The organism is Janthinobacterium sp. 75 (assembly GCF_004365495.1).
Taxonomy (GTDB): domain Bacteria; phylum Pseudomonadota; class Gammaproteobacteria; order Burkholderiales; family Burkholderiaceae_D; genus Janthinobacterium.
Genome location: NZ_SORD01000001.1, coordinates 3,708,769 through 3,765,167, shown reverse-complemented (window position 1 = coordinate 3,765,167; position 56,399 = coordinate 3,708,769). Strand labels below are relative to the sequence as shown.

The 56,399-nt window shown below is 61.8% G+C and carries 56 protein-coding genes (2 of these 56 only partly in view); 28 read left to right on the top strand and 28 right to left on the bottom strand.

Annotated features, from left to right (window positions below):
* The 7 genes from C8C89_RS17180 to C8C89_RS17150 form a co-directional block, all read left to right on the top strand.
* Positions 1-382: the 3' portion of a protein adenylyltransferase SelO gene (locus tag C8C89_RS17180; RefSeq protein WP_208327716.1), read on the top strand. The gene continues 1,097 nt to the left of window position 1, outside the view; only the last 382 of its 1,479 coding nucleotides appear in the window; the start codon falls outside the window, past its left edge; the stop codon is at positions 380-382.
* Between the two features lie 9 nt (positions 383-391).
* Positions 392-793 (top strand): peptide-methionine (R)-S-oxide reductase MsrB, encoded by a 402-nt coding sequence (gene msrB, locus C8C89_RS17175; RefSeq protein WP_070218372.1) that lies wholly within the window; start codon positions 392-394, stop codon positions 791-793.
* Positions 794-868: 75 nt separating this feature from the next.
* Complete coding sequence (locus C8C89_RS17170; RefSeq protein ID WP_101481402.1) at positions 869-1,498, top strand: septation protein A; 630 nt, start codon at positions 869-871, stop codon at positions 1,496-1,498.
* Positions 1,495-1,794, top strand: coding sequence for a BolA family protein (locus tag C8C89_RS17165; protein ID WP_133991297.1), 300 nt, complete (start codon positions 1,495-1,497; stop codon positions 1,792-1,794). Before C8C89_RS17170 ends, C8C89_RS17165 begins: the two co-directional genes overlap by 4 nt.
* A gap of 112 nt (positions 1,795-1,906) precedes the next feature.
* Positions 1,907-2,686, top strand: coding sequence for a peptidyl-prolyl cis-trans isomerase (locus tag C8C89_RS17160; RefSeq protein ID WP_101481404.1), 780 nt, complete (start codon positions 1,907-1,909; stop codon positions 2,684-2,686).
* 117 nt (positions 2,687-2,803) lie between these two features.
* Positions 2,804-3,580 (top strand): peptidylprolyl isomerase, encoded by a 777-nt coding sequence (locus C8C89_RS17155; RefSeq protein WP_070218375.1) that lies wholly within the window; start codon positions 2,804-2,806, stop codon positions 3,578-3,580.
* A 65-nt stretch (positions 3,581-3,645) separates the two neighbouring features.
* Complete coding sequence (locus tag C8C89_RS17150) at positions 3,646-4,326, top strand: DNA alkylation repair protein (RefSeq protein ID WP_133991295.1); 681 nt, start codon at positions 3,646-3,648, stop codon at positions 4,324-4,326.
* Here C8C89_RS17150 and C8C89_RS17145 read toward each other — a convergent pair.
* Positions 4,289-4,963, bottom strand: a complete 675-nt coding sequence (locus C8C89_RS17145; protein ID WP_133991292.1) for a TetR/AcrR family transcriptional regulator — start codon at positions 4,961-4,963, stop codon at positions 4,289-4,291. The two genes, C8C89_RS17150 and C8C89_RS17145, sit on opposite strands and share 38 nt — an antisense overlap.
* 107 nt (positions 4,964-5,070) lie before the next feature.
* On the opposite strand from C8C89_RS17145, the gene C8C89_RS17140 reads away from it, so the two are divergent.
* Positions 5,071-5,775, top strand: coding sequence for a hydrolase (locus tag C8C89_RS17140; protein WP_133991290.1), 705 nt, complete (start codon positions 5,071-5,073; stop codon positions 5,773-5,775).
* A gap of 22 nt (positions 5,776-5,797) precedes the next feature.
* On the opposite strand, the gene C8C89_RS27390 is transcribed toward C8C89_RS17140, so the two are convergent.
* Positions 5,798-6,691 carry a GNAT family N-acetyltransferase gene (locus C8C89_RS27390; RefSeq protein ID WP_133991288.1) on the bottom strand — a complete coding sequence of 298 codons (894 nt, stop codon included), beginning with the start codon at positions 6,689-6,691 and terminating at the stop codon, positions 5,798-5,800.
* 154 nt (positions 6,692-6,845) lie between these two features.
* Between C8C89_RS27390 and C8C89_RS17130 the strand changes: the two genes are divergently transcribed.
* A complete protein-coding gene (locus tag C8C89_RS17130; protein WP_101481409.1) occupies positions 6,846-7,739 on the top strand; it encodes a neutral zinc metallopeptidase in 894 nt (297 codons plus the stop codon).
* 53 nt (positions 7,740-7,792) lie between these two features.
* Here C8C89_RS17130 and C8C89_RS17125 read toward each other — a convergent pair whose 3' ends face one another.
* The 9 genes from C8C89_RS17125 to C8C89_RS17085 form a co-directional block, all read right to left on the bottom strand.
* Positions 7,793-8,872 (bottom strand): TIGR03118 family protein, encoded by a 1,080-nt coding sequence (locus C8C89_RS17125; RefSeq protein ID WP_208327715.1) that lies wholly within the window; start codon positions 8,870-8,872, stop codon positions 7,793-7,795.
* Positions 8,873-8,973: 101 nt separating this feature from the next.
* Entirely contained in the window at positions 8,974-9,648 is a 675-nt protein-coding gene (locus tag C8C89_RS17120; RefSeq protein ID WP_166674777.1) for a TorF family putative porin, read from the bottom strand.
* Entirely contained in the window at positions 9,645-10,946 is a 1,302-nt protein-coding gene (locus C8C89_RS17115) for a S8 family serine peptidase (RefSeq protein WP_243858055.1), read from the bottom strand. The genes C8C89_RS17120 and C8C89_RS17115 overlap by 4 nt, the downstream gene beginning before the upstream one ends.
* Positions 10,943-11,593: a zf-HC2 domain-containing protein gene (locus tag C8C89_RS17110; RefSeq protein ID WP_133991284.1), complete on the bottom strand. Its 651-nt coding sequence runs from the start codon at positions 11,591-11,593 to the stop codon at positions 10,943-10,945. The genes C8C89_RS17115 and C8C89_RS17110 overlap by 4 nt, the downstream gene beginning before the upstream one ends.
* Positions 11,590-12,177 carry a sigma-70 family RNA polymerase sigma factor gene (locus C8C89_RS17105; protein ID WP_243858054.1) on the bottom strand — a complete coding sequence of 196 codons (588 nt, stop codon included), beginning with the start codon at positions 12,175-12,177 and terminating at the stop codon, positions 11,590-11,592. Before C8C89_RS17105 ends, C8C89_RS17110 begins: the two co-directional genes overlap by 4 nt.
* Before the next feature lie 163 nt (positions 12,178-12,340).
* On the bottom strand, positions 12,341-13,099 hold the full coding sequence (locus tag C8C89_RS17100; RefSeq protein ID WP_133991282.1) for a transporter substrate-binding domain-containing protein: 759 nt from the start codon (positions 13,097-13,099) through the stop codon (positions 12,341-12,343).
* Positions 13,099-13,965, bottom strand: a complete 867-nt coding sequence (gene nadC, locus C8C89_RS17095) for a carboxylating nicotinate-nucleotide diphosphorylase (RefSeq protein WP_133991280.1) — start codon at positions 13,963-13,965, stop codon at positions 13,099-13,101. Before nadC ends, C8C89_RS17100 begins: the two co-directional genes overlap by 1 nt.
* The gene (nadA, locus tag C8C89_RS17090) at positions 13,962-15,095 is read right to left on the bottom strand and encodes a quinolinate synthase NadA (protein ID WP_133991278.1); all 1,134 of its coding nucleotides are present in this window, start codon (positions 15,093-15,095) and stop codon (positions 13,962-13,964) included. The genes nadC and nadA overlap by 4 nt, the downstream gene beginning before the upstream one ends.
* Positions 15,096-15,324: 229 nt before the next feature.
* Positions 15,325-16,923 carry an ABC-F family ATPase gene (locus C8C89_RS17085; protein ID WP_071077220.1) on the bottom strand — a complete coding sequence of 533 codons (1,599 nt, stop codon included), beginning with the start codon at positions 16,921-16,923 and terminating at the stop codon, positions 15,325-15,327.
* Positions 16,924-17,837: 914 nt separating this feature from the next.
* On the opposite strand from C8C89_RS17085, the gene C8C89_RS17080 reads away from it, so the two are divergent.
* The 4 genes from C8C89_RS17080 to C8C89_RS17060 all read left to right on the top strand — a co-directional run bounded on the left by C8C89_RS17080 (position 17,838) and on the right by C8C89_RS17060 (position 26,731).
* Positions 17,838-23,804: an Ig-like domain-containing protein gene (locus tag C8C89_RS17080; RefSeq protein WP_133991276.1), complete on the top strand. Its 5,967-nt coding sequence runs from the start codon at positions 17,838-17,840 to the stop codon at positions 23,802-23,804.
* 1,299 nt (positions 23,805-25,103) lie between these two features.
* Positions 25,104-25,280, top strand: a complete 177-nt coding sequence (locus C8C89_RS17070) for a type II toxin-antitoxin system HicA family toxin (RefSeq protein WP_133991274.1) — start codon at positions 25,104-25,106, stop codon at positions 25,278-25,280.
* Between the two features lie 70 nt (positions 25,281-25,350).
* A complete protein-coding gene (locus C8C89_RS17065) occupies positions 25,351-25,767 on the top strand; it encodes a type II toxin-antitoxin system HicB family antitoxin (protein WP_133991272.1) in 417 nt (138 codons plus the stop codon).
* Between the two features lie 415 nt (positions 25,768-26,182).
* Positions 26,183-26,731 carry a DUF2939 domain-containing protein gene (locus C8C89_RS17060; protein WP_166674775.1) on the top strand — a complete coding sequence of 183 codons (549 nt, stop codon included), beginning with the start codon at positions 26,183-26,185 and terminating at the stop codon, positions 26,729-26,731.
* Between the two features lie 49 nt (positions 26,732-26,780).
* Here C8C89_RS17060 and C8C89_RS17055 read toward each other — a convergent pair whose 3' ends face one another.
* From C8C89_RS17055 to C8C89_RS17030, 6 genes are all read right to left on the bottom strand, one after another.
* Positions 26,781-28,115, bottom strand: coding sequence for a transporter (locus C8C89_RS17055; RefSeq protein ID WP_101481416.1), 1,335 nt, complete (start codon positions 28,113-28,115; stop codon positions 26,781-26,783).
* A 116-nt stretch (positions 28,116-28,231) separates the two neighbouring features.
* The gene (locus C8C89_RS17050) at positions 28,232-28,735 is read right to left on the bottom strand and encodes a hypothetical protein (protein WP_133991268.1); all 504 of its coding nucleotides are present in this window, start codon (positions 28,733-28,735) and stop codon (positions 28,232-28,234) included.
* Positions 28,736-28,764: 29 nt separating this feature from the next.
* Entirely contained in the window at positions 28,765-29,502 is a 738-nt protein-coding gene (locus tag C8C89_RS17045) for a C39 family peptidase (protein ID WP_133991266.1), read from the bottom strand.
* 2 nt (positions 29,503-29,504) lie between these two features.
* Positions 29,505-29,879: a hypothetical protein gene (locus tag C8C89_RS17040; RefSeq protein WP_133991264.1), complete on the bottom strand. Its 375-nt coding sequence runs from the start codon at positions 29,877-29,879 to the stop codon at positions 29,505-29,507.
* Between the two features lie 139 nt (positions 29,880-30,018).
* Entirely contained in the window at positions 30,019-31,566 is a 1,548-nt protein-coding gene (locus C8C89_RS17035; protein ID WP_133991262.1) for a hypothetical protein, read from the bottom strand.
* A gap of 367 nt (positions 31,567-31,933) precedes the next feature.
* Positions 31,934-33,217 (bottom strand): sigma-54 dependent transcriptional regulator, encoded by a 1,284-nt coding sequence (locus tag C8C89_RS17030; protein WP_243858053.1) that lies wholly within the window; start codon positions 33,215-33,217, stop codon positions 31,934-31,936.
* Between the two features lie 767 nt (positions 33,218-33,984).
* Between C8C89_RS17030 and C8C89_RS17025 the strand changes: the two genes are divergently transcribed.
* Both C8C89_RS17025 and C8C89_RS17020 read left to right on the top strand, forming a co-directional pair.
* On the top strand, positions 33,985-34,650 hold the full coding sequence (locus C8C89_RS17025) for a hypothetical protein (protein ID WP_133991258.1): 666 nt from the start codon (positions 33,985-33,987) through the stop codon (positions 34,648-34,650).
* 64 nt (positions 34,651-34,714) lie between these two features.
* Positions 34,715-35,161: a GNAT family N-acetyltransferase gene (locus C8C89_RS17020; RefSeq protein ID WP_243858052.1), complete on the top strand. Its 447-nt coding sequence runs from the start codon at positions 34,715-34,717 to the stop codon at positions 35,159-35,161.
* 59 nt (positions 35,162-35,220) lie between these two features.
* On the opposite strand, the gene C8C89_RS17015 is transcribed toward C8C89_RS17020, so the two are convergent.
* Positions 35,221-35,913, bottom strand: coding sequence for a DUF3334 family protein (locus C8C89_RS17015; RefSeq protein WP_101481424.1), 693 nt, complete (start codon positions 35,911-35,913; stop codon positions 35,221-35,223).
* 301 nt (positions 35,914-36,214) lie between these two features.
* Positions 36,215-37,852: a methyl-accepting chemotaxis protein gene (locus C8C89_RS17005; protein WP_133991254.1), complete on the bottom strand. Its 1,638-nt coding sequence runs from the start codon at positions 37,850-37,852 to the stop codon at positions 36,215-36,217.
* A 135-nt stretch (positions 37,853-37,987) separates the two neighbouring features.
* On the opposite strand from C8C89_RS17005, the gene C8C89_RS17000 reads away from it, so the two are divergent.
* Entirely contained in the window at positions 37,988-38,806 is an 819-nt protein-coding gene (locus C8C89_RS17000; RefSeq protein ID WP_133991252.1) for an AraC family transcriptional regulator, read from the top strand.
* Here C8C89_RS17000 and C8C89_RS16995 read toward each other — a convergent pair.
* Positions 38,803-39,060 carry a DUF1488 family protein gene (locus C8C89_RS16995; RefSeq protein WP_101481428.1) on the bottom strand — a complete coding sequence of 86 codons (258 nt, stop codon included), beginning with the start codon at positions 39,058-39,060 and terminating at the stop codon, positions 38,803-38,805. The two genes, C8C89_RS17000 and C8C89_RS16995, sit on opposite strands and share 4 nt — an antisense overlap.
* A gap of 15 nt (positions 39,061-39,075) precedes the next feature.
* Entirely contained in the window at positions 39,076-40,227 is a 1,152-nt protein-coding gene (locus tag C8C89_RS16990) for a HAMP domain-containing sensor histidine kinase (RefSeq protein ID WP_208327714.1), read from the bottom strand.
* A gap of 175 nt (positions 40,228-40,402) precedes the next feature.
* Here C8C89_RS16990 and C8C89_RS16985 point away from each other — a divergent pair, with 175 nt between their 5' ends.
* From C8C89_RS16985 to mntP, 8 genes are all read left to right on the top strand, one after another.
* Positions 40,403-40,720 (top strand): hypothetical protein, encoded by a 318-nt coding sequence (locus C8C89_RS16985; protein ID WP_101481429.1) that lies wholly within the window; start codon positions 40,403-40,405, stop codon positions 40,718-40,720.
* A gap of 122 nt (positions 40,721-40,842) precedes the next feature.
* Entirely contained in the window at positions 40,843-42,516 is a 1,674-nt protein-coding gene (locus tag C8C89_RS16980; RefSeq protein WP_133991250.1) for a DUF6138 family protein, read from the top strand.
* 97 nt (positions 42,517-42,613) lie between these two features.
* Positions 42,614-43,294, top strand: a complete 681-nt coding sequence (locus tag C8C89_RS16975; protein WP_133991248.1) for a hypothetical protein — start codon at positions 42,614-42,616, stop codon at positions 43,292-43,294.
* A 25-nt stretch (positions 43,295-43,319) separates the two neighbouring features.
* Positions 43,320-43,646: a hypothetical protein gene (locus tag C8C89_RS16970; protein WP_133991246.1), complete on the top strand. Its 327-nt coding sequence runs from the start codon at positions 43,320-43,322 to the stop codon at positions 43,644-43,646.
* Positions 43,647-43,761: 115 nt separating this feature from the next.
* Entirely contained in the window at positions 43,762-44,403 is a 642-nt protein-coding gene (locus tag C8C89_RS16965; RefSeq protein ID WP_133991244.1) for a hypothetical protein, read from the top strand.
* A gap of 85 nt (positions 44,404-44,488) precedes the next feature.
* The gene (locus C8C89_RS16960; RefSeq protein ID WP_133991242.1) at positions 44,489-45,349 is read left to right on the top strand and encodes an alpha/beta hydrolase-fold protein; all 861 of its coding nucleotides are present in this window, start codon (positions 44,489-44,491) and stop codon (positions 45,347-45,349) included.
* Between the two features lie 91 nt (positions 45,350-45,440).
* Positions 45,441-46,295, top strand: a complete 855-nt coding sequence (locus C8C89_RS16955) for an undecaprenyl-diphosphate phosphatase (protein ID WP_133991240.1) — start codon at positions 45,441-45,443, stop codon at positions 46,293-46,295.
* A 60-nt stretch (positions 46,296-46,355) separates the two neighbouring features.
* Positions 46,356-46,925, top strand: coding sequence for a manganese efflux pump MntP (gene mntP / locus C8C89_RS16950; protein WP_133991238.1), 570 nt, complete (start codon positions 46,356-46,358; stop codon positions 46,923-46,925).
* On the opposite strand, the gene C8C89_RS16945 is transcribed toward mntP, so the two are convergent.
* On the bottom strand, positions 46,896-47,834 hold the full coding sequence (locus C8C89_RS16945; protein WP_133991236.1) for an arginase family protein: 939 nt from the start codon (positions 47,832-47,834) through the stop codon (positions 46,896-46,898). The two genes, mntP and C8C89_RS16945, sit on opposite strands and share 30 nt — an antisense overlap.
* Positions 47,835-48,006: 172 nt before the next feature.
* Between C8C89_RS16945 and C8C89_RS16940 the strand changes: the two genes are divergently transcribed.
* From C8C89_RS16940 to C8C89_RS16930, 3 genes are all read left to right on the top strand, one after another.
* Positions 48,007-48,213 (top strand): hypothetical protein, encoded by a 207-nt coding sequence (locus C8C89_RS16940; RefSeq protein ID WP_133991234.1) that lies wholly within the window; start codon positions 48,007-48,009, stop codon positions 48,211-48,213.
* A 226-nt stretch (positions 48,214-48,439) separates the two neighbouring features.
* Positions 48,440-48,745, top strand: a complete 306-nt coding sequence (locus C8C89_RS16935; RefSeq protein ID WP_133991231.1) for a hypothetical protein — start codon at positions 48,440-48,442, stop codon at positions 48,743-48,745.
* A gap of 56 nt (positions 48,746-48,801) precedes the next feature.
* Positions 48,802-49,044, top strand: a complete 243-nt coding sequence (locus tag C8C89_RS16930) for a hypothetical protein (RefSeq protein WP_133991229.1) — start codon at positions 48,802-48,804, stop codon at positions 49,042-49,044.
* Positions 49,045-49,051: 7 nt separating this feature from the next.
* Here the strand turns inward: C8C89_RS16930 and C8C89_RS16925 are convergent, their stop codons facing one another.
* Positions 49,052-49,273 carry a hypothetical protein gene (locus C8C89_RS16925; RefSeq protein WP_101481440.1) on the bottom strand — a complete coding sequence of 74 codons (222 nt, stop codon included), beginning with the start codon at positions 49,271-49,273 and terminating at the stop codon, positions 49,052-49,054.
* Between the two features lie 119 nt (positions 49,274-49,392).
* On the opposite strand from C8C89_RS16925, the gene C8C89_RS16920 reads away from it, so the two are divergent.
* Positions 49,393-50,133: an SOS response-associated peptidase gene (locus C8C89_RS16920; RefSeq protein WP_243858051.1), complete on the top strand. Its 741-nt coding sequence runs from the start codon at positions 49,393-49,395 to the stop codon at positions 50,131-50,133.
* Here C8C89_RS16920 and C8C89_RS16915 read toward each other — a convergent pair.
* The 5 genes from C8C89_RS16915 to C8C89_RS16895 form a co-directional block, all read right to left on the bottom strand.
* Complete coding sequence (locus C8C89_RS16915) at positions 50,130-51,308, bottom strand: DUF418 domain-containing protein (protein ID WP_133991227.1); 1,179 nt, start codon at positions 51,306-51,308, stop codon at positions 50,130-50,132. The genes C8C89_RS16920 and C8C89_RS16915 overlap by 4 nt on opposite strands.
* 14 nt (positions 51,309-51,322) lie before the next feature.
* Positions 51,323-52,240, bottom strand: coding sequence for a muramoyltetrapeptide carboxypeptidase (gene ldcA, locus C8C89_RS16910; protein ID WP_101481442.1), 918 nt, complete (start codon positions 52,238-52,240; stop codon positions 51,323-51,325).
* A 42-nt stretch (positions 52,241-52,282) separates the two neighbouring features.
* Positions 52,283-53,200: an alpha/beta hydrolase gene (locus tag C8C89_RS16905; protein ID WP_133991225.1), complete on the bottom strand. Its 918-nt coding sequence runs from the start codon at positions 53,198-53,200 to the stop codon at positions 52,283-52,285.
* A 162-nt stretch (positions 53,201-53,362) separates the two neighbouring features.
* The gene (locus C8C89_RS16900) at positions 53,363-54,520 is read right to left on the bottom strand and encodes a ChuX/HutX family heme-like substrate-binding protein (RefSeq protein ID WP_133991223.1); all 1,158 of its coding nucleotides are present in this window, start codon (positions 54,518-54,520) and stop codon (positions 53,363-53,365) included.
* A gap of 61 nt (positions 54,521-54,581) precedes the next feature.
* Positions 54,582-56,399, bottom strand: the 3' portion of a protein-coding gene (locus C8C89_RS16895) for a TonB-dependent hemoglobin/transferrin/lactoferrin family receptor (RefSeq protein WP_133991221.1). The gene runs 546 nt beyond the window's last position; only the last 1,818 of its 2,364 coding nucleotides appear in the window; its start codon lies beyond the right edge, outside the window — the gene reads right to left on this strand; it ends in the stop codon at positions 54,582-54,584.

The following is a 56,399-nucleotide window of genomic DNA, read 5'->3' as shown; positions in this document are numbered from 1 at the left end:
TCACGTGGATTTCACCAACTTCTTCCGCGCCCTGTCGACCTTGCAAGTGGCCAGCCCCGAGCATGACACGGCACTGCGCGACATGTTCATCGACCGCCCTGCCTTCGATGCCTGGGCAGTTAGTTACCGCGCGCGCCTGTTGCAAGAAAATAGCGTCGATGCGCAGCGCCAGGCCGCCATGAACCAGGTCAACCCGAAATACGTGCTGCGCAATTACCTGGCGCAAGTCGCCATCGAAAAAGCCCAGCAGCAGGACTATACGGAAGTGACAAAATTACTGGAAATATTGCAAAAGCCATTTGACGAACAGCCCGAACACCAGCACTATGCGGCCCTGCCGCCCGACTGGGCCAGCCACCTTGAAGTCAGTTGCTCATCCTGAGGAGTCATTATGACCACCAATAAAGTCAAAAAAACCGACGCCGAATGGCGCGCCATGCTCGACTCGATGCAATACGAAGTCACGCGCCACGCGGCCACGGAACGCGCCTTCACAGGCAAGTTCTGGGACCACCATGAACACGGCATCTATACCTGCGTCTGCTGCAACACGCCCCTGTTCGCTTCGGATACGAAGTTCGATTCGGGTTGCGGCTGGCCCAGCTATTTCCAGGCCCTGGACCCGGCCAACGTGACGGAGATTGTCGACCGCAGCCACGGCATGGTGCGCACGGAAATCGTCTGCGCCGTCTGCGACGCCCACCTGGGCCACGTCTTTCCGGATGGCCCGCCGCCGACCGGCTTGCGCTATTGCATCAATTCGGCTTCCCTGCGCTTCGATCCGCAGCCTTGATGGCGGCGATGGCTTGGGCGTTGCACCTAAGCCATTCCTAAGATGATTCTAATAAGACCAGTGTAAAGTCTCGCCATGAAATTTCTATTCGACCTATTCCCCCTGATCGCCTTCTTTGCCGCCTTCAAGCTGGGCGGCATGTATGAAGCGGCCACGCACGATTTCGTGCAGCAATATTTGTCCGGCTTCGTGTCTGGCGGCCTGATCAAGGCAGACCAGGCGCCGTGGATACTCGCCACCTTGGTCGGCATCGTCGCCACCGCCTGCCAGGTCAGCTATCTGCTGCTGCGCGGCCGCAAGGTCGACGGCATGCTGTGGCTGTCGCTGTTCATCTTTGTGGTGTTCGGCGGCGCCAGCATTTACCTGCATGACGATTTCTTCCTGAAATGGAAGCCGACCCTGATCTACTGGCTGTCCGGCCTGGCCCTGCTGATTGCCCATGTGGGTTTCAAGAAAAACCTGATCCGCAAAACCATGGAAGCGCAAGTGCAACTGCCCGATGCCGTCTGGAACCAGTTGCTGGCCGCCTGGATCATCTTCTTTGGCGTCATCGGCGCACTGAACCTGTTCGTGGCCTTCGTGCTCTACAAGGGCGACATGGCCGCCTGGGTCAGCTTTAAAGCGTTTGGCGCGACGGGCATTTTCTTTGCCTTCATCGTGGCGCAAACCCTGTTCCTGGCCAAACATATCAAGGAAGACGCATGAATACCACCATTCTCAACGCTGCGCCGGAAACGCGCATGGAACGCATTCGTACCCGCCTGGAAACGGCACTTTCTCCTCTGGAATGCGTGCTGGAAGACGACTCGGCGCGTCACCGGGGCCATGCGGGCGCCGCCTCTGGCGGAGGCCACTACAATCTACGCATTATTTCTAGTCAATTTGAGGGGCTCAGGCTCGTCATGCGCCATCGACTGGTGTATGATTCCGTGCACGATATGATGCATAATGAGATACATGCATTGGCGATTGTGGCTCTGGCGCCGTCCGAAGTAGTGTAAGGATGGCGTTTTGGCGTACCGGGGCAACTTGGTATGCCGCTTGCCGCAAGCGCCATGCACGCGTTTTCTTTCCATGCGTTTTTTACGAAACTTTCCCTAACAGGATTTAATAATGACTTTTAAGCCAGCCCGCTTGCTGATTGCACTACTCGCCGTTGTCGCGGTACCTGTTTTTGCGCAAAATGTTGCCGTTGTTAATGGCAAGCCTATCCCATCGTCGCGCGTTGATGCAGTCGTCAAGCAAGTCGTCGCCCAAGGCCAGCAACCGGATTCGCCGCAATTGCGCGAAATGATCAAGAAGGACTTGATCGGCCGTGAAGTGCTGATGCAAGAAGCGGAAAACAAAGGTTTCGGTAAAGATGCAGCAGTCAAGCAACAAATCGAGAACGCACGCCAGGCCATCGTCATCAATGCCCTGGTCGGCGACTACCTGAAAAAGAACCCTGTCAACGACGCTGAAATCAAGGCGGAATATGACAAGTTCGTAGCCCAGACCGGCGACAAGGAATACCACGTGCGCCATATCCTGGTGGGTACCGAAGCTGAAGCGAAAGACATCATCGCCAAGCTGAAAGGCGGCGCCAAATTTGAAGATCTGGCCAAGCAATCGAAAGATGCCGGCTCGGCCGACAATGGCGGCGACCTGGACTGGGCAGCGCCATCGTCCTTCCCGAAAGTCTTCTCCGACGCCTTCGTGAAACTGCAAAAAGGCCAGGTCACCGACACCCCGGTGCAAACGCCTAACGGTTTCCACGTGATCAAGCTGGACGACACCCGCGCGGCAAAACTGCCAACCCTGGAAGAAGTCAAGCCACAGATCGCCGAAGCGCTGCAGCAAAAGAAACTGCAAGCATATCAGGAAGAAATGGTCAAAAAAGCAAAAGTTCAGTAAGAACTGACCTCCCCGGCGCCCTTTTCGGCGCCGGTCGTGTATTCTGCGCCTGAATGTGCACTGCATGGCAGTCGCGATCTTTTGTACCAGTTTTTTGTATACTTATTAGGAATGAACATGATTTTGAAGCCAGCCCGCCTGATCTTAGCCCTGGTCGCCGTTGTAGCGATCCCTGCGTTCGCGCAAAACGTCGCCACCGTGAATGGCAAGGCCATCCCGTCGTCGCGCGTTGACCAGGTCGTCAAGCAAGTCGTCGCCCAAGGCAAGCAAGCCGATTCGCCGCAATTGCGCGAAGCCATCAAGAAAGACCTGATCGGCCGTGAAGTGCTGATCCAGGAAGCCGACAAGCAAGGCTACGGCACACGTCCGGAAGTCAAGTCGCAGATCGACAATGCCCGTCAAAGCATCATCATCAATGCCCTGCTGGCCGACTACGTCAAGAAAAACCCTGTCAAGGACGCTGAAATCAAGGCCGAGTACGACAAGTTCAAGGCGCAAGCCGGCGACAAGGAATACCATGCACGCCACATCCTGGTGGCCACCGAAGCCGAAGCGAAAGACATCATCGCCAAGCTGAAAGGCGGCGCCAAGTTCGAAGAACTGGCGAAAGTATCGAAAGACGGTTCCGCAGCCAATGGCGGCGACCTGGACTGGGCTAGCCCAGCGTCGTACGTGAAGCCATTCTCCGACGCCATGGTTGCCCTGAAACCAGGCCAGATCACGCAAACGCCAGTGCAATCGCAATTCGGCTTCCACGTGATCAAACTGGAAGAAACCCGTCCGACGAAGCTGCCGGCACTGGAAGAAGTCAAGGGTCAAGTGGCGGAGTCGCTGCAACAGAAGAAACTTGCCGCCTACCGCGACGAGTTGATGAAGAAGGCAAAAATCCAATAATATTGGATGAGCATGAAAGGCGCTCCACGGAGCGCTTTTTTTACGCCTGAAAAAAGCGAATTGCAATGGATCTACATGCAGAACTGAAGGCCGCGCTGGAAACGGCCGCTGACCCGGCTCGTGCCGCGCCCATGCAGGCCTATATGCGCGGCCAGTTCATTTTCCTGGGCGTGGCCGCGCCGCAGCGGCGGCTGGCCGCCAGGGACTTGCTCGCGGGCTTGAAAGGCGTGGGAGCCGATGCCTTGCTGGAACATGCACAACTGCTGTGGCAACAGCCAGAGCGCGAATACCAGCACGTGGCGCTCGACATGCTGGGTCTGCACCGACGCCAGCTGGGCATCGGGCACATCCCCGCCCTGCTGGCACTGGCGCGCCAGCGGGCGTGGTGGGATAGCGTCGACGGGATGGCCGGCATCGTCGGCGACGTGCTGCAGGCGGAACTGCGGCATGGCGGCGATGTCCATGCGCATATGGTCCCGGCCTTGCACCACGAAGACTTCTGGCTGCGCCGCATCGCCCTGCTGCACCAGCTGGGCTGGCGTGGCGATACGGATGCCGGCTGGCTGTTCGACGCGGCCCTGGCGCTGGCCCATGAGGACGAGTTTTTCATCCGCAAGGCCATCGGCTGGGCCTTGCGCGATTACGCGCGCCACGCGCCCGAGGCCGTGACGGCGTTTGCCAACGCGCACCGCCAGCTGCTATCACCGCTCAGCTACCGCGAAGCGCTGAAGCACCAGCCACCTTGAACGCCTGCCCAACAAGCAATCGCAGCGCCGCATCGATGCGCGGCGCGGCATCCCAGGCCGGCACGGGCGCCAGCAAGCCCAGCGCCATCTGCCGCAACGGCTCGGCGATCACCATGGCCAGCAGCAGGCCGGCCAGTTCCGGCGCATTGCCGGTCACCACGTGGCCGCGCGCGGCCTGGCGCTGCAGCCACTCGGCCAGCAGGGCCGTGCCCCGCTCGATGCCATTGCGCTGATACACAGCCAGTAAATCCGTGCGGGCGGGAAAGTCCGTGCACAGCAGGCGGAACAGGCCCACGGCATCCGCCGTCAACACGCGCGCCGCCATCGCCTGCAATATTTCCCTCAATAGCGGCAAGACCTCGCCGGGCGCGGCTGCGTCGTGCGCCATGGCCGGCAGGAAGGCGTCCGTCCAGCCGCGCACCACCAGCGCCACCAGCTCTTCGCGGTTGGCCGCATATTGGTACAGCGATTTCTTTGCCATGCCCGCGTGGCGCGCCACCGCCTCCATGGTCGTGGCCGCATAACCTTCGTGCAACAGCAGCCAGGTGGCCGCCTGCACGGCCGCCTCGCGTGCTTCCTCGGGTGGGCGCGCCGGACGGCCCCGTCCACGCATGGCCTTGCCTTCTTCTTCCTGCATGCCAGCTCCAGTCTTGATCGATGGGCAATTCTACACCGAAACATATTTAAGAAACGTAGAGCGTTTCTTTAATATATAATTGTCTCACCCTAACAAAGGAGAACGACATGACGAACAACGCGCATATTGAATTCCCATGGAGCATCACTACGACGGGCGACTTGCTCGACCCGTTTCCCCTGCATCTGGAAACGGGCATCACGCGCCTGGACGATGGCTGCCTGCTGGTGGCCGCGCGCACGGAACTGCACGGCTGCAGCGGGCGCATGCTGGACTGGTGGTTTACGTTTTTCGAGACGACGCAGCACATCAAGTGGTGGCACCCGCACGATCACGTGGCGCACCATGGCTGGAACAGCGCGTGGAAAAAAGGAGAGAGTTACTACGGCGCCTCGATCGAGGCGGTGGAATCCCTGGGCGACATTCCGCCCGTGAAAGCCAAGCTGAAGTTCCATGATCCAAAAGACGTGTTTGATCCGCTGCAATTGCAACTGGCCAGGGATAGCGGTGCCCTGTCGGCCGCCATCTGCGCGCGCATCGGCTTTGGCGAGCATGTGCAGCTGGACCCGCAGGGCGACCCGCTCGACGGCGAAATGCTGCATTTGACACGCGACACGCCCACGGGCTGCGTGCTGCGCAGCCGCTTCCTGCTGGGCCGTAACAGCCTCGATCCCGTGCGCGACGTGCCCGACGTACTGGGCCTGAATTTGCTGCGCCATTGCTACAGCGAATTTACCTATCTGTCGCGCTTCCTGCCCTCGCTGTATTACGGCGAGCATGCCAACGGAGAGAAGGCGCCGTTGCCCTGGTAAAACCTTGCAGCCAAGGCGCCCCTTACAGCCGCTTGTGCATGCGCGCCAGCGGCAGTTTGATGTCACCAGGCAAGTCGAGGTAGAAATCTTCCGTGACGGAGAAGCCGCTGGCCAGGTACAGCGGCACCCCGGGCAAGGTGGCGGCCAGTTCCAGCGCAGTGAAACCAGCGGCCAGCGCCTGCCGTTCGCAATAACGCATCAGCATGCTGCCCAGGCCCTGGCGCGCACTAGCCGGCTCGACAAAGAAGGCGCGGATGCGGCCCGGCTGGCAGGCCGGGTCGAGCAGCGGGTCCGGTCCGCTCTTCGCGCGGTCGGCGCCGTAAAGGGTGGCGCGCTGGCTCCAGCCACCACAGGCCAGGATGGCACCGCCGCGCTCGATCACGAAATACGTCCGGTCGGCAACGAGCTGCGTATCGACGCCGAACACATGGCGCGTCACGGCTTCGGCCTGCTCTTCACTGTAAAACCCCGCGCTCAGCACCACGCCGGAACGGGCGATCAGCGCATTCATGGCGGGCACGTCGGACGGCAGCGCCACGCGCAAGCTGGTCAGGGCGCCAAAGCTGAACCAGGCACGCGCGATACGTCCCTGCTCCACCTCATATGTCGCCACCAGTTCCTGCGCGGAAACACCGTCTGGCGTGTCGCCATGGACGATTTCATGGTCGATCACCAGCTTGCCGCAAGCGATACGGTTGAGCAACTGCGCCCGCGGTTTGCTGGCCGCGAATCGGGCTGCGAAACGGGGGCCGATCTGCGCGCCACCTTGGGCCAGCAAGGTAGCCGGGTGCTGGAATTGCTGTGCGTCATCGGCATAGATCGCCAGCAAGGCCGCCACATCGTGGGCATTGTAGGCGTCCAGTTGGGCCTGGACCACCGCGACGGGAGAAATGCGTGTATCGTTGGCAAGCGCCATGCGTATACCTGTTATGGAATGGGTGGAAAGTTGCAAAGGGTAACATTGTCGCCCCTGTCGCGGCGCAATTTACTGCGATAATAACAAGATTCGTCGCACGAACTATATTCAGGCGTCACCAATCAATCGCACAATCGCAGCAGGAGTAAAGATCATGAAATGGGAAGGCAATCGCGAAAGCGACAATGTGGAGGATCGCCGTGGCGAAGATGGCGGCGGGGGCGGCGGTGGGGGTGGCTTCGGCTTTGGCGGGCGTTCTATCGGCATCGGCACCATCGTCATCGCCCTCGTCGGCTCGTATGTGCTGGGCGTCAACCCCCTGACCTTGCTCAACCTGCTCAGCGGCGGTGGCGGCCAGGTCAGCACCCAGCAAAGCCAGGCGCCCGCGCGCCAGCCGCCCGAATCGGACGACATGGCCCGTTTCGTGAAAACCGTGCTGGCCGATACGGAAGACACCTGGGGCGCCCTGTTCAAGGCCGAAGGCGGCAGCTACGTGAAGCCGAAGCTGGTGTTGTTTTCGGGCAGCATCCCCACAGCCTGCGGCACGGGCCAGAGCGCCAGCGGCCCCTTCTATTGCCCCGGCGACCAGAAAGTCTACCTGGACCTCGACTTCTTTAAGCTGATGCAGCAGCGCTTCAAGGTCTCGGGCGAATTTGCCGAAGCCTATGTGATCGCCCATGAAGTGGGCCACCACGTACAGAACCTGCTGGGCTTATCCGAAAAGGTCGACAATGCGCGCCGCACGCAATCGGAGCGCCAGGCCAACGCCATGTCCGTGCGCCTGGAATTGCAGGCCGACTGCTTTGCCGGCGTGTGGGCATTCCACGCGAACCAGGACCGCAAAATCCTGGAACAGGGCGACGTGGAAGCGGCCCTGAAAGCGGCCACGGCCATCGGCGACGATGCCTTGCAGCGCCAGTCGCAAGGCCATGTCGTGCCTGACTCGTTTACGCACGGCACCTCGGAACAGCGCGTGCGCTGGTTCAGCAAGGGCATTGAGGGCGGCCAGATTTCCCAGTGCAACACGTTTGAGGCGCGCCAGCTGTAACCACGATTCCTGCCCGTGCCGCCCCGCGGCGGCACGGGCCTGCCTACGCCCAATTACTGCAGGTCGATGCGTCCATATTGCCCATGCGCCTCGTCATTCGGCCCCGCAGCAAAGAACAGGGTAGTCGCGGGCTGGCTGTTGAGGCCATTGCCGAAGGCGATGCCCCACAAGCCATCGACCACCAGCGGCGTGCCATCCATCTTGAGCAGCGCGCTGCCAGCGCCACCCGTGTCGGGGTCGTACGCATTGATCTTGCCATCGCCAAAATTTCCTATTAATAACATATTGCTGGCCGTGCCGAAACCGGCCGGCGCCAGCGCCATGCCCCAGGGTGCATTCAGGGCGCCGCCGCTCACCAGCCGCTTGATCAGGGTGCCGCCCATGTCATATACATTAACGATGCCGAGGCCCGCGCCAGCCTGTTCATCGTCGCCGCTGGCCTGGCGCATGGCATAGGCGACATAGATGCGCTGGCCGATGGCCTGGATGCCGAACGGCGCATAGCCGGCCGGCAAGCTGGGGTCGCTGAATGCGCCGGGCAAGGCGACCTTGGCAAAGCTGGCATCAAAGACATCGACGCGCCGGTTATGGAAGTCCGCCGCATACAGGTAGTTGGCACCGCCAAAGCTGCCGATGGCCAGGCCCTTGTAGACGCTGCCGCCCGCGCTGCCATCGAACACGACCACGGCTGTCGTGGGGCTGACCGTGGGCGACCAGGCGGAGATGCTGCCGCTTTCGCTGGCGAAGATGAAGGGGCTGGGCGCCGTCACGCCGTTTTGGCTGAGCTTGAAATCCTGCGTGCCGTTAAACACGATGCCCGTCGGCCCCGCCGGCGTGCTGACCACCAGAGATTGCGGCACGCCATTGCCATCGTACAAGGTGGACTTCGCCGTACCGTTATCGACCACCCAGACGAAACCACGTGGATTGAAGGCGACGCCCCAGGCGTTGACGAGGTTGGCATCCGTGTGTGCGGCGGGCAAGGCTGTCGTGTCAGACACCAGGCTGGTGGCCGCATAAGCACTGCTGCTGGGCGGCATGGTGTCCCTGCCGCCATCATAACCGCCGCCGCAGGCAAACAGCGACGCGGCGATGCAGCCGCAGACTATCCTGTAGACATGGTGCGTATTCATGGCGCTTCCTTTCGGCGTGGTGGGCAATATTCCGCTGCCCGTTGATACCCGCGCGCACCTGAAAGGTTTCGCCTCCGCGAAAAAAAATGCCAACTTACCCGTCAGAAAGAATAGGCAGCACTGAGTACCACTGCCCGCGACGCTGCTTCCACGTAATAGAGCGAGCGCGGCGCGCCGCCCGAGCTGGCCACCCAAGCCAGTTGCGCATTCCAGTCGCCCAGTGCCACTGCCAGGCCGAGGCTACCATCGCGGCGCATGCTGGCCGCAGCCATGCCAGCATGCGACAGCGGGCACAGCACACCGATGTGGGCGACCAGCTTGAACCCGTCTTGCAAGGGATGGAATCCGTTCATTTCGGCATACAAGGTGCGCACGTCGCGTCCAAAATAATGGGGCGCGAAATAGAGCCTGACGCCGGTGCGTTCGGCCGCAAGCCCGGCATACCATTCACCGTAATCGCTGCCGTGATCGCGGGTCAACACCGACCTGCTGGCGCCCGCTTCCCAGCTCCAGGCGGACGCCAGGCGCCGTGCCATGCCGGCGTAAGCAATCAGCTGCGTGCCGCCGCGCTCATGTAGGCTGGCACCTGAGGCTTGCACGCCCCAGTACCAGCTGTCCGGGTCGTCATAGTTCAAGGTAAGCTGCGGCACGGGGCGTCCATCACTCATCGAGACGCCGCGAAGGCGGTAATCGGAGAGCAGCGCGATGTTGCCCCCAACCTGGGCGGCGGCAGTACCGGCGCACAGCAGTAAAACGGCGCAGGCAGCGGCAGTCACGGAGCAGGACTGGCAGGCAGGATGACGGAGGCTGTTGCGCATGAACAGGGACACGCGCCAGCGGCGCGCGCGATGGTGGCACAGGCGTCGATAGTAGCATTCAAGCTTGTCTCCGGCATGAGCAAACGCTCCAGTTGCGCTGGCATGGCGCCGGGCCGCAATTCAGCCAGCAAGGCCAGCAGGCCGGTGACGTGAGCCGCCGCATACGAGTTGCCGGACACGAAGCGCCAACCGCCGCCGGGGATGCTGGTGGGAATGTCGCGCCCGGGCGCCAGCCGCACGCCATGCTGCGGTGCATCAGGCGGCGCCGCGACGGGGTGAGCGCGATCCTCTTGCGCTACCGCAATCACACCTGCATGCGAGGCGGGAAAAGCCCGCTCCCCGCCATGGGGATCGAGCGCGCCGACAATACTGATGCCACGCGCCAGGGCCGTATCGAGCAGGTGTTCCAGCAGGCGGTCCGACGGTCCGGAAAGGCTCAGGTTGATAATTTTTGCCTGGTGCAAGATCGCGAAGTTGAGCGCTTTGCCCAAGGTAAAGCTGTTGCAGCGGGTACTGCGGTCTGCCTGCTGCCAGCAGGCACGCAAACCCATCAGCCGTGCACCCGAAGCAATGCCGAGCATGCCGCCATTGCCGTCGCGCGCCGCGATGATGCCAGCCACGGCGGTGCCGTGCGTCTCCGCCGCGTAAGGGCTGCCATCGACAAAATTTTCCGTGAGCGTGACCTGCCCCGCCAGATCCGGATGCCTGCTATCGATGCCGCTGTCGACTACGGCAACCGCCACGTCGCGTCCGGTGGCCATGCGGTGCAGCTCGTCCACATGCCAATAGCGGCCGCCGGGTTGCACCGGATACAGCGGAGCGGCATCCCCCATGCCAGAAAAAATCCCGACCGGCTGGGCCCACTCCACGCGCGGATCGCGCGACAACAGGTCGGCAAGGTGCTGCGCCTGCTCTCCTTCCCCGTATTCCATCAGGTAGCAATCAAGACCCAGCGCGGGCATCGGCCAGTCGGCGACCAGTTTCAGGCCGTGGCGTCGCGCCAGGTCTTCGGTAATACGGCGGCGCGCGCTACGGCCACCATCGTCGATGTAGCGCCCGCCGTAACTGGCGTCCGGACGGTAGTGTGGGGCTGGCAGGCGCAGCATGACCAGCAATTGGCGTGGCGACACGACGCCATTGTTGCCGGGAACGGACGCCACAGCATCGCCAAGTGCCGGGGCGGTGTGGGCCGGCGCGATGCCGAAAACCAGTGCCAGCAAGGCAAGCGCAGGCAAGGCACGGCGCGACAGGATCACGGTGAGTCTCCCCCGTCCAGCGCTTCGGCCAGCACGACCGCCGGCTCGGCGCGCAGACGGGTGCGGGCGCGCCGCGGCTCCGGCACGTTGAGAAGATAGGCATCGGTCACGGTCGGGCCGTCGACCAGATGCGCGTCATTCGCTTGCAGGATACGGCGCAACTCTTTCTCTGTAGTATCCGGCTTGAAAACGACCACCAGGTTTCCGGCGCCAGCCGCACCGCCCAGGCCGCGATAGGCGCCGTCATCAAAGGCAGGACTGGCCAGCAGGAGAGCCAGGCCAAGGATGGCGAGAAACTGCAGCGCCAACGCCCAAGGCATCCAGGCCACGTGATGGAAGGCCCGCCAGCTCCAGCGTGGCGCAGGCACAGCCCTAGCCTCTTGCTGGGGCAGTTGTGGCAATAGTTGCGCCAGCGCCCGTTCGACATCGAATTGCGCAGGCGGCAGTTCCGCATCCGCTTCGGCGCAGGCCGCCGCCAGCAACTGGCGTTCAATCTCCAACTCACGCCGGCACAGCTTGCAGGTGGACAGGTGCTGCTCGAGTAGGAGTGCGTCGCGCGGCGGCAATTGCCCTGTCGCAAGCCATGGCAACAGCTCACGCGCGGCCTGATGTGCAGGCGCGTCTGGCTTGACGATGCGTCCGTTCATTCGTAGTCCTCCCGCGCCCGCTCGAGTAGATCCTGCAACTTGCGCCGCGCATGGAACATGCGCGTCTTGACCGTGTTGACCGGGCAGTCGATGATCGCGGCAATATCGTTATAGCCCATGTCGTGATAATAGGTCAACAGCACCACGATGCGCTGCCTCAGCGGTAATGCGCCTATCGCCGCTGCCAGGGCACACCCCAATTGCCGCTGGCTAAGTTCGTACTCCGGCTCCAACTCCTGGCCACCCGGATACAATTCCATGTCGGACTCCAACGGTTCGTCGCAGGTGCGGAAGCCTTTCAATGCCTTGCGGTAGGCAATCGCAAATATCCAGGTCGACACCTTACAACTTCCATCGTAGCGCCGCGCTTTTTGCCATACCACCAGCATGGTGTCGTTGACGATTTCCTCGATCAATTGCGCGCTGCGCGTCATTCGGCCCAGAAACCGGGTCAGGCGCGGGAAGTAAGCACGGTACAGCGTCTCGAAGGCGTGCCTGTCCCCGGCCACGATACGGCCGAGCAACTGCGCCTCGTCCAGATTGGCAGTGCTTGCGCGCATGTCCTCCCCGTGTCCCTCCCGCATGGACATTCTCCTTTGTTGCCTGTAAATACCTTACGGCAGTCCAATGGTTCTAAGCCGCACAAAAAATGCGCAGCAGTCCATGGTAGCGCGCAGGGGCCTTATCAGGGTAACAATCTTCTACGGGCATGGCGGGCGCATTGCCTGGAAAGCCAAGGCCGGAGCGTCAGGGCACGCTAACGTCGTAGCGCTTGCCCAGCCGTTTCAGTTCGCCCGTCTCGATCAGCTTATTCAATTCCTGATCAAACTGCAGGCGCAGCTTGTCGAAGGCAGGGGAACGGGGGAAGACGAAATAGCCGTTTTGTACTTCGATGACTTTGGGTAAAGGTTTCACCTGGCGGCCATAGCCCAGGCGGGCGATCACTGGGTCGGTATTGCGGCGGTTGCTGACGAACACGTCCACGTGATTGTGCACCAGCATCTTCAATCCATTTTCCACATTGTTGGCCACGCTGACCTGCAAGCCTGGCCGCATGCGCTCCCAGTCCGCACCATACGCCCAACCGTTCAGCAGCACTACCCTGCGGCTCTTGAGCACCGCGTCATCGCCATCCCAGCCAAAGCTGGCGTCCTGGCGCGTATAAAAGACCATCTGGTCCTGGTAAAACGGCTTGTCGGAAAAACCCATGCTGGCGATGCGCTCGGGCGTCTTGTAGGGACCGATCAGGATATCGGCCTGGCCCTGCACCAGCATGGCTTGCGCGCGCGCCCACGGCACCATGCGAAAACGCACGGTGTTACCCGTGCGCGCCGCCATCAGGCGCAGCAGTTCCACGCCCAGTCCGTCATACTCGCCACTCTCCTGGTATTCGAACACGCGCGCGAACTGCGCGCCCACGGCCAGCAGCTCGCGCGCTTGCAGTGGCAAGGTGAATGCCGGCCACAGCAGCGCCAGGGCAAGCAAGCGCCGCCCTGCTCTGTTCATCAGCCGACGATGCGCAAGGAGTAATCGGTAGCCCGCACATCCTTGGTCAGGCTGCCAATCGAGATACGGTCCACGCCCGTTTCGGCGATAGCACGCACGGTATCGACATTGATGCCGCCCGACGCTTCCAGCAAGGCGCGGCCATTCGTCAAGGCCACGGCTTCGCGCATCATGTCGTTGCTGAAGTTATCGAGCAAGACGGAGACGGCGCCCGCGTCCAGCGCTTCCTGCAATTGCGCCAGGGTTTCCACCTCGATCTGCACGGGCACGCCAGCGTCGAGGTTGCGCGCGTTTTCCAGGGCCTGGCTGACGCCGCCCGCGGCCGCGATATGGTTTTCCTTGATCAGGATGCCATCGTACAGCGCCAGGCGCTGGTTCTTGCCGCCGCCGACGCGTACCGCATACTTTTGCGCCAGGCGCAGACCGGGCAAGGTCTTGCGTGTGTCCAGGATGGATGCCTTGGTGCCGGCGACCACATCGACATATTGGCGCGTGGCCGTGGCGACCGCCGACAGCAGTTGCAGGAAATTGAGGGCGCTGCGTTCGGCCGTGAGCAAGGCGCGCGCGGGCGCCTGGATCGTGCAGACGACGCTGTCGGCCGTCATCATGTCGCCTTCGGCGTAATGCCAAACGATATCGATGCTGCGGTCCAGGCTTTTCATGATGCCTTCGAACCACGGTGCGCCGCACAGCACGGCCGCTTCGCGCACGATGACACGGGCCGTGACGATATGGTCGGGCGGCACCAGTTCACCCGTCAGGTCGCACTGGCCCACGTCTTCCAGCAAGGCGGCCAGCAAATTGCCTTCGAACGCGCGCGCCAGGGCCGGATCGAAGGGAGCGAAAGAATTAACGAGGGTACTCATGCTGGACCGATTCCTTGGAACAATGTGGTTTCTTTTGCCAGGTCCGCGCCTGGCTTGAGGCCCGCCTTCTTGGCGGCGGCGAAGTCGAGCATGCGATTGATCGAGCGCACGGCCAGCTGGCCGACGGCGGGATCGACGTGGATTTCGTTGTGCATGTTTTCCAGCGTTTCCGCCAGGTTCAGCAAGCCATTCATGGCCATCCACGGACAGTGCGCGCAGCTCTTGCACGTGGCGCTGTTGCCGGCCGTGGGCGCTTCGATGAAGCGCTTGCCCGGAGCGGCCGCGCGCATCTTGTGCAAGATGCCATTGTCGGTGGCGACGATGAAGGTATCCGTATCCATGGTTTGCGCTGCCGCAATCATTTGCGACGTCGAACCGACCATGTCGGCCAGCGCCACCACGTTCGCGGGCGACTCCGGATGCACGAGCACCTTGGCCTGCGGATACTCTTCCTTGAGCAAATCGAGTTCTATGCCCTTGAATTCGTCGTGCACGAGGCAGCTACCCTGCCACAGCAGCATGTCGGCGCCCGTTTCCTTCTGGATATACGAACCCAGGTGTTTATCGGGCGCCCACAGGATTTTCTTGCCCTGCGCATGCAGGTGGGCAACGATGTCGAGGCCGATGGACGACGTCACCATCCAGTCCGCGCGCGCCTTGACCGCGGCGCTGGTGTTGGCGTAGACCACCACGGTGCGATCCGGATGGGCGTCGCAGAAGGCCGTGAATTCGTCCACCGGGCAACCGAGATCGAGCGAACAGGTCGCGTCGAGGTCGGGCATCAGCACGGTTTTCTCGGGACTGAGGATTTTTGCCGTTTCGCCCATGAAGCGCACGCCGGCCACGACCAGGGTCTTGGCCGGATGGTCGCGCCCGAAGCGGGCCATTTCCAGGGAATCGGAGACGCAGCCGCCCGTGGCTTCGGCCAGATCTTGCAGGTCGGCATCAACGTAGTAGTGGGCAACGAGCACGGCTTCGCGCTCGATCAGCAGGCGCTTGATGCGCGTGATCAGTTCGGCTTTTTCAGCCGGGGATGGCGTCGCTGGCGTGCGTGCCCAGGCGTGGGCAGTGCAGCTGGCTCCGTCTTGTGGGTGTTCATACTCGACGGATTTGATGGCTAAAGTTTGCATGGCTGTGTCAAACAAAAACGGGATAGACCGGCACAAACGCAATGAAGCTGGTGCGCCGGAACGAAAAAACCGCGGCGCGTCGGTGTGTGCTGGTGGCAGGCGTTGTAATGTCGGATTACGCTGCGCTAATCCGACCTCCGCGACCTACGCGACCAACCCGGGCAACTCACCCTGACGTAGGTCGGATTAGCGCACAGCGCGTAATCCGACGCAACGTTACCCTACATAATTAATCAATCCCTTGGCTTCTGAGGTAATCCTCATAGTTGCCGCGGTAGTCGACCACTTCATCTTCCTTGATCTCGATGATGCGATTGGCCAGCGAGGACACAAATTCGCGGTCATGCGACACGAAGATCAGGGTGCCTGCGTATTTTTCCAGCGCGATGTTCAAGGACTCGATCGATTCCATGTCCATGTGGTTGGTCGGTTCATCGAGCATCAGCACGTTGTGGCGGCCCAGCATCAGCTTGCCGTACATCATGCGGCCCTTTTCACCACCGGACAGTACCTTGACGGCCTTTTTCACATCGTCGCCGCCGAACAGCAAGCGGCCCAGAATGGAACGCACTGCCTGGTCGTCATCGCCCTCTTTCGTCCACTGGCCGATCCAGTCGGTCAGGTTCGTGTCCTTGGCAAAATCTTCCGTCGGGTCTTGCGGCATGTAACCCACGTTGGCGTTTTCCGCCCACTTCACGCGGCCTTGATCAGGCTGCAAGCCGGCGATGTCGCCAGCGATGCAGCGCAGCATGGTGGTCTTGCCGGCGCCGTTGGCGCCGATGATGGCGATGCGCTCGCCCGCTTCCACCATGATGCTGAAATTCTTGAACAGCTGGCGGTCAAAGCCTTTCGAGATATTCTCGACTTCCACGGCCAGGCGGTGCAATTTCTTTTCGCCGTCGAAACGCACGAAGGGATAGGCGCGCGACGATGGCTTGATGTCGTCGACCTTGATCTTTTCGATCTGCTTGGCGCGCGACGTCGCCTGGCGGGCCTTCGATTTGTTCGCGGCGAAGCGGCGCACGAATTCCTGCAGCTCGGCAACCTTGTCTTTCGCTTTCGCATTGTTGGCCAGCTGCTGGTTGCGCGCCTGGGTCGAAGCGAACATGTATTCGTCGTAGTTGCCTGGATAAATCTTCAGGGTGCCGTAGTCCATATCGGCCACGTGGGTGCACACCTGGTTCAGGAAGTGGCGATCATGGGAAATGATGATCATGGTGGAATTGCGCTCGTTGAGCACGTCTTCCAGCCAGCGAATCGTGTTGATATCCAGGTTATTCGTCGGCTCGTCGAGCAGCAGGATGTCCGGGTTCGAGAACAGCGCCTGCGCCAGCAGCACGCGCAGCTTCCAGCCTGGCGAGACATTGCTCATCGGGCCTTGATGCAGCTCGATGGCGACACCGGCGCCCAGCAGCAGTTCGCCCGCGCGCGATTCGGCCGTGTAGCCGTCGTATTCGGAGACTTTGCCTTCCAGATCGGCCGCCTGCATGTAGTCGTCGTCCGTTGCTTCCGGATTCGCGTAGATCGCGTCGCGTTGCTGGATGGCGGCCCACATTTCCGTGTGGCCCATCATGACCACGTCGAGGACGCGCATGTCTTCAAAGGCAAATTGGTCCTGGCGCAGCTTGCCCAGGCGTTCGTTGGTATCGAGCATGACATTGCCGCCCGACGGGTCCAGGTCGCCGCCCAGGATCTTCATGAACGTCGATTTGCCGCAGCCGTTCGCGCCGATCAAACCATAGCGGTTGCCGTCGCCGAACTTGACGGAGATATTCTCAAACAATGGCTTGGCGCCAAACTGCATCGTAATATTTGCGGTTGAAAGCATGTGATATTAGGTCTTTATTCAGTTAAAACAGCTAGTTATGTACTTTTCTCCCATTATACAGCACCCACCATGAACCACTGTATAACACCCCCTAAAACAATGACTTACGGCTGTATATTCGACGATTTCTAACGCGCAAGTTCGCGTACTGGTCGGTATCCAGTAGCATCACCATGCGCTTTTCATCGTCGGCTTGTGGAAGCGCAGCATCAGCGGGTACCCGTCGCCGTTAATCGTCAGCATCGAAAACGACAGCAGCTGATCAGCCGGCCGATATTCCCATCTCCCGGCGATGGCCACCGGCCCACCATCGGCGCGCTCGATGCGACAGTGCACAGGCGTGCCGGTTTCGCAGTTGCACTCGAAAAATTGGCGGCCGGAATGATGCAGAACTGCTAGCGTTTCCAGGCGCTGCGGAAAGGTAGGTCCCTGACCACTATTTCGGTGCGCGCGCTGTAGATCTGGCGAACCATGTTGTGGTTGGCCCAGTGATGCACAAAACCAACCATGGCTGAAGCGATTTCCATCTCACCACACATCTGGCTCCGGGACGCTTGCGGCCTGATTGCCGTCGACGCCCAGGCGATTTCCTATTGGTCAACATTCTGAGCCGCCACCAGGTCTTTTAAGGCCGCCCCTGCGGGTTCGACGTGGCGGCACCCACTATCCCTATTGCCAAGTTAAGTACTGAAACGCAAGCGGTGTTGGCGTCGGCAGACGTGGGTGGCATCTCCGTAGCGCCAGGGGCAATATCGGCTTTAATGCGATATGTTGAAATAAGGAAATAAATTAATGTAAGATGTACCACGTTCGATACCGACCCGCCATCATCTTAATATTGCATTTCTCACCAAGCGCCAGGCGCCCGATACTCACACATCGCTATTCACTCTTTTCCTTTGGACGGTATACATATGATTACGCAAACTTCTATTTTATTCATAGACTGCCGTGTGAAGGATGCCGCCAGCTTGCTGGCCGAACTGGCGCCCGATGTCGAAGTCATCACACTCGATGCCGGACAGGATGGCTTGAGTCAGATGGCCGCGGCGCTGGCCGGACGCAGCGGCATCAGCGCCATCCACGTCGTCTCGCACGGCGCCGAGGGCATGGCACAACTGGGCAGCCTGGCGCTGAACAACGATAGTATCGCTTCCCATGCGGCGGACCTGGCAACGATAGGCAAGGCGCTTGCCGCCGATGGCGATATCTTGCTGTACGGCTGCGGCACGGGGGCCGGCACCTCCGGCGCCGCGCTGGTGCAATCGCTGGCCACGCTGACGGGTGCCGATGTCGCCGCTTCCAGCGACGTCACGGGCGCGGCCAACCTTGGCGGCAACTGGATATTGGAAGTGCAGGCCGGCCACATCGAAGCGGCACTGCCATTCAACGCGCAGGCGATGCAGAACTTCCACGAAACGCTGGCCACCGGTACGGCACTGACACCGGCGGTCCCTGGCAACTACAACAGTAATCAAGGCATTGCGCTACTCAGCAATGGCGGCCATGTCGACGTCTTCCTGCAGCAGATCGGCGGTGATAATTCCTACTATGGCGAGCCGCCGCAGTATTCGGCCAAGATCGTGGTCGCCAACGGCGCCAACCAGATCGTGCAGAACCTGACGGTATCGGGCAGTGACTATGTGATAAACGCCTCTGTCGCTAAGCTGGTCAACGGCGGTTTCGTTGTTGGCTGGAGCGCCGACACCTCTGCCGCGCATGACTTAAACGGCAGCAAGGCGCTGTACTACCAAATCTATGACAACGCGGGCGTGCCGCAAGGCGGCGCCCAGCAGCTCAGCAGCGTGGGAGGATCGGGCGTTGCTCTGACGGCGCTGGCCGATGGCGGTTTTGCCGCTGCCTTTGCCGCCCAATCCAACAATGCCGAGGGCCTAGTGGTGTATGGCTATGACAATGGCGTCATCACGCGTACGCAGGAGACTCTTGTCGGCGGCAACACCGGCCCGAATTTCAGCAATGGCGCCGATACGAACGTGCGCCTGTGGTCGGTGTCCAGCAGCAACGGTGGCACGCCGTCCATCATGCAGCTGTCCGACGGCAGCATCGTCGTCACCGATTCCGTGTACGCCTACGGTTCGCCTACCTACACGCCGATCGGCGAATATGCGTTCAAATACTCCAGCGCCGGCGTGCCGGTCAATTTCGCCTCTGGCTACTCGACCCAGCGCCTCAACTGGTCCTACGACATCTCCCAAAACAGTGGCCAGCATGCGATTGCGCTTAAGGACGGTGGCTTCGCGGTCGTCAGCCTGAACGCCTATTCTGGCGGCTCGCCAGCATACTCGTATGAGCTGATGCTGTTCAATAATGACGGCACACCCATCAACCCGGGCGACACCTTGACGCACAACGTCAGCGTGCCGGGCGGTGGCTCAACCACGCCGAAGACCTATTTTGCCAAGACCATCGCCATCGATAGCACCGACCCGACCGACATGTACGGTTCCACGCGCTTTGCTGTGGTGGAGGCGAGCAATGGCAAGATCCTGATCGCCTTGCCGAATGAGGAAAACGCGGGTCTCGATATCTACACTTTCAGCAAGACCGGCACCGCATTGAGCGGGCCGGTCGATACGAACATCGTGCCGACGCCGGGAATGTGGATAGGGCATCCGGTGCTGGCACCCGCCGTCGACGGCGGCTACGCGCTCTCGTATGACGAATACAGCCACGACGTCAATTACCTGTATAGCGGCACGGCCTACAGCTATGGTACGCCGTACTCGGAGGTCCCGAATACGGCGCCCGCGTTCACGGGCGCCATCACTGCAGCGAACGCCGCGCAGAACGGCGTGGCTATCGACCTAGCCACCTTGCTGCATGTCAGTGACAGCGACAGCGGCCAGACATTGACCTGGTCGCAAAGCGTGGCACCCTCGCACGGCACGCTCACCTTTACCGCTGCCAGCGCGAGTTCCGGCAGCGCCAACGTGACGCCCGGCGGCGTCATCACCTATACGCCGACGGCTGGTTTTGCCGGCAGCGACAGCTTCACGGTGCAGGTCAGCGACGGCGTCGCTACCGTCACGCGCGTCATCACCGTCAAAGTGGCGCCTGTGACGCCTGGCGCGCCAGACCTGGCGGCCGCTTCCGACAGCGGCATCAGCTCCAGTGACAACATCACCAACAGCGCCGTCCTCTCCTTCAGCGGCACGGGTGCGGCCGGCGACAGCGGCAGCACGGTGCAGGTGTTTATCGACAAAAACGGCAACGGCAGCTACGATCCCGGCACGGATAGCACCGCTGCCGCCACCATGAGCGCCGGTGTCTGGACAGTCAATAACCTAAGCACCAGCGGCTTGGCCGATGGCCAGTACAATGTGTATGCCATTACCACCTCAGCCACCGGCAGCATCAACAGCGCGCTTAGCGCGCCATTCAACTTGACCATCGACAAGACGGCGCCCGCCACCACGTTCGGCGGGATGGCGCTGTCGGAAGACACGGGCGCTGGCTCCACCGATTTCATTACCAGCGTCGGGGCGCAAACAATCAGGGCCACGCTGAGCGTGGCGCCGGCCGCCGGCGAGATGGTGCAGGGCTCACTGGACAATGGCGCCAACTGGATCAACCTCAGCACCATGGTGAACGGCACGTCGCTGGCCTGGACCGGCGTCACCCTGGGTGCCAGTGGCACCATTTTACTGCGCGTGGTCGACGTCGCCGGCAACGTCAGCCTCTCGGCGGGCCAAGCCTATACACTGGACACCAGCGCGCCGTTAGCGCCAACGGCGCCGGCACTAAGCACCAGCAGCGACAGCGGCGTGCTCGGCGACGGAATCAGCAACGTCGCCACGCCAACGTACACCGGCCAAGGGGAAGCCTACGCCCAGGTAAAGCTGTACGATACAGACGGGGTCACTGTGCTCGGCACGAGCACAGCCGATGGTTTGGGCAACTGGAGCATCGCCAGCACGGCGCTGAGCGAAGGCACGCATACGCTGAGCGCAAAACAGACTGATGCGGCGGGAAATGTGTCCGGCGCTTCGAGCAATTTCAGCTATACCCTCGACACGGTCGCACCGTCAGGCATGGCGCTGAGCACGACTTCGGTACCCTTGTCGGGCGCAACCGTTGGCGCTACCCTGGCCACCCTGTCGGCCACCGACACCACCGCCCTTTCTTACGCTTTCGCTACAGGCAACGGTGTTATCGATGCCGACAACGGCAAGTTCGCGGTCTCGGGCAATTCACTGGTAGCCTCACAGAGTCTCGCGGCCGGCACTTACCATATTTACATAGCGGCGTCGGACGCGGCCGGCAACCAGTCACTCCAGTTCTTCGCCATCGACGTCGTCGATGCACCCGGCGTGCTCTCCATCGCGCGCGCCGGCGGTGCCTCAGCCACAGTGCCGGCGGCAGCCGCGTCGCTGAGCTACACGGTCACCTTTAGCCAGGCCGTGAACGGCGTAGATGCCAGCGACTTCAGCGTGATCGGCAGCGGCACGGCTGAAGGCACTATCGCGTCGGTCACCGGCAGCGGCGACACCTATACGGTGACTGTCACCGGCATCAACGGCGACGGTAACCTGCGACTGGACTTGAATGGCAGCGGCACCGGCATCGCGAACGGCTCCGCCACCGGCATCATCGGCGGCGGCTACCAAGGCCAGAGCTACACGCTGGACCATACGGCGGCCGCCGCGCCTTCCACACCTGTCATGAGCGCCGTCACCGATACGGGTACCTCGAACAGCGACGCCATCACCAGCAACACTACACCTGTCTTCACGGGCACCAGCGAGGCCAATGCCGCGGTAAAGCTGTACGATACAGACGGCGTCACTGTGCTCGGCGCGAGCACGGCCGATGGTTCGGGTAACTGGAGCATCACCAGCAGCACGCTACAGGAGGGCAGCCATACGCTGACCGTCAAGCAGACCGACGCCGCCGGTAATGTCTCGGTTTCCAGCGGCGCGTTGGCCGTCGTCATAGATACCAACGCTGCGGCACCCGCTGCACCCGTGCTGGCCATCGCCAGCGACAGCGGCACACCAGGCGACGGCATCACCAAGTTCGCCACGCCGACCATCACGGGCACGGCCGAGGCCTTTTCTAGCGTGACCTTGTACGATACCGACAAAACGACCGTACTTGGCACGGCCACGACCAACGCCAGCGGTGCCTGGAGTATCGTCTCGGCCAGCTTGGTCGACGGCGTCCATACCTTGAACGTGAAGCAGACCGACCTTGCCGGAAACGTGTCCGCCATCGGCGCCGGCCTCGTGCTGACGATCGATACGCAGGCGCCCTCCGCGCCATCAGCGCCGACGCTGGCTGCTGCTAGCGACAGCGGCACCGTAGGCGACAACATCACCAGTATCTCCGCACCGCTCATTAAAGGCAGCGCGGATGCAAACGCCACCGTCAGGCTGTACGATACGAACGGCACCACCGTACTGGGCACGGCCGTCGCCGATGGCGCGGGCAACTGGAGCATTACCAGCAGCACGTTGGCGGTGGGAGCGCATACCCTGAGTGCCAGGCAGCTGGACCTGGCGGGCAACGAGTCGCCGGCTGGAGCAACACTGTCCCTGACGATAGAGACGCCACCAATTCCACCGGCTCCACCGCCCACCAAGATCGACGGCGTGCTAGTGACGCAGTTGCCGGTCACCTTGCCGGGCGGCGGTATGGGCACGCAAACTGTCATTCCGATCGTGAGCAACGACCGCAGCGATTCAAGCGGCAATACCAATGTTGCCGACATCCCGCTGGTGACGGCGGGCGCGAGTAACCTGCTGCTAGCGCAGTTAGCCCCAGGCTTCGGCTTGACGACCAGCGGCGGCGCCAGCGAGCCGGCCGGCAACGCCGCCGAACACCTGATCCAGGCCATTCTGGCGGCTACACCCGGCCATCCTGCCAGCGACCAAGGGCACTTGACGGGCAATGGCGTAACCTTCCTGAACCAGTTGGCCGCCAGCGTGCCGCTGCTGGTGCAGACCATTGTGCCGACCAGTACGCCGACAGCGCCGAGCGGCGCGTTGACGGTCACTGGCACGAGTACCGATGGGCAGCATACGGCGCTGGTCATCGACACCAGCCATCTGGCCGCTGGCAGCACGCTGGTGCTAAACGCGGTGGATTTCGCCGCCATTGTCGGCAGTGCTAATGTGGTCGGCAACACCGTGGGGCAGATTTTGACGGGCGATGCTGCCAGCCAGCAATTCACAGTGTCCGCTACCAGCGGCGGCGCGGTCTTCTCGGGAGGCGGCAACGATAGTCTGGTGTTCAATTCTCCGTCGGCCGCGCCGGCCGGCGACAGGGCTATGGCCGCGCTGGCTGCGGCGGACGCCGGCATGACCACCATCCTGCACGGCGGACAGGACAAAGACACAGTGGTTTTCAGCGGCGCCAGTTCCGACTACACGGTGGATGCTCATGACGGCTACCTGATCGTGACCGCCAAGGCGCAACCAACGCAGCACGCGCTGGTTTTGAACGTGGAGAGCCTGAAATTCAGCGATGTCACGGTGGCCGTAGAAAATCGCGGCGTGCTGACCTCAATCGCCGGCCTGTACCAGAGTGTCCTGGGCCGCCAGGCCGACTACCTGGGTATCGAATACTGGGCCACGGCGGAAAAGAATGGCGCCAGCCTGGGCAAGATCGCAATCGACATGATCAGTGGCGCGGAGGCCAACGTGTCGCGACCCACACCGTTCAATGGCAACAGCGCGCATGATTTGGAGCTGCTTTACCAGGGCATATTCGGTCGCCACAGCGATGCTGCCGGTCTGGTTTACTGGGACGACAAGATGAAAAAAGGCATGAGCCTGGAGCAGGTGGCGCAGAATTTTATCGTTTTCGATGAAATGAACGTGCACAAGATTGCGGTACAAGACTGGAACTTCTTTGTCTAAATACTTTGCCGGAAAAGCGTTCCGTTGCAACGGCGGAGTGTTTCTTCTGGCATGAACCATTGAGAGCGCGGGGCGCAGGCCATGCGCAAGCCTGGCACCAAGCATTCTTTATAGCATGCGGACCTTCGCCGTTGGAGCTCTGTTGGTAGAGGAGCATATTTGCATGCGAAGGTCGTCAGTTCGACATCGGCCAACAACACCAGTAATTAGAATTAAAACCAGAGGGTTACATGCTTCGGCCTGTAACCCTTTTCTATTTTCGGAAGATGAATCAATAGCAACCCTTGACCACCGCTTCCAAGTCCGCCTCACATAACAGCCCGCGCGGCCTGCCCAACACCGGCGCTACGGCCACATGCCGTTGCCGCCCACAAATGCCTGACACATCCCCCCCGTCACGGCAACCTCCTCCGTCTGCACGATCAAGGCTTGAATATCTCGCGCCACCGCGTCAGAAAGTAGCCTGCCGGAGAGGTCGACTGCAACGCCGGCAGCGGCGCCACCGGAACCGGCCCGATATCACCGTGCAAGGTTTACAGTCAACGTTCCGCGACTGGTGCTTGGAATCGGTCGCAAAATCGTTCCCGTGCGAAGTTTGCGAGCATAACCTGTGTCACCGCCCGTGCCAAGCAGGGCCGCGATGAATTGCGGCGGAGCCTCCTGGCCATGATCCGTCGGTGAACTTCGCCCGTTTTCTAAGCTCTGTCTTCTCGATACTCAAAAAAAAGCCGCCAGCACAGTGATACGGCAGGCGACGAACAATGATCGAGAGGGATGGACTTTCTTGGCTTTTATCCACCGTATTGGCTACTAGGCCCCACCTCGCGGTCTGGGCCTCTCGAAACTGGAGGGGGTGACGGGCCTCGAACCCGCGTCGCCGACTTGGAAGGCCCGCGCTCTATCACTTGAGCATCACCCGCGAAATTTAGTTACCGGTTACAGCGTTCGGCGCCAAAAAGCCGCGCCTACAACACGTGTCAGCTGGGTACAATCTAACCTGCTCGCGACGTGTGGCGTCAACTGAGTATCTCCGGGCGGGTGCTCCGAAACTCATCAGCCGATTTTTGACCCGTGCGCACTGAAGTGTCGCTTCTAACGCCGGCAGCAGCCGGGATTGGCGACTGGCAGTGTTTTTTGGGGACTCCCTACTTCATGATGCACGCCCTTTACTGACCTGCGGCGGCCTGAGCGCGCGTGCATCGGGTCAGACCACGCGAATAAATAAACATTTCTGCTTATATTGTTTGCCAGAATAAGCAGAATTGCTTATACTCTAGCCATCAAAAAAACAATGGGGCAATGAAACAGCGTGAGTTTGTACTGTGGCTCAAGCAGAACGGAGCGACTTTCAAGGATGACACGAACCACCTGAAGGTCTATCTAAACGGCAAACAGACGATCCTCCCGAGGCACCCAAGCAAGGAGCTGAAAACAGGCCTTGTTGAAGAAGTCAAGAAACAACTAAACCTGAAATGAGGCAAGCCCTGAAAGGGGTTTGCAGCATGATTCGCCGCACCGCAGTATCAGCATTCATCTGAGGACGACCATGAAATATCCAGCAACTTTTACACCAGATCCGGATGGCGGCTATGTCGTCACGTTCCGCGATATCCCAGAAGCGATCGCTCAGGGCGACGACGAAGTCGAGGCGCTCGCCGAAGCCCGCTCTGTCCTTGCCACAGCAATGGATTTTTACTTTGAGGACCGCCGCGCCGCGCCGGCGCCATCAGCAGCGCTGCCTGGCGAGCGCCTTGTTAGCCTGCCGGCCAGCGTTAGCGCCAAGGTACTGCTGCTGAATGAAATGGCCGCACAGGATATCAGACCGGTCGAGCTGGCCCGGCGCCTGGGCGTGAAGCCCCAAGAGGTAACGCGACTGCTCGACCTGGCGCATACAACCAAGATCGACGCTATCGAAAACGCGATGCATGCACTTGGTCGAGAACTTGAGGTGGTTGCGGCATAACTGTGCAACGAAGTATGCGGCCAGCGTCGTGTTGCACGAATCCGACGGCCAGAGGGTGACCTCTGCTGCCAGCTGCTTACAGCTAAAATAGAAAAACCACCTCAAGGGTGGCTTCGTCTTTCGCCCCCACGACAATAATGCGTGGTGAGCGGAAAATTCAAGGCGAGCAGAGCCAACGCGGGCCGGGTACTGTCACAAGTTCCAGCTATTCAGCTAAAACAACTAGTTAGGTACTTTTCTCCCATAATACAGCACCCACCCTCTTCCACTCTATAGTGGTCCAGCAGGGGCACGCTGAGTCAATGCGGAGGAAGACAGGAGGGAGTTGATGGCAAGAAAATACTATTGCAGCTGTTCTATTTAGCGGATACCCTGCGTGGCATCCGTTTTCCACACATCACCTTGCAGGCATCACTTGAAAAAAATCACCATAGCCGCCAGCGTGGCCGTCATTGCCTTCGCCGCCAGCGCCTACGCTTCGCCCTACTACGCCTTGCACCAGATCAAGACTGCCCTGGCCGAACGCAATGCCGAAACCCTGGCTACACACGTGGACTTCCCCGCCCTGCGCGCCAGCGTCAAGGCGCAGCTGGAGGCCAGCATGGCCCGCAGCATCGAGGCGACTGCCGGCAGCGGCAACCCGCTGGCCGCCCTGGGCCAGTCGATCGCTGGTGCCATGCTGGGCAAGATGGTCGACACCATGGTTTCGCCCGCCGGTGTCGTGGCGCTGGTCAACAAGAGCGCCGTCAGCCCGCAAGCGGGAGCAGAAGGCGATGCGGATGCGCCCGCCGATGGCGCGCAGAAAAAAGCCGGTTACACCGCAGGCTATGCCGGCGTCAACACCTTCGTCGTCCGGACCAAGGAAGGCAGCGGCCAGAACGGCGCGCTGGTCTTGCAACGCCACGGTGTGTGGGACTGGAAACTGAGTTCGATCGAGATTGCGTCGGCGATGGCGGTCCGCTAGCGGTGCAGGTGCGGCAGCTTGTTGGCGGCTCCCGCTCGCCCGCACGCCATTAAAAGGTCATCGGCAACCTGACTGATATGGACACATCGGGCGTATCGCGCGTCAAACCGGCGCCCACCGACACGTTCAAGCTCCGGTCCTTGCTAAGTCGATACGAAAACCCCATCAGCAGGGTACCCAGCTGCGTGCGCACGGAACCGGGCACGGTCACGCCATTTTGACGCGTGCGTCCAACGCTGCTGTGATCGTAGCCCAGACTGAGCGACGCCTTTTCATTCAGCGCCAGGCCGATGCCGAAATTCACGCCGAAAATTTTTCCAGGTTCGATGGTGCCCAGAGGTTCGCGCGCGCCATCGAGCACCAGGCGGCTGACATCAGTGCGCTTGAAGCTGTGCAGGTAGCTGATGCTGCCAAAGAATACGGCGGGATCGGAGGGATACAGCCAGGTCAGGCTGGGCTGCAGGGAATAGAATCCGGAGCCGGTGGGCAAGTCCAGCGGCAAGCCCGTACCCGTCGCATTTTCGCCCACGCAGCGCTGCGTACAGTCCGTGACAACCTGGAACGGATCGCGTCCGGTGCGCGACTTGAAGCGCAGGCCGGCCACGTAGTACGGCTTGTCGGCGCCGCCATTGTTCAGCTGGTAGCGGGCGGCCACCTCGATATCGCCCAAGGCGCGCCCGCTCGTATCGAACACCCGCTCCGAGGCCGTGCCGGTGAACAGTTCGCGGCTGACGGTAGCATCGGAGCGATACACATACGGTACCCTGGCTTCGACTTCAAGGCGGTTGGTCAAGCCGGTGCGCACGGTCAGCGCGCCGGTCAGGGTATTGCGCTTGACTTCGCGCACATCGATCAAGCCGATCAGCAAGGCGGGAATAATGGTGTAGCCGACCAGGGCGACCCGGTTGCTGGACGAGTAGCCGAATTGCATCGACGGTTCCAGCACGTAGCTCCCCTTGGGCGTCAGCACCCCGGGCTGTTCGAACAGGGGCGCCACTTCGGGCGGCCGGACGGGCTGGCTTGGCGCCACTCCCACCGGTTGGGGCGTCGATGGCGGCGTCTGCGGAGCGGACCCGGTGTCCTGCATGTCCGCCAGCGACAGGTAAGCCGCCCGCAACCCTGTGCCCCGCTGCCTGGCCAGGCTGTTATTGTCGACAGGTTCATTGCCCTGCAGCACGTCGATGCGGCGTTGCTGATCATGCATCGATGCGCGCAGCGCCTCCAGCAGGTGCCGCTGTTCGGCCAATTGCGCTTTCAGGCTTTCCAGCTGCGCCACCAGATCGTCCTGGCTGGCGCCGGGCGCTTGCTGGGCCTGAACGGCTGCACACAGCAGAAAAGCTGATACACCCGCCGTACCAAATCGCAATAAGTAAAGATGCCGCATAGTCTCTCCCGATGACAAGCCCTGCCTATCAGTAGCCGGCGCGGGCAGCACAACCGCAATGGCCCGGCGCTACTGCACGATGCCGCCCGGGGAATCCGGGCGGCTTGCTGAAAACTCTATCTGGAACCTGCAACATTGCCTAGCGCATTTTGCAAGGTATCCTGGAAGTTCGCCAGCTTCAGCAATTGAAGACTGTTCACGCTGCTATTGACGATGGTCTGGGTACGCAAGACCTGGTCATTCAAGCTGTTCTGGATCACGGTGCCGGCCATCGTTTGCGCCATCGGGCCTGGCGAAAACACATTGCCGGCACCATTTTGCACGACATTCATCGACGTGATTGCCGTACGCGCCAGGCTCGCTTCTTCGACGCTCAGGTGCGCCACGTCGGCAATCGTGAACGCCACGCTGGAAACCACATTGCCATTGATGCTGACCAGGCGCTCTATGCCCAGCGACAGGCTCAAGCCACCTGGCATGTCGAAGCCGCCCCGAGTTTGCTCCAGCGTTTCTTCGCTGACCGCCGTCCATCCCGCTTCCGGCAGTGCGGCGTCAGTATTCTGCGCGACAACAAGCAGGCAGGCCAGGCTCGCAGCAGCTAACCGCTCTTTCTTGTACATACATCCTCCAGCGTGGCGTTTGCCCGCCATTAGAAATTCCCACCGTCATTCTTCGGCATGGTGAGCTGATCGAGCCCGCTGCGGCTGATCGCCAGTCCCAGTGGCGCTTGCGGCGCCGCGCGCCAGTCATCGACATCATTGAAGCGGGCTGCCTGCATCGCCACATCATCCACCGGGCCCGGTGCGGACGATGTCGCACGGCCATGGATTACAAACAGCAAACGGCCCTGCCAGATCGCCTCGAAACCGGCGCGCGGCATGGCACGGGTGCCGCCGGCAGGATCGCCGATCAGCACACGGCTCTGGTTCAGCCCCTTGACCACGACAAAATGCCGATAGCCTTTTTCGGCCACCAGCACGATGGCGGGAAAGCCCGCCTCAGCCAACTTATCCAGCGGCAACTGAAACCCGTCGGCCAGAAAGCCTCGGCTTGCAAGAAAACGCTTGATATCGAGCAAGGAAAATCCCTCTTTGCGAATCTTTTGCTGATCACCTTGCTTATACATTTGTTCAAAAACAAACTCTTCCGTCACAGGATCCGCGTAATGATGGGTCAACAGGGTGGCCACCGCAGCGGAACCACAACTGAAGTCGTATTGCTGATGCAAAGTGCGCTGGAAACGCGCCTCGCGCATGCTGACCAGCGGCACATTAAAGCGTGCACTGCCGAAGGCGCCGATATCGGCTGCGCCCGCGTCAGCGGATGCCACGCCGCCAAGCAAGGGCAGGCAAAGCGTGAGGAGCGAGCATGTGCGAGTCGTGGCCATGCCTAGTGCAACTGCAAATTGATGATGGTGGCGTTCTGGATCAACACATTGGCGCCCGAATTCTGAATGACGATGGGGATGCCGGAAGCGTTGGCAAACGCGGCACCATCGATCGTGTTGGCCCCCGTGCTGATGTAGCTGGCCGAGTTGCCAGTGACGAAGCCGCTCAGGCGTGCTTCATTGGTAACCGTATCGGTACCGCCACGCGCCTGATCCAGGGCGGATTCGCCAGCGGCCCGGCCAAGGCCCACGGCAAACGCCACATCCGCCGTCAGCGGCATCAGCGCGGTCAGCGACGTGGGCGGAGCGGCAATAATCGGCAGATTACACTCTGGCCCGGCGAGCAAGGGCAGCGCCCTTGCTTCCTGTGCAGCCATGACACCTGTGGAAACACAGGCCAGACTGGCACAGCATATCGAATGAAAAAAAAGGCGCATGCTCATCCCCTTGTTCATGACCTGTGATGCTCCGCCGCAGCATTGCCACGGCGGAGCCTGACACCAGACAAACGCTAGCCTAGTGTCCCACTGCCAGATTGGCCTGCACTGTCACACTTTGCTGTATCAGCGAAGAAATGCCGCTGTTCTGGCTGATAACCAGCAAGCCTGCCGCCGACTGCGCGGTACCGGTCATGGTGTTGGACATGTCGAACGCACCGGCATTGACTGCCAGCGCACCGCCCGCACCGCCCGTGCCGCCAGCGCCGGCACCGCCAGTTGCCGCGCCGCCCGTGTTGGTGCCACCGCTACCGGCCGCGCCACCGGTATTGCTGCCGCCGCCTGCACCGCCAGCACCGCCAGCACCGGCAATGGCACTGCCGTTCGAAGGCGAGCCGTTAGTCGCGCTGCCATTGCTCGAACTGCCGCCAGCCGCACCGGCACCCCCGGTGTTTTGCGCCATCCCGCTGCTGCCGCCACTGCCGCCAGTCGCACCAGCAGCGCCGCTGCCGCCGGTGCTGGTGCCACCCGTGCCGGCACCACCAGCACCACCGCTACCGCCAGTTGCAGCAGCCCCGGCGCCACCCGTACTCGTCAATGCAGCGCCAGCACCACCGGCACCGGAGCCACTTCCCCCGCCTGCGGCACCTGCGCCAGCCGTATTGGTGCCACCGGCACCACCGGCGCCGCCCGTCGCGGTGCCACCGGTGGAAGTGGAGACGCCGCCACCCGCATTCCTGGCGCGGCTGTTGGCACTGCCGCTGCCGCCATCGCCGCCAGCGGCGCTACGGCTATAGCCACCGTCGCCACCTGCACCGCCGATGGATTGGCCGCTGTCACCGCCGTTGCCGCCTGTCGTGCTGCCGGTACTGCCGCCAGCGCCGCCAGTGGCACTGCCTGCCAAGCCACCCCTGCCGCCGTTGCCGCCAGACACATCGCCACCGGCCGCACCGCGGCCACCTGCGCCGCCTGTGCCGCCAGCACCGCCATCGCCGGTACTGGCATTCTTGGCCAGACCGCCCGCACCACCTGCCCCGGCCGTGCTGTCACCCACCATCGCTGCGCCATTGGTGGCACTGCCATTCCTGGCGTTGCCACCGCTCGCACCCGATGCGCCAGCGCCACCGGCGGCAGCACCACCCGCGCCACCCTTGCCGTAGGCATCGCCACTCTGTGCTTTGCCGCCGATGCCCCCCATGCCTGTGCCACCGCTGGTATTGCCATTATTGGTGGCGACATTGCCGATGTTACTGACCGTGTTGCCCGACACCGCGCCACTCAGGGTGCTCGCTGCAGTTGCCGTCGACGTATTGAAGGCATTTGCCGCGCTACTGGTGCTGGTGCCGCCATTGTTTGCCGCGGATGCGCCCAACGCACTGGCATTCGCGTTGCCGCTGCTATTGTTTTTCCCTGTGCTCTTGTCGTTATTCTGGTCCGAGTTATTGTCCTGAGTAGCGGTGGAGTTCGCGTTCGCCCCGGGCCCGGCGCCGGACAGCGTCGTGGTATTGCTCGCCGTCTGGGTATTGTTACCCGTGACATCATCGACCCTGGTCGAGCCATTGTTCTGGGCATGGGCGCTGAAGCCGAAGGCCAGCGCTACCGCTGCCGCGATGAGAGTTTTTTTCATTGCAGTTTCCTCTTTAAAAGTTGATCAGGATGCTGGCACCAGACTGACTCGTCAGGTACACAGCTTCACAGCAAATTTGGTGCCAGCAATAAAAAATTCGGCCAAGCCATTGAATTGAAACGCCTTATTCGATGACCGCCGGCTTGCGTGGCATTCCCCTCGGAAACTTGACAAACAAAACACGGAAAACTGTCACAGCCATGCGCCACCCGCTTTTCAGTCACGGCTCGCAAAAACAGCGATATCGACGAAAAATCAAGCACTTGCAAGACGCCATGCCGGTCCTGCGACTGTCTCAATTCTGTTACACCGTTACAGCTGCAACTATCCACACGCAGGGCAAAGGACTTCCCCCGGGGCGCCAGGTTCAACATTCGATATTGAGCTTTTTGATCATCCGGTACAGCGTCATGCGCGACACGCCCAGATTGCGTGCGGCCTTGCTGACATTGCTGTCGGCACTGGCCAGGCAGGCCTGCACGGCGTCACGGTCCGCGCGCAAGCGAATACTGCCGAGTGCAACATCGGCGCCTGGCGCGTCCGCAGCGGACAATCCCAGGTCCTGCGGCAGGATCGCCCTGCCCTCTGCCATCACCATGGCACGCCGCACCCGGTTGATCAATTCGCGCACATTGCCCGGCCAGGTATGGTTGCAGATCGCCTCGACGGCTGCGTTACTGAAGCCTCGCACCAGCGGCGCCCGCTCCGAGACATAGGTGGCAAAAAAATGGTTTGCCAGCAACATCAAGTCTTCCTTCCGTTCGCGCAAAGGAGGGACATCGAGCGCCAGCACATTGAGCCGGTAATACAAATCTTCCCGGAACCGCCCCTGCTGCACGGCCTCCAGCAAATTGACATGCGAAGCAGCAATGACGCGCGCGTCCACGGCGGTACTGTGCGTGGAGCCGACACGGTAAATCGTTTTTTCCTGCAGAAAGCGCAGCAAATTGGTTTGCAAGGGGAGCGGCAGGTCGCCTATCTCGTCAAGAAATACCGTGCCTCCTGCCGCCGACTCGATCAAGCCCCGCTTGTCCCGGGTGGCCCCGGTGAATGCACCCCGTTCATGGCCGAATAGCTCGGATTGCGCCAGGCCAGCCGGAATCGCGCCACAATTAATGGGCACGAAGGGCCCTGCCGCGCGCGCGGAATGGACGTGTATCGCTTGCGCCGTCAGCTCCTTGCCACTGCCCGACTCGCCCCAGATCAGTACTGGCGCGCTGGCACCTGCGACCTTGAGGATCTGGCGCCGCAAGCGGCCAATGGCGACGCCACTGCCCTTGAGCGCCATATCAGGCTGTTCCAGCGCACACAGTGGCGCTTCCGGCATCTCGCGCAAAGTGGCGTAGCCATAAGCATGGCCCAGGGTATGGCGCAGCCGCAGCATGTCGACAGGCAAGGTGTGGTAATCATAGCAATGATCGCGTACCAGACGCCGGCATGCCGCCGTCTGCAAGGCACGCGGTGGAAAAATGCCCACCCATTGCATATCCCAATGCTGATGCAAGAAACTGTCGATTTCTCCCAGCCCGTCGAGCGGGGAAATCAGCACCCCCACCGGAAAAGCCTGCGTGCGCAACGCACGTGCCGCGGCAGCCAGGCTCGTCACGGCGCAGACTTTCCAGTCTTCCCACGCCACGCCAAACTGCTGCATGCTTGCCTCATGCTGCGAGCCAGTGCCACTCAAATCGATACACAATAACTGTCGTTTCAACATCCAGCCTCCAAATGGACTGCCATCATCAGGAAACATCCCGCCATCGCGTCCCGCGAGTAGAAGCACCCGTGGGGCTAGCCCATAATCTGTCGCACTCATGCAAGCCAGTCTTGCTTTTCGGCATGATGAAAACGATGAAAAGGCTACAGCGGATTAACACACCGTCAGAGCCACAGCGCCGCCAACATGACCCTTTTCCAGCAACATACAAAAGCCCAATTGCACCTGGCACAGCCAACTACCTGAAGCAAATAGTTACGTTAATAATCAATGACTTAAGATAATGACTGGCAAAGAAATACAGGCAATGGAGCAGCTCTATGGCAGCGTAGCGAGAATTGTGTAGATGTGTGACAATTATATTGATATACATCAATGTGGTGCTAATAAATACTCTTCTTTTCTAGTGATTTAATATTTTTTTGCCACACTGTGTTTCCCATTGGAATCAAATCAGCGTACATAATTTTGAATTGGAAATTAATATTTCCAGCGTTTAAGTACCATGCACAATGTCGCTTTCCAGAAAATAAATAAGCGAATAGATGGAATGCGCCAGCCCCCCGTTATCTGGCGGAGCGCAATCGCCCTCCCTGCCGTGCGCGCATAGGCAAACTCGCCATTCGATGCCAGAATGCATGGCATTTCTTTCCATGCCACAGCGCGCGCCACTTGCCGCGCACGCCGCACCTCCAAGAGATCCCATGCTGACAAAACACATTTTCACGCTGGCCATCGCCGCCGGCCTCGCCAACCCGCTCCATGCTGCCGAGCCAATTGACATGCGGCAAGCCGAGCGTAGCCACTCTGTTGCCTCGCGCATGCAGGCGGAAATGTCCGGCGCCGCCGATCCCGATGCCCCCGCGCTGTTGCCCGTGCCCAGCGACATTTCGCTGGCCGAGCTGGAGCGCCGCTGGGCGCTGGGCCTGGCGCAGGTTGCCGAAAAACACTACAGCAGCGCACTCGACCCGGCCGCGCTGACGGCCCTGGCGCAGCAGATGGCGTGCCACGATATCGTCGGCGTGCAACCGTATGGTTTCCCGCTGGAACGGGCGCACCCTGCCGTCCTGAGCGGCGCGCACCTGCTGGCGCGCTGCCCGGACCGCGCCTATCTGACGATCACGGCTATGTCCATGGCGGGCAAGACGGGCAAGCGCGTTACGATTTCACCGCAATCGTTCCATCAGACGGTGGACGGCAGACTCGCGCGGCGCCTGTATTACAAGGCGCCCAGCGGCCGCCAGAAGGAAACGCTGACCATCATCGATGGCAGTTATGTGTACGCGCTCGAGTACTGGTCGCTCGATGACAGCCAGCACAGCAGCATGGTCGGCAAGTCTCGCTTGGAAACATTGACGTTGCCGCAATAAAGACGGGTGCAAACAAGAAAAATACTGTATATTCATACAGTTATTAACTATCATGCTGTCAGCCATGCCTGCCACACCGCACAACGACTCGCCCTACACCATCTGCGTCAGCGCCATGCTCGACGCGCAGGCTGAACAAACCATTCTTGAAGGATTGAACGCCTACAACGATGCCATCACCGGCTATAGCGACAGGCAAGTATTGAACGTGGTCGTGCGCGATCGGGAGAGCCAGCGCGTGCTGGGCGGCGCCATGGGCAGAACCTCGCTGGGTCTGCTGTTTCTCGATTTGTTTTATTTGCCCGCTGCCTTGCGGGGACAGGGCCTGGGCAGCCAGGTACTGGCGCAGTTCGAGGAAGAAGGCCGCCGGCGCGGCTGCGCCTCGGCGGTGCTGTACACCATCAGTTTCCAGGCGCCCGAATTTTACGAGCGCCGCGGCTGGCGCCGCTTCGGTGACATCGCCTGCAGTCCCGAAGGCACGAGCCGGGTGTTCATGAGCAAGACCCTGTAGGCTGTCAACGACAGTGGCCGGTGGCAGACATGCCGCCAGCCACTGTCCGCGACAGCTGCTTACATGCCCAGGGACTTGAGCAGGTCGGCGTTGTCGTCGTCTTCCGGTTCCGCCGCAGGCGCCGGGGCGGCGTCGCGTTCGCGGTTCGCGTATTCGGTATCCATCAGAGAGTCGGCATCGACTTCACGGGAATCGAAATCGTGCAACTTGATGAACTCGGTACGGTCGATCGCCAGTTCCAGATAGAAAATGTTGTTCTTTTCCGTGTAGAAGGTGACGCGGCGCATTTCCGGGCGGTCCAGCGGCGTGTCAACGCTGAGCATCACCTGCTTGTTCAGCACCAGCATCTTCGGCTGGCTCTGGGTGATATTCGTTTGCAATTCGCGTCGCACCTTGCCCGTGAAGTCGCCCACGATCTGGTTCATCAGCTCACCCATGATGTTCGACACTTCGTCCGACGTGTAGAAACTGGCCAGTTCCGACTTCGGCATGCCCATGTGCAACATATAGCGCTCATAGATTTCCATCGCCGTATCGGCAGCGAAATTGAGCACCACCAGGCCCGTGAAACCGCCATCGAACATCACGAAGCAACCGATGTCCGGCTTCAGGCCGGTCTTGGTGATGCGCTGCACCATGCCTGAATAATTGACTTTACTTTGCGTTGCAACGTTGAGCACCCGAACTACCGAGTTACACAAACTCATCAACAAATCTTCTGTACCGTACACAACATCCTTTTCTGCATCCATGAGCAACCTCTCCTACTATTTTAAAGATGACAGCACTGTTTCCCTGCCCGTCGCGAGCCGAAACACGACAGTTTCGCTCAGCAAGCGGACGACTTCACCTTTGCATGCCTGACCTTGCCTGGCCGTGCGAGCCGCGTTGCCGCTGGCACGAACCGCCCTCTTACCTTTTTCCGTATAGAAATAAGTATCAGATGCGCAGAATACCCAGATGTAACATTTCCGTCCAGCCATACCTGCATTTACTTGACGATCTGTGCGGAAATGCCATACGCCGCCGTCCGCGGGGCCACAGTGCCGGATCCTAGGCGCCCATGCTCAAGCCCAGGGGCCGGCGCGCGGCAGGCCGTGCCGCGCCTGCCTGCGTGGCCGGCGGCGCATCCTTCAAGCGAAACACTTGCACGGCGTGCGACAGCTGCGCCGCCTGATCCTGCATGGCATTGGCCGCGGCCGCCGCTTCCTCGACCAGGGCCGCATTTTGCTGTGTCACCTGGTCCATCTGGCTGATGGCTTCATTGACCTGCTCGATACCGAGGCGCTGCTCTTCGCTCGCATCCGTGATATCACCGATGATGGCGCTCAGCCGCTGCACACTGTCGACCACGTCCTGCATGGTGGCACCGGCCTGGTCGACCAGCTTGCTGCCCGCCCCCACCTTGTCCACCGAATCATCGATCAAACCCTTGATTTCCTTGGCGGCGCTGGCCGAACGGTGGGCCAGGTTGCGCACTTCCGTGGCCACCACGGCGAAACCACGCCCCTGTTCACCCGCCCGAGCAGCCTCCACGGCGGCATTCAGGGCCAGGATATTCGTCTGGAAGGCGATGCTGTCGATCACGCCGATGATGTCGGCAATCTTGCGCGAGGAATCATTGATCGAACCCATGGTCTGCACCACTTCGGACACTACCGCCCCTCCCTTGACAGCCACGGCAGACGCCGCCGAGGCCAGCGCGCGCGCCGCCAGCGCATTGTCCGCATTCTGCTTGACGGCGGCAGTCAACTCTTCCATTGACGATGCCGTTTCTTCCAGCGAACTGGCCTGCTGTTCCGTGCGCGATGACAAGTCCATATTGCCCGCCGCGATCTGGCTCGACGCCGTGGCAATCGTCTCCGTGCCGCCGCGCACCTCGCCCACGATACGTACCAGAGCCGCATTCATGTCGCGCAGGGCGGCCATCAACTGCCCCGTCTCATCTTGTGAACGCACGTCGATGTGGCTGCCCAGATCACCTTGCGCAACGCGCTTGGCCAGCGCCACGGCTGCGCTCAGGGGAACGGTGATGTTGCGGGTCAACCACATGGCCAGAACCGCCGCCAGCAGGACGGCGACGGCGCCTCCTCCCAATAGCACCAGCGTGGTGCGCGTCTTCAGGGCAGCAGCCTCGTCGGCGCGCTGCGCCAGCAGCATACTTTCCGTCTTGCCTATGTCGGCCAGCAAGACGCGCATCGCATCCATGTCCGACTTGCCCTTGCCCGCTTGCTCTGCCGCCACGACCGCATCGATGTTGCCATCGACGGCCGCTGCTCGGCGCAGGGCGATCACGGGCTCGATGGCGCTCACCTGCCACTGTTGCCGGGTACGCTCCAGCACCGCCAAGCGCTCCTGCTGCGTTGGGTTGTCCGCCGTCAGGGCGCGGATCTTCTGCAAATGCTGGTCGAAACTGCGGTGGCCCGCGACCAGCGGCTCCAGCGAGCTGTCCTTGCCGGTCAAGGCAAAGCCCCGCTGGCCCGTTTCGATATTGATCAGGCTTTCCAGCAGACTGCTTGCCTCGGCCAGTACCTCGTAGGTGTGGATGTTCAAGCCATTCGCCTCGCCCAGCCGCGACAAATTCGTTTGTGCGGACGCGACCAGTATCGCCAGCAAGGCGACGACGGCGCCAAAGGCCAGATACAGGCGGGTGCCGATCTTTAAGTTGGACAATGCGTTGGACAATGCCATGTTGACTCTCCATTCAGGTGGCGCAGTAAAAAAATGTTGTCCAGGACAAACATCGGGCCATCATCATAGCGATAAAAACGGAAACATTAGTTGCTTTTAGTCTACAATTTATATCTTTCCGTCTCTTTGTTAACCATGGATCGTCTGTCTGCCCTGTTGATACGCATGGAGTTCTCTGCCGACACCTTCTTCGAGGGGGCGTTTTGCGGAAGCAACCACTTTCCGGCCCAGCCGGGAACGGGCCACCTGCACCTGGTGCGGCGGGGACCTGCGACCTTCACCCACGACGATGGCACGCTGCTGCAGGTCGACGTGCCCTCGCTGGTGTTCTATCCGCGCTCGCTGGCGCATGGCCTGGACACGGGCGCCGGCACGGCACGGCTGTTGTGCGCCACCGTCCGCCTGGCGGGCGATGGCGCTGCCGTGCTCGATAAGCTGCCGCCCTGCCTGCACATCCCGCTGGCGCAACTACCGGCCTTGGCCGGCGTGCTCGACCTGCTGTTCGATGAAGCGCAGCTTGGGGGGCTGGGGCAGAAACTGGTGCTCAATCGCCTGTGCGACGTGCTGCTCGTCCAGTTGCTCCGCCATGCACTGACCAGCAAGCTGATATCGGCCTCGCGCCTGTTCGGCGTCTCCGACACGGCCCTCGGCAAAGCCCTGGCGGCCATGCACGACCATCCCGGGCGCCACTGGACGGTGGCATCGCTGGCCAGCCTGTGCGGCATGTCGCGCAGCCGCTTCGCGCGCCAGTTCCACGCGGCCATCGGTTGCCCGCCGGCCGAATACCTGACGGGCCAGCGCATGCTGCGCGCCAAGGCGCTACTCCAGCAAGGCTGGCTGGTGCAGGATGTCGCGCTGGAAGTGGGCTATGCCAGTCAGCCAGCCTTCACCCGGGCCTTCCGCGCATGCAGCAGCCTGTCGCCGCGCGACTGGCTGGCACAGGGAGGCAGCTAGAAGTCGAGCGCCCGCAAGACCACGCTGTTGACCAGCAGATCACGGCTCAGATAAGCAAAGGCCCGCTGGCCGATACGCAGGCGGTGGGTGTCGAAGATGGACAGCCAGTCGCCGCCCTGGCCCTGGTCCAGGCTGCGCAATGCCGTCACGGTAATGCGGCAAGTCTTCCCCGCCCCGAAAACGGCGAGATGGAAGTGGATGGCGTCTCCCGCCGGTTCGAGCGCGACGCTGTCGCGCGGGATGTCATAGGGCATGGCCGCCGCATCCGCTCATGTGACGAAGGTGGCGACAGCCCCGGCATGCCGGGGCAGGTCGATGACGAAGACGCAGCCATGGCCAGGCACGCTGTCCACGCTCAAGGTGCCGCCATTCGCTTCCACGCTGCGGCGGGCAATCGACAGCCCCAGCCCCAGCCCCGTCTTGTTGGCACCGCCTTGCGTAAAGGGCAGGAACATGTCATCTGCGGCCTCCGGCGACAGGCCGGCGCCGTTATCCTCCACTTCGATCCTGATCCTTTCGCCGTGCGCATAGGCGCGCAGCACCACCGTCCCATTCGGTGCGCCAAACTTGAAGGCATTCTGCAGCAGGTTGCCCACGGCGGAAAGCAGCAAATCCTGGTCAGCATAGAGCTGCGGCATGGGAGAGACCTCTTCCACGATCAAGGTAAAGTGCAGCAAGTCCGCTTCCAGCCTGGCTGAATAGCTCAGCTCACTGATGAAGTTGCTCACGGAAAAAACCGTGCGTTGCAAGGTCAGGCCTGCCTCCACCCGCACTTCGGCCAGCGAGCGATCGATCAGGGTACGCAAACCCACGAGGCTGCGGTCGAGCACGGCGCCAGTGGCGCCCGTCACGCCCATGCCGCCCTGCTTGATCGCCGCGACGGCCAGGCCTGCCGTGCTGAGGTGATTGCGCAGCTCATGGGCGAAGAAGCCGATACGCTGGCTCAGTGCCAGTGCCTGCTCGTTGGCGATGAGCACATCGCGCCGCTGGATAAATTCGGAGACAGCTTCGGCAATGCCGTTATCAAGGCAACGGTTCAGTGTCCTGAATTCCTCGACGGCAAATTGCTCACCCAACGCCACGGCAAGATCGCTGACAGCCTGGCACAGGTCGCCATAATCGTGCACCACCTGACTGACGGAATAGCCGAGCGCCAGCAATTGCCCGCCGTGCGTGTTCGCGCTGTCGGCCAGCTCCGATATACCCGCCGCACTACCGTCGGCGGGACCGGAAATGGCCAGGCTTTGCGCCAGTTTGCCCGCCTCTTCCGCTTTCAGGGTACGGATCAGCTGATCCAGGAAGATGGGAATGCCTTCACTTAACTGCTTTTCAGTCGAAAAACGCAGGGGCCGCTTGGCGACTTTGTCACGGCAACGGCGCTCCAGCTCGGCGCGGTTTTCCGCGAGGAATAAATGCATCATGGCGTTTTCGGCAATCTCAATGATTAAGAATAGGCCAGCCTAGCGCGATGACCTTCCAAGCACCGTCTGCTATCGAACATAGTTGCGCGCACGCCCGTCCGGTGCCGTGCAGCGCAGGCATCGGCCATCTCCCTGTGCTATTGTCATCGGATACATAACCAAGCAGGTGCCTCGCATGCCAAACATCGTTACCAGCGTTTCATTCCGTTACCTCGATCCGCGCCAAAAGGAACCGGGCCCGAGCAGGGAATTCATCAACCAGAACATTCTGCTGCCGCCGGGCGCCCATCTGCCGCGCATGGGCGAAGCCATCGAACTGATGCACTGGGACTTGAAGCGCGACATGAAATCCGGCGTGTATTCCGTCCTGTTCATCCACACGCGCATCGCCTTGTTTGATGGCAATGACAAGCCATCGGGCTGGCACAGCACAATTACCGTGGGACCGCTGTCCGACGACATCGACGCGCGCTTCCTCGCCGCTGCCTCCTGACAGCCGTGCGGCCCTTGATGCAGCCAGGCTTGAACACCTAAAATAGTGCTTTATATTAAACATGACCGTGACGGCAGCCGGTGGCGCTGTCACGCGCAATGCAGGGAAAGACGACGATATTGATGAGTACACTTGTAGAGCTGGCAACACAGGAAATGACGGCAGCCATTGACGCCTGGTTCGATGAGCGCCTGCAGCGCACCGACCTGGAGCAATCCGTCAAGCGCACGACCTTGCAAGCGGGCATCTTCAATGACTTGATGCTCGACTACAAGCCAGGGCGCGCGATCGCCGACGATCTCGACCTGGGTTTCGATGACGACGACGCGCGCCCCAGGACGCCGGCCCGCCTTGACGATGCGCAAATACGCGAGGCTGTCGCGCCACAACTGACGGCGCTGGTGCAAGCCCGCCTGGCGCCGCTGGTGGACACGCCGATGATCGACTATCGTTTCACCTGCCGCAGCAAGTTCCAGACGGCGCAGGGCATGCTGCACCTGACGTTGCTGGAATACGTCAACGAGGATAAACGCCAGGCCTTGCTGGAAAACATACACGCGTACATTGAGCAAAAGCTTACGCATGGCAAGCATCCGACGAAGCCACTGGAAACGTTCTTCCTGGCGCGCCACCTGCTCGACCCGCAACTGTTCCCGCAGCTCGACGTGGCCTGGAGCATCACCCAATACGAACGCATCCAGGCCTTGAGCAAGACCCAGCCGGAGGCCCTGGCCAAGCACCGTGCCGACATCATCCGCGCCATCACGCAATGGGCGGAAAACGTTTTCCTCCCGCAATTTTATGACAGCGCGCTATCCGCCTACCGCGCCACGGAATACACCTTGAAAGCGGGTGCGGCGCCGGATGCGCAGGCGCTGCAGCCGATCGACCTGCTACTGTATGGCGCCGTCATGATCCTGCGCCACGAACCGAGCTACGCCAAATCCAGGGGCCTCAAATTCCTGGACATCGCGCGCGAACTGGGCAGCGCACGGGCCGTGCGCATGCTCAAGGAAGGCAGCGGCAGCTTCCCCGATGCCGACATCCACCTGAAAAATGCACTGCTGGAATGCCGTGCCAACGATGTGTTTGCCACCATCAGCATCAATATCGCCAGGGAAGAGGAAGACGCGTATGCGCAGGCGCTGGCATTCATCACGCATTTGCTGAACAACGGTTTCCCGAAAAGCTACCAGATCAAGCTCAAGTCCAAGGTGAAGGAATATCTTCCCTTGAAAGGCCTGGCCAGGTCCGATACGCACCGTTTCTTTGCCAACGCCCTCGCCTATGCGTCCCTGCAGCCGCAACTGGAAGCGTATGCGCGCGCGGCCATCGAAGAATTCGAGTTCTATGCCGACACGGAAGGCGAAAAGAACTGCATGCCCGGCAGCTATGCCACGTTTGGCCTGGGCTTGCTCGACGTACGCTATTTCCCCCTGGTGCAGCACTACATGGCCAACGTCGACGAAGAGCACCAGTCCGTACAGGATCAGTTCACGGCCGCCTTTGCCGAGCGACATGGCGTCACGGGCGACTCCATTGCCGTGCTGGCGGCGTGTCTGCGCGCATGCACGGATAACGCAAAGGTCAGGATCCAGGCAGAACTGGAAGAGGTGGAGAAACTGGAGCTGTTCTGCCAGCAACTGCAGGGGCTGGAAGGCTATCTGGTGGAGCACATGCTGTATCCGGTCTGGGGCAAGCTGGAAAAACTGGCGGCCCTGGCGCGCAAGGCGGAAGGCCGGCGCAAGGAGCTGCTGCTGGCCTTGCTGGCAGCGGCAAGCAAGGCGCACGCCTGAGGTGTGCAACGTTATGACTTTCGCCATATATAATGCGCACGCCTGAGTTGCCCTACAGCATCTTTCGGCGCCTGACATTGAATCGTGGAGAAAATACATGCACAAGCAATTCCCTGCCGCCAGACTGCTGGCCGCCACCTTCGCCGCTGCACTGATGCAGCCTGCCTTCGCCGCCGAGGCGCCAGCCGTGGAGCTGGCGCCGGTCGAGGTGGCCAATCTGTACATCAAGACCATCATCAACCACGATGAAGCCAGCGTCGCCAAGCTCAACGCCTACCTGCGCCCCACCCGCCTGGCGGGCCAACAGAGCGCCGAATACGCGTCGTACAGCGGCTTGAAGGAAACGGACGCCAAGTTTCCAAAGGAAACCGGCAAGCTGATCGCCGACCTGTTCCCCGCCACCATGCGCGCAGCTGTGACGCCGGCGGCCGAACTGCTGGCTGCCAATGTCATCGCCGCCAAGAATGGCGCCACCTGCCAGGCCATCAAGGCAGATCCGGTGACGGTGGAAAACGGCATGCAGACGGCTGCCGTCAGCTTCGAATGCCAGGTCGTCAAGGTGCCCGTGGCATGGGCGGCTGCGGCCCAGCAACTGGCCAAGAGCGGCTGCAAGGTCGAGCAATGCACGGCCGGCCTGCAAAAGATCGCCGCGACCTACACCGGCGCGCCAAAGCAGGCCTGGCGTGCCGTGTTTGCCGTCAGCCGCGAAAAGAACTCGGAAGCCTGGCGCAACGATTTCGCGCGCGAAACCTTCGATGAGATCTGGGAATACCTGTAATCCTGGCGTCGTTTAGAATGACTGGATGAACAAATCGACTCCGGCACCACAGCCCGCAGGCCTGGCCTTGCTGCACCTTCTCGACCCCGACCATGTGGAAGGCGCGGTGGCCAAGCAGGCGCTGGCGCAAGACTTGCCTGCCCTGCACGGCAAGCAACTGCTGGCGCTGCTGCGCCAGCTGCGTGCCGCGCAATCCAACCAGCAGAATTATGCAGGCGCCAGTCCAGCGCAAGCCGAGCAGCAGTTCGGCGCCGCCATCGCCGCCGTCAAGGCGGAGCTGGCCAAGCGCCCGCACATTCTCAACAAGCAAGAATCCAGGGCGCTGCGCCAGGCGGCGGCAAAAAAGCGTTGAGCGAGGCGCAAGCCAGCCGCCAGCAAGGCCATCCCTTGGCCAATCGTGGGCGCAAGCACGCCTGGCCCCTCCTATAATTGGAAGATCTCCTGTTTCCGCTATTGAAAGGCGCCCCATGTCAACACGATTTTCCCGTCACGTAGCCGGCTGCGCCATCCTTGCTGTCTCCGGCCTGGCCGCCATGCAGGCGGCCCATGCCCTGGAGGCGGGCCCCATCGACGCGCGCGCCGTGTGGCAGGAACGCTCGTTGTCGGCCTGCCGCAGCGAGCAATCGCACAGCGCGCCCGACGTCTGCCTGCTGCGCACCATGCAGCGCTCCGGCGCGCGCCCGCAAGCCCTCGCCGCCGCCAGGATGCTGGTCAAGGCGAACAAGGCGGGCTTCATTTCCGCCTGGCGCCCGCTGGGCAAGGCGGCCCTGGCCACCGTCACCTATCCTTTCCGCGCCAACACGAATGAAGGCAGCTTGCTGATCGGCAGCGATGGCGCCGCCATCGACGTCGACGAGGACACCGTGCGCGAGGAAGACCGCGCCACACCGGCCTGGCGCGCGTTTGCCGCCGCCCACCCGGACGCCGTGCCGTTTGCCCCCGCCGATTTTGTCGGCAGCACGGCCGCCGACGATGGAGGCCAGCGCCTGCTGTTTTCCACGCCCCTGAAGAGCTGCCATGCCTGCGCCGACGATGGGGCCCTGCTGATCGCCTATACGGTGGACAAGGCCGGTATCGTGCGCGAACGGGAACTCTTGACGATCAAGTAAGACTGCATCAAAGATAAGATAGAATTGCTTGATGGCATGTCTATACGCGTCCATGCCATCTATCCACTACTTATCACGGGAAAACATGCGCCGCTCTCGCCTTGCACTGCACTTCACTGCCGCCCTGCTGCTGTCCAGCTCCTTCCCTCTCGCCATTGCGGCGCCCACCGCTACCGCCAGCGCGGCCACACCGCTCGTCATTGGCGAAACTTTCAGCATCGATTCGCAGGCGCTGAAGGAAAAGCGCCACATCAATGTGTACATGGCGCGCGCGTGGGATACGCCGCCCGACGCGCCATTGCCCGTGCTGTACATGCCGGACGGCGGCGTGGCCGAAGACTTTTTACACGTGGCCGGCTTGCTGCAAGTATCGGTAGCCAACGGCACCATGCGTCCCTTCATGCTGGTCGGCATGCAAAACACGCAGCGCCGGCGCGACCTGACGGGGCCAACGGACAATGCGGAAGACCGCAAAATCGCCCCCGTGGTGGGTGGCGCGTCCGCTTACCGGGCCTTCATCCGCGATGAACTGATGCCGGAAGTCAAACGGCGCTACCGCACGACAGGCGAAATGGCCATCGTCGGCGAGTCGCTGGCGGGCCTGTTCGTGGTGGAAACGTACTTACTGGAACCGCAACTGTTCGACCATTACCTGGCCTTCGATCCCAGCCTGTGGTGGAACCATGGCACACTGCCGCGCCAGGCGGCGGCCCTGCTGGCCAAGGGCAAGCCAGGCAAGCACAGCCTGTACCTGGCATCCAGCAGCGAAGCGGGCATCGCCGTCGAAGTGCAGCGTCTGTCGCAGGTGCTGGAAAAACAGGCGCCGCCCGGCTTGCAATGGCATCTGGAAAAGATGCCGGAAGAAAGTCATGGCACGATCTATCACCCGGCCGCGCTGAAGGCTTTCCGCGCCGTCTTCAAGCCGCAAGTAGCGGCCAAGCCGTAAACATGGACAAACTGTAATCTGGCGCAGGGACTGCCCGCCGTCACTGGCGGGTAAAATCGTCGGCCCCTCCCCCGCCTGAGTCCCGATACCCATGAGCTTTTTGCAATTGTTTATTCTTTCCATCGTCCAGGGCTTCGCCGAACTGCTGCCCGTCTCCAGTTCCGCCCACGTCATCATGGCGGAAAAATGGATGGGCCTGGACCCCACGTCACCGGAGCTGACCATGCTGCTGGTGATGCTGCACACGGGCACGATGTTCGCCGTCATCGTGTATTTCTGGACATCCTGGCGCGCCACGTATTTCAGCTCGGCCGCCGCCTTCCGCAGCAATGTGCTGCTGCTTGTCGCCGCCACCGCCCTGACGGGCATGGTCGGCTTCGGCTTGCTGAAGGGCATTACCCACATCATGAGCAAGGATGCGCCTGGCTTTGAAATCGAGCACCTGTTCGGCAACGCGAAACTGATGGCTGCCGCGCTGGCCGCTGCCGGCGTGCTGATCATCGTCTCCTCGCGCCAGCAAGCGCGCCAGCATGGCAGCTTATCCTTCGGCAAGGCCATGGTGATCGGCGCCGTGCAAGGCCTGTGCCTGCCCTTCCGGGGATTTTCCCGTTCGGGCGCCACCATTTCCGCCGGCATCGCCATGGGCGTGCCGCAACGCCGCGCAGAAGAATTCAGCTTTGCCCTGGCTGTGGTGCTGACGCCAGCCGTGCTGATCAAGGAAGGCTGGCGCTTTTACCAGGCCGTGGCAAATGGCAGCCTGGACCATCTGGAACACGGTAACAGCCTGCTGCGCCTGCTCGGCCCCAGCCTGCTGGGCATGCTGCTATCCTTTCTGGCCGGCTTGCTGGCGCTGCGCTGGCTGTCTCGCTGGCTGGAACAGGGCCGCTGGCATTTCTTTGGCGCCTATTGCCTGTTTGCCGCCTTGGTGGTGCTGTACGTAGGGTAAAATTGCCGGGTTTGTAATTTGCAACTCACCATCCCAGCCAGGTTTTACCGAAAGCCAACGATGAATTTCGCCGCCACCGCCGCCCTCTCCCTTGCCATGTCCACCGATGCCTTCGCGGCCGCCGTGGGCAAGGGCGCCGCCCTGCACAAGCCGCAATGGCGCGAGGCGCTGCGCACTGGCCTGATCTTTGGCGTCATCGAAGCCATCACGCCCGTCATCGGCTGGGCCTTGGGCAGCGTGGCCGCACCCTATGTGGAAGCGTGGGACCACTGGATCGCCTTCAGCCTGCTGGGCATCATCGGCCTGTTGATGATACGCAATGCCCTCTCCGACGCCGACGAGGACGAAGCGCCGGCCCAGTCGCACTCGTTCTGGGTGCTGGCTGTTACCGGCCTGGCCACCAGCATCGATGCGATGGTGGTAGGCGCGGGCCTGGCCTTGCTGGGCGCCAACATTGTCGTCACGGCCGCCGCCATCGGCTTTTCCACCTTCGTCATGGTCACCCTGGGCGTGATGCTGGGCCGCGTGCTGGGTACGGTGGCGGGCCGACGTGCCGAACTGGTGGGTGGCCTGGTGCTGATCGTCATCGGATGCGTGATTTTATACGAGCATATCGGCCATCCGGCCTGAGGCCTGGGCCGGCGCGAAAAGCTGGCCCAGCAATGTCACCAGCAAGGCGGCGCAACTGCCGTCCGGGTCCTTGTCGGGATCGAACACCGTCACGGTCATGCCGCAGCAGCCGCCACCGTTGCGCACGGCACGCAGGATAGACAGCAAGGCCTCGGGCGCAATGCCGGGACTGCCTGGGGAATCGACGGCTGGCATCAATGTTTGATCGAGCACATCGACATCGAGGTGCAGCCAGAAGCGCCGCGGCTCAACCCTGTCCAGCGCAGCATTGATGCGGCTGGCCACGGCGGCAGGACCGGCCGCGTTGGCGTCAAACACATCAATGCGCGTGATAGCCGTATCATTCACGTCCGGCCAGGCGAAATCGGCATCGCGGTTTTCCCGCTCCCCCAGTTGCACGACATGCTCTTCCGCCACCAGTGGCGCCGTCATGCCGGGCCACTGCGTCATCAGCGCTTCGCCCCGGCCCGTGGCAAGGGCCAGGTCCATGCCGGCCACAGCGCCCAGGCTTTGCGCGGGATCATAGTTACCCGGATGTCGGAAATCGCTATGCCCATCCACATGTACCAGCGCAACGCCGCCAGTACGCCGGGCGCCCGCCAATGCACCCAGCAGCACGGAACAGTCACCGCCTATAACTAGCGGAAATACGCCGCGCGCATGGCTGTCGGCAACACGCGCGGCCAGTTCCAGGTTGAACGCGCGCATCGTCACGCCGTTGTACAGGCGCGTGCCGGGCTGGGCCAGGGGCGTATAGACAGGACGCGGCAGTGACACAATGGCACGCGCGCCCACGGCCGCTGCCAGGTTATTCGCCATCAGCACGGCCGGGGCGCGCCAGGTGCCCGGTTCATGGCCGGGATGCAAGGGCCGCAAGCCAAGGTTGGAAGGAGCAAGAATAATTTCCATGACGACGACTTTACAATCCAGGGTGATGTACGGACACACAGCGTGCCGCCGGACGTCATGATAGCCGCAACGCAGGCCTGGCAGGCGCGCACGACATAAGTGCGGGCATGGACGACGGCCCACTTTGTGCTACATTCATTACTCTGCATTTCTGTCTCGCAAGGTGACCATCATGGAAACTCTGGAGCTTATTTTTGCCTCGCTGGTGCGCGAAACGGCCGAGTCAATACGCGAGCACCACGTCCCTTTCGCCATCAGACAGGACGAGCGCGCCTATTTCGAGTGGATGGACGGGCACCCGATCAATGGCTATATCCAGGAAGCGTATCGGGAGATCGAGGAAACGGCCCAGCAGATCCGCGCCATTCGCGCTGGGTGAGGACGGCTGGCCAGATCGGCTGCGCGGAGCACCTTGCGGCTGGCGATGCTCACCGTACTTTTAATACACTTCTCAGCCTCAAATCAGCGCCGCTCGCTACGCTTGCGACTGGCGTCGATGCGCTAGTTGAACCCTGGCTGACAGTATTGATGCAAATCAAAGACTCGACCGTTCGATGCGCGTAAAAAGGTCTGGGCCACGACAAACAGGTCTGGAGGCGGGAGATATGGATCAGCTACAAAAACACCAGATCAGCGGCTATGAATTTCATGTGGCGGGGGCGCTGGAGAAGGATGGGCGCTATCGGGGCATGATTTTGATCAGCAAGCGCGGCGATACGCAGCAGGTGTATGCCAAGCCCGTGCTGATTGAAACGTCCAGCAGCTTCAAGTCCGTGCATGCAGCCCTGATCGAGGCATCGGCGTACGCCCAGGAACTCATCTATAGCGGCGCCATCACGGCGCTGCTGCCCGCCGATGCGCCGGCCGGCGGCAAGCAGGCCCAACAGCCGCCCGACCTGGTCGGCAATTAACGCGGCGCAAGGAGCGGCGCGTATAATCGCGTTCCCCTTGCTAAGAGTGCTTCACCATGGAATTTGTAAATTTGCCGCTGGTCTTCCTGGTCGGCTGCGCGCTGATCGCCTTGCTGGCCAAGAAGAATGGCTACTCGTGGTACCTGTTTTTCTTCGCGATTGCCGTGCCTGCGCCCCTGTTGCTGCTGGCCTTGCCGCATATGCTGGGCGTGGAGGCCGCTTCGCTGACCTCCGTACGTCTGGGCGCGGCCCTGCTATTCCCGATTGCGGGCCTGTTGCTGGCCCTGCGCAAGCGCTAAAGCCGTTTCAGCGTACCGGCACGCCATCGGCGAGGCTCCAGCCCATCGACAGAGCCACTTGCTGCGCCTCTTTTTCGTTGCTGCAATCGTCATAGTCGCAGGTGTCCGCATACGCGCCGCACGCCTGGTTCTGGCTGACATACGAACCGACCCAGCGGCCATCGCGGCGCTGGCTGGCCGTGGCACTGATGGTAAAACCTTTGTGGATGGTGGGATTTTCAAACGACATGATTCCTCCGATGCTAAAAGCGTCAGCCATCTGACTGGCCTCCACTGTGCGCCACATCCCGCCCGCAGTCTGTACGTTGGCCCACACCCACGCCAGGCGCGCGCCAGCCCGCGTGCGCCATGGCGATCGGGTATGATTTCGCCATGTGTGGACGATTCGATCAAAATGACACGGCGCGCGTGCTGGCGTCTTCCTTCGGCTGGACCGACGCGGTGTTCGACAGCGAGGCTGAGCCGCACCTGAACGTCTCGCCCGGCACCTACCGGCCCGTGATGCATGTCGAGGACGGCGTGCAGCGGGTCGACGACGTCTTCTGGGGTTACCGCCCGGCCTGGGCCGCACAGGCCGTGCCAGCGCCCGGCAAGAAAAAGATCCCCATCGCCATCAATGCGCGCCTGGAAAAACTCGCTGGTGCCTACTGGAAACCCTTGCTGCGTGCAGGGCGCGGTATCGTCTGTGTGTCGGGCTGGTACGAATGGACGGGAGAAAAAGGCAGCAAACAGCCCTGGCACATCCACCGCCGCGACCGAGCGCCGCTGTTCCTGCTGGCGCTGGCCCATTTCGGCCCCTGGAAGTTCCGCCGCGAGGACGCAGGTTTCGTGCTGGTGACGGCCGACAGCCTCGGTGGCATGGTCGACATCCACGACCGCCGACCCGTCGCCGTCAGCCGGGAAGACGCGCACCGCTGGCTCGAGCCGGCGCTCATTCCCGAGCAAGCACTGCACCTGGCACGCAGCTGCATGCTCGATACGGCGTTATTCGAATGGCATGCTGTGGATAATCCGCTCGTGCCCGCTGCCAGGGCCAAGGCGCCGCCAGCGGCTGCGGCGCAAGGCGCGTTTGACTGGGGAACGGATTAAGGCAGGCGCGCCAACCTGCGCCACAGCGCCTCCATCGGTCCCTGGCGGAAGTATTGCAGCCAGTAACGGCTGAACAGCACCTGCCCCGCCATGATCACTACCGCCAGTCCCAGCATCTCGGCGGGACGCAAACGGGCGCCCCAGCCCAGGCCCGGTCCCTGCAGCAGCCAGGTACCGATCAAGGATTGCAGCAAATAATTGCTCAGCGCCATGCGTCCCACGGGCGCCAGCCATGCGCCCAGCCAGCGCAGCATGAAGGGGCCGGCCAGCATCAGCGCCGCCACATAGCCGGCCGCCAGCACAGGGCCACCCGCGAACAGGCCCACTTCGAACAGGGCCGTATCGAAAACGGTTTGATACGGATCAGCCACTTGCCAGGCGATGGCGCCCGCCGCCAGCAGGCTGAACGGCAAACCCACGCCCAGTCCGACGGCACACACGCGGCGCCACAGGCGCTGGTGGCGCTGCGGCTGCGTCAGCCAACCACAACGCACGGACAAGATGCCCAGCAGGAACAGCACGATAATATGCGGCAGCATGACAGCGGCGTACAGCAAGGAGACGAGGAAATCGTTGGCGCGCAGCCTGGCCACGGCCCACGCGCCGCCTTGCGTGTAAATGGCGTGGCGCTCCGCAAAGCCTTGCAGATCGCGCGCGATATCCGGCGCGCCGCCCTGCTGGCCCACGGGAATCAGCAGGCACAGGAATAGCAGGAAGCCGGCGGCCACCAGCCAGGCGCGGTTGCGCACGCGGCTGAGCCTGGCTGACGCCAGGGGCAGGATCAGCATCCCGGCGACGGCATACGAAGTCAGCACGTCGCCGCTCCAGATGCAGAAACCGTGCAGCAGGCCGAATGCCAGCAGCCAGCGCAAACGGCGTCGATAAGCCGTTTGCGCCGCTTCCCAGCTGCCCAGTTGGCGTTTCAGGGAACGCGTCTGCAGGGCAAAGCCGGCGCCAAACAAAAAGGCAAAGATGGGATAAAACTTGAATTGCGCCAGCGCCGCCACCGAAAAAATGACGAGCTGGTCGAGCACGGGCGGCTGCGCCGGCAAGGTGCCGTAGCGCAAGGAAATCGTGCCCCAGGCAAAGCCCCAGATATTCACCAGCAAGATGCCAAACACGGCGATGCCGCGCAGCACATCGAGCTGCAGCAACCTGCCGGGCTTGGCGGTCACGGCGCTGAGGGCGTTCAGAGGCGCGCCAAGGTGGGGTAATCGGTCACCGTCAGGCTGAAACCGGACGCATCCGACTGCAGCCGCGCGTGGCCACCGAACGGCAAGGTGACGCGGCGGCGGATGTGGCCGAATTCGAGTCCCGTCAGCACCGGCACGGGCAGACGCTCGCGCACGTAGGCCAGCATGGCGTCGAAATCGTAGCCCTTATCCATGGGGCTCAGTTTATAGGCGGAAAAATCACCGAGCACGATCGCATGCTGGCGCTGGAGCACGCCCGCGTGCAGCAATTGCAACAGCATGCGCTCGACCCGGTACGGGTGTTCGTTGACGTCTTCCAGGAACAGGATGCCGCCGTCGATCTCCGGGAAATACGGCGTGCCCAGCAAATGCACCAGCATGGCCAGGTTGCCGCCCCACAACTTGCCTTGCAGCTCGACCTGCGGATTGCCCGCCGCCGTGCCCGTGATCGTATGCGTGGGGCCGGCCAGGCACGACCACAGTTGATCGAGCGTAAATTGCTCTGGCTCGTCGCGGGTAAAATCGTCGCAGAGCATGGGGCCGGCGAAGCTGGCACGGCCCGTCCTGGCCAATAAGCCCATATGGAAAGCCGTGAAGTCGCTGTAGCCGACAAACAGCTTGCCACTGGCGGCCATGGCGCTAAAGTCGATGTCGGGCAGGATGCGGCTGATACCGTAACTGCCGCGCAACGCGATCACCACCTGCACGTCCGGGTCCGCGGCCGCCGCGTTCAGCTGCGCCAGGCGGCCCGCATCTGTGCCACCGAAGCGCTGGAATGTGTGTTCGGGGTCGTAGTAACTGTGGACGGTGGCCCCTTGTGCCTGCAAGCGGGCGATGCCGCGCGCCACGGCCGCTTCATCGGGCGCGCAACCGCCCGGCGCCACAATGGCGATGCCAATCTCAGGTGTCTTCAAAATATATCGGGCTAATCAAATGGTGGGCGCGCCTGCTTGCTTTCAAGCTGGCTGGGAGCGCATCTGGGGCGCCATCTTACCTTGCAGATGCACATCGATCAAGGCGAGCAGGCGCTCGATCAGCTGGGGCGGCATATCGTGCCCCATGCCCTCGATCACTTCCAGCCGGGCGCCCGGGATCAGCGCCGCCGTATCGATGCCGCAGGCGACGGGTATCAATGGGTCGGCCGCGCCATGGATCACCAGCGCCGGACAGCTGATGCTCGGCAGCAAGGCCGTGCGTTCGCCCGAAGCGGCAATCGCCACCATCTGTCGCGCCACGCCTTCCGGGCAACTGCCCCGCTGCAGCGCCGCTTCGATGCGCTGGTACAGCAGTTTTTCCGAGACGGGATAGGCGGGACTGCCGATGACGCGCACGGTGGCGGCCATGTGCGCCATCAATTCGGCGCGGCTGGCATTGCGCTTCGGACGTTGCAACAAGGCGTTGCGCGCCGCCCGCGTGGGGCCGGGCAAGCCGCGCCGGCCGCTGCTCGACATGATGGAGGTCAGGCTCAGCACCTGCTGCGGCGCGCGCGCCGCCATCACTTGCGCGATCATGCCTCCCATCGAGACACCAATCACGTGTGCCTGGGCAATACGCAGGGCCGCCAGCAAGCCCAGCGCATCGTCCGCCATGTCGTCGAGGGTGTAGGAAGTTTTCAGGGGCCAGCCGATGAGGTTTTTCACGTAGGCGAGCGGCAGATACGGCTTGCCTCCCAGCGCCATCTTGCTCGACAGGCCGCTGTCGCGGTTGTCGAAACGCAGCACCCGAAACCCTTGCTCGACGATGCCTTCGACGAAGTCCGCCGGCCAGGCGATCAGTTGCATGCCCAGGCCCATGACCAGCAGCACGCACGGATCGTCCGGGTTGCCGTGGCTTTCATACGCTATGCTGAGGCCGTTCGCCATGATGGTTGCCATGATTGCCTCTCTTCAGGAACCAGCACGCAGGCACGATCGCTGCGGCCTTGGACTCAGCATACCACTATTGTGATCTTGCCATCGTGACTCATGCGGAAGTCGAACTGAAGTGTTGCCGCGCCGGTACGCAGGGCGGCAACGGTGCAGTCTCAACGGTGCTGCTTACTTGGCTTTTGGCAAGGAATCGGCCAGATCCACCCACGTTTGCGGCTGCGGCTTGCCCCGCTCGCGCACGCCGAAGAAGGAGACCACTTGCGTGCCGTCGTTGTCGAAGAATTCGACGGAAGTAACGCCGCCACGCTTGACGACCCAGCCGCTGCGCAGGGCCGTGTCGCGGATGTGCAGGTTGAAATCCGGGTCCAGTACATTGAAGAAGCCGCCAGCGGCCATGGTTTTCTCGATCTTGCCGCTGTAGATCTGCGTCAAGCCTTCATTGCCCAGGAACACCATGATGGCGACCTTGTCCTTGGCCGCGTTTTCCAGCAGAGTGCGCAGCGCTTGCGGCGTCACGCGCTCGACCACGCCGGCCGGTGCCAGGCGCAGCGCCTGTTCGCGCGTCAAATGGAATTCACGCATGATTTGCGCAAACTGGTGCACGTCCGTCATGTCTTTCCAGGCCAGCTGGAATTCCTTGACGTCGATCTCGGCATCGGGCTTTTCCGCCGCTTTCGGCGCCACGGCCAGCACGTTCAATTCCCCGCTTTGCTGGGGCATGCGGAAATTTGCCACCAGCTTGTCGTAGACGGCCACGCCCGTGTCACTGCGCACATAAATCTTGTGCACGGCCGTGCCGTTGGCGTCAAAAAATTGCAGGCTGCGCGTGGGCTTGCCGTCGCGGCCCGCTTGCTCCACGGCAAATGCATATTTCCAGTGTTCAAAGTGGAAACGCAGGTCGATCTGACCACCCAGGTAGCCGCCCGCGATATTGCGCTGGCGCGCTTCCGTTTCCGGGTCCTGCTTGGCATCGGCCTGTTCCGACTTGTCGCCCGCCTGCTTGAACTTGCTGGCGACGCCCGTCGTTTCGATGACGCCGTTTTCATTGCGCGTGATCGCTTGCACGAGGCCCAGGTCCAGCGCGGCGCGCATGATTTCGCGCGGCTGGTTGCCATCGGCCTGCAGGCGCGTGACGCCTTTGCCGATGTTGGTTGCCAGCAATTGCGCTTCCGATACGCCCAGCGCACGGGCCGCATCGCGGATCTGCAGCTTCGGCTGCTCCGTGCGCAAGGTGGACCAGCGTTCCGCCAGGGTCGCTGGGGCCGCGGTTGCGTTTGCAATCAGCAGGCTGCCTAGCAGGGAAAGAACGAGTTTGGATAACTTCATAGTGAGACCATTCAATCAAACATGGAAAAAAGAGGGGCAAGCACCCCTCCCCCGGTAAAAATCAGAAATTGACGCTGAGGTTGGCGGCGACGTTGCGGCCAGGCTTGGCGTAGCGCTCGATCTCGGCGCGGCTGGCGGCCGTGGTGCCGGCGGACAGGCTGCGCGCAGCGGCGTAATCCCAGTACTTGCGATCCGTCAAGTTGTACACGCCAACGACGATCTTCGCGTTCTTGTGCACGTTCCAGTAAGTCGACAAGTCGAAGATGGTGTACGACGGCACGGTGAAACGCGGCGCGGTCGTGCCCGCCAGCAAGTCATTCGGCGCCTGTTTTGCGCCCGCATGCACGGCCGTCAGGGCCAGGCCGAACAGCTCGTTCGCATGGTCGTAGCCGAAGGTCAAGGCCGACTTGGCCGGCGCAACCGAGGCCAGGCCGCCGCTGTCGCCCGTCAGGGTATTGAAGGAGCGGCCCTTGGCCACGCCCGTGCCCAGGTCGACGTGGTAACCCTGCATGGCTGGCGCCCAGGCGCCCAGCTCCGCGCGCAAGGTCAGCTCGGCGCCCCAGGTGCGCGCATTGCCGATGTTTTCAGGGCGGAACAGGCCCTGGGTGATGGTGGGATAGTTGACCGGGTCATCTTCCTGCATCACATACTCGATCATGTTTTTGTATTCCGTCTGGTAGACGGAGGCGTGCATGCTCAAGCCCTTGACGACGTCGCCCTTCAAGCCCAGTTCATAGGCCTGGCTGGTTTCCTTGCGCAAATTCGCATTGCCCAGCACGGCATAACCCTTGCCCGTGCCCGTATAGCTGATGGAATCATAGGTACCCGTGCGTTCGGCCGCCGTCGGCAGGCGCGTGCCGCGCGTCATGGTGGCGTAGGCATTCATTTGCGGCAAGACTTCCACGGACAGGCTCAGGCTGGGCGTGAAATAGGTGTCGCTCTGCTTGCGCACTTCCTTGGCGGCGCCCGGTACACCGATGGCGTAGCGTTGCAGGTTTTTCGGTGCGTCCTTGCGGTAGTCGGCACGCAAGCCCGGCGTCAGCACGGCTTTCTTGCCAGCAAGATCAAAGCTGAGGTCGTCGCGCACGTACAGGGCCAGCTTGGTCGTGTCCATGTCGGCCATGCGGTTCTTGTTGGTGATCTGATGCTGGCCCGTGGCGATGATGAGACGGTCTTCACGCCACGGACGGCCCGTTTTCAGCTGTTCCAGCTGCACGCCGTACAGCAGCGCGTTGTCCGCATTGAGCTGCTTGAACGCTTCGGACGTGACGCCGATGCTGTCGTTCTTGAAGCTGGTGTCGATCGAGCGCTGCGCCGGGCTGCCAAAGGTGTAGACGCCTTGCGTCTTGTCATCGGTTTTCGCATTCTGCAGATACACTTTCGACGTCAGGCGGTCGAACAGGGCGAAATCCTTGAGCGCCACGTCGTGGCCCAGGCTGACGCGCGTGCGCCTGGTGGTGGAATCCTGCTGCACGCCTGTCGGATAATACGTGCTGACCTTGCTGCGTAGATCGCGCTTGTTCTTGCGCTCGAACATGTCGACCGTCAAGTCGAGCTTTTGTTCACCCGGCAAGGTCCACACGAGCTTGGACAGCAAGGCGTTCGAATGCCAGTCGTCGGGATTAGGTGGCGTGGTGCCGCGGCTGTCCGTCTGCTCGCCGTCACGGTGCACATACACGGCCAGGCCTTGCAGCTTGTCGCCGATCCTGGCGGCGCCCGTCAGGGTGTGCGCATTGCTGTGGTCGGCCGTGGCGCGGCCGTATTTATAGGAGACATAATGATCCTGCCCCTCGCCCAGGTAATCCTCGGGCGACTTGGTGATGAAGGCCACGCCGCCGCCCAGGCCCGGATTGGCGCCGCTGGCGGCCGTCGTGCCCGA

Bases quoted from the DNA above. Each gene is read 5' to 3' on its own strand.
- msrB (WP_070218372.1), top strand. From the start codon at position 392: ATGACCACCAATAAAGTCAAAAAAACCGACGCCGAATGGCGCGCCATG.
- C8C89_RS17170 (WP_101481402.1), top strand. From the start codon at position 869: ATGAAATTTCTATTCGACCTATTCCCCCTGATCGCCTTCTTTGCCGCC.
- C8C89_RS17165 (WP_133991297.1), top strand. From the start codon at position 1,495: ATGAATACCACCATTCTCAACGCTGCGCCGGAAACGCGCATGGAACGC.
- C8C89_RS17160 (WP_101481404.1), top strand. From the start codon at position 1,907: ATGACTTTTAAGCCAGCCCGCTTGCTGATTGCACTACTCGCCGTTGTC.
- C8C89_RS17155 (WP_070218375.1), top strand. From the start codon at position 2,804: ATGATTTTGAAGCCAGCCCGCCTGATCTTAGCCCTGGTCGCCGTTGTA.
- C8C89_RS17150 (WP_133991295.1), top strand. From the start codon at position 3,646: ATGGATCTACATGCAGAACTGAAGGCCGCGCTGGAAACGGCCGCTGAC.
- C8C89_RS17145 (WP_133991292.1), bottom strand. From the start codon at position 4,963: ATGCAGGAAGAAGAAGGCAAGGCCATGCGTGGACGGGGCCGTCCGGCG.
- C8C89_RS17140 (WP_133991290.1), top strand. From the start codon at position 5,071: ATGACGAACAACGCGCATATTGAATTCCCATGGAGCATCACTACGACG.
- C8C89_RS27390 (WP_133991288.1), bottom strand. From the start codon at position 6,691: ATGGCGCTTGCCAACGATACACGCATTTCTCCCGTCGCGGTGGTCCAG.
- C8C89_RS17130 (WP_101481409.1), top strand. From the start codon at position 6,846: ATGAAATGGGAAGGCAATCGCGAAAGCGACAATGTGGAGGATCGCCGT.
- C8C89_RS17125 (WP_208327715.1), bottom strand. From the start codon at position 8,872: ATGAATACGCACCATGTCTACAGGATAGTCTGCGGCTGCATCGCCGCG.
- C8C89_RS17110 (WP_133991284.1), bottom strand. From the start codon at position 11,593: ATGAACGGACGCATCGTCAAGCCAGACGCGCCTGCACATCAGGCCGCG.
- C8C89_RS17105 (WP_243858054.1), bottom strand. From the start codon at position 12,177: ATGCGGGAGGGACACGGGGAGGACATGCGCGCAAGCACTGCCAATCTG.
- C8C89_RS17100 (WP_133991282.1), bottom strand. From the start codon at position 13,099: ATGAACAGAGCAGGGCGGCGCTTGCTTGCCCTGGCGCTGCTGTGGCCG.
- nadC (WP_133991280.1), bottom strand. From the start codon at position 13,965: ATGAGTACCCTCGTTAATTCTTTCGCTCCCTTCGATCCGGCCCTGGCG.
- nadA (WP_133991278.1), bottom strand. From the start codon at position 15,095: ATGCAAACTTTAGCCATCAAATCCGTCGAGTATGAACACCCACAAGAC.
- C8C89_RS17085 (WP_071077220.1), bottom strand. From the start codon at position 16,923: ATGCTTTCAACCGCAAATATTACGATGCAGTTTGGCGCCAAGCCATTG.
- C8C89_RS17080 (WP_133991276.1), top strand. From the start codon at position 17,838: ATGATTACGCAAACTTCTATTTTATTCATAGACTGCCGTGTGAAGGAT.
- C8C89_RS17070 (WP_133991274.1), top strand. From the start codon at position 25,104: ATGAAACAGCGTGAGTTTGTACTGTGGCTCAAGCAGAACGGAGCGACT.
- C8C89_RS17065 (WP_133991272.1), top strand. From the start codon at position 25,351: ATGAAATATCCAGCAACTTTTACACCAGATCCGGATGGCGGCTATGTC.
- C8C89_RS17055 (WP_101481416.1), bottom strand. From the start codon at position 28,115: ATGCGGCATCTTTACTTATTGCGATTTGGTACGGCGGGTGTATCAGCT.
- C8C89_RS17050 (WP_133991268.1), bottom strand. From the start codon at position 28,735: ATGTACAAGAAAGAGCGGTTAGCTGCTGCGAGCCTGGCCTGCCTGCTT.
- C8C89_RS17045 (WP_133991266.1), bottom strand. From the start codon at position 29,502: ATGGCCACGACTCGCACATGCTCGCTCCTCACGCTTTGCCTGCCCTTG.
- C8C89_RS17040 (WP_133991264.1), bottom strand. From the start codon at position 29,879: ATGGCTGCACAGGAAGCAAGGGCGCTGCCCTTGCTCGCCGGGCCAGAG.
- C8C89_RS17035 (WP_133991262.1), bottom strand. From the start codon at position 31,566: ATGAAAAAAACTCTCATCGCGGCAGCGGTAGCGCTGGCCTTCGGCTTC.
- C8C89_RS17030 (WP_243858053.1), bottom strand. From the start codon at position 33,217: ATGCAGCAGTTTGGCGTGGCGTGGGAAGACTGGAAAGTCTGCGCCGTG.
- C8C89_RS17025 (WP_133991258.1), top strand. From the start codon at position 33,985: ATGCTGACAAAACACATTTTCACGCTGGCCATCGCCGCCGGCCTCGCC.
- C8C89_RS17020 (WP_243858052.1), top strand. From the start codon at position 34,715: ATGCCTGCCACACCGCACAACGACTCGCCCTACACCATCTGCGTCAGC.
- C8C89_RS17015 (WP_101481424.1), bottom strand. From the start codon at position 35,913: ATGGATGCAGAAAAGGATGTTGTGTACGGTACAGAAGATTTGTTGATG.
- C8C89_RS17005 (WP_133991254.1), bottom strand. From the start codon at position 37,852: ATGGCATTGTCCAACGCATTGTCCAACTTAAAGATCGGCACCCGCCTG.
- C8C89_RS17000 (WP_133991252.1), top strand. From the start codon at position 37,988: ATGGATCGTCTGTCTGCCCTGTTGATACGCATGGAGTTCTCTGCCGAC.
- C8C89_RS16995 (WP_101481428.1), bottom strand. From the start codon at position 39,060: ATGCCCTATGACATCCCGCGCGACAGCGTCGCGCTCGAACCGGCGGGA.
- C8C89_RS16990 (WP_208327714.1), bottom strand. From the start codon at position 40,227: ATGATGCATTTATTCCTCGCGGAAAACCGCGCCGAGCTGGAGCGCCGT.
- C8C89_RS16985 (WP_101481429.1), top strand. From the start codon at position 40,403: ATGCCAAACATCGTTACCAGCGTTTCATTCCGTTACCTCGATCCGCGC.
- C8C89_RS16980 (WP_133991250.1), top strand. From the start codon at position 40,843: ATGAGTACACTTGTAGAGCTGGCAACACAGGAAATGACGGCAGCCATT.
- C8C89_RS16975 (WP_133991248.1), top strand. From the start codon at position 42,614: ATGCACAAGCAATTCCCTGCCGCCAGACTGCTGGCCGCCACCTTCGCC.
- C8C89_RS16970 (WP_133991246.1), top strand. From the start codon at position 43,320: ATGAACAAATCGACTCCGGCACCACAGCCCGCAGGCCTGGCCTTGCTG.
- C8C89_RS16965 (WP_133991244.1), top strand. From the start codon at position 43,762: ATGTCAACACGATTTTCCCGTCACGTAGCCGGCTGCGCCATCCTTGCT.
- C8C89_RS16960 (WP_133991242.1), top strand. From the start codon at position 44,489: ATGCGCCGCTCTCGCCTTGCACTGCACTTCACTGCCGCCCTGCTGCTG.
- C8C89_RS16955 (WP_133991240.1), top strand. From the start codon at position 45,441: ATGAGCTTTTTGCAATTGTTTATTCTTTCCATCGTCCAGGGCTTCGCC.
- mntP (WP_133991238.1), top strand. From the start codon at position 46,356: ATGAATTTCGCCGCCACCGCCGCCCTCTCCCTTGCCATGTCCACCGAT.
- C8C89_RS16945 (WP_133991236.1), bottom strand. From the start codon at position 47,834: ATGGAAATTATTCTTGCTCCTTCCAACCTTGGCTTGCGGCCCTTGCAT.
- C8C89_RS16940 (WP_133991234.1), top strand. From the start codon at position 48,007: ATGGAAACTCTGGAGCTTATTTTTGCCTCGCTGGTGCGCGAAACGGCC.
- C8C89_RS16935 (WP_133991231.1), top strand. From the start codon at position 48,440: ATGGATCAGCTACAAAAACACCAGATCAGCGGCTATGAATTTCATGTG.
- C8C89_RS16930 (WP_133991229.1), top strand. From the start codon at position 48,802: ATGGAATTTGTAAATTTGCCGCTGGTCTTCCTGGTCGGCTGCGCGCTG.
- C8C89_RS16925 (WP_101481440.1), bottom strand. From the start codon at position 49,273: ATGTCGTTTGAAAATCCCACCATCCACAAAGGTTTTACCATCAGTGCC.
- C8C89_RS16920 (WP_243858051.1), top strand. From the start codon at position 49,393: ATGGCGATCGGGTATGATTTCGCCATGTGTGGACGATTCGATCAAAAT.
- C8C89_RS16905 (WP_133991225.1), bottom strand. From the start codon at position 53,200: ATGGCAACCATCATGGCGAACGGCCTCAGCATAGCGTATGAAAGCCAC.
- C8C89_RS16900 (WP_133991223.1), bottom strand. From the start codon at position 54,520: ATGAAGTTATCCAAACTCGTTCTTTCCCTGCTAGGCAGCCTGCTGATT.